This window comes from Micromonospora sp. WMMA1363 (genome assembly GCF_030345795.1).
Taxonomy (GTDB): Bacteria; Actinomycetota; Actinomycetes; order Mycobacteriales; family Micromonosporaceae; genus Micromonospora.
On the sequence record NZ_JAUALB010000001.1, the window covers coordinates 615001 to 672671 of the forward strand.

43 protein-coding genes, 1 tRNA gene, 2 rRNA genes and 7 pseudogenes (2 of these 53 only partly in view) are annotated in these 57671 nt (G+C 71.0%); 38 read left to right on the forward strand and 15 right to left on the reverse strand.

From position 1 onward, the window contains the following. From QTQ03_RS02905 to QTQ03_RS02920, 4 genes are all read left to right on the forward strand, one after another. Positions 1-3022: ribosomal RNA gene (locus QTQ03_RS02905) — 23S ribosomal RNA — on the forward strand; it begins 93 nt to the left of the window's first position. Between the two features lie 97 nt (positions 3023-3119). After that, positions 3120-3236, forward strand: a 5S ribosomal RNA gene (rrf, locus tag QTQ03_RS02910). Between the two features lie 1425 nt (positions 3237-4661). Then, positions 4662-5540, forward strand: coding sequence for a tetratricopeptide repeat protein (locus QTQ03_RS02915; protein WP_289280646.1), 879 nt, complete (start codon positions 4662-4664; stop codon positions 5538-5540). Beyond that, on the forward strand, positions 5537-6553 hold the full coding sequence (locus QTQ03_RS02920) for an HAD-IIA family hydrolase (RefSeq protein ID WP_289276598.1): 1017 nt from the start codon (positions 5537-5539) through the stop codon (positions 6551-6553). Before QTQ03_RS02915 ends, QTQ03_RS02920 begins: the two co-directional genes overlap by 4 nt. Before the next feature lie 10 nt (positions 6554-6563). Here QTQ03_RS02920 and QTQ03_RS02925 read toward each other — a convergent pair whose 3' ends face one another. Beyond that, positions 6564-6902, reverse strand: coding sequence for an SCP2 sterol-binding domain-containing protein (locus QTQ03_RS02925; RefSeq protein ID WP_289280647.1), 339 nt, complete (start codon positions 6900-6902; stop codon positions 6564-6566). Between the two features lie 111 nt (positions 6903-7013). On the opposite strand from QTQ03_RS02925, the gene QTQ03_RS02930 reads away from it, so the two are divergent. The 13 genes and pseudogenes from QTQ03_RS02930 to QTQ03_RS02990 all read left to right on the forward strand — a co-directional run bounded on the left by QTQ03_RS02930 (position 7014) and on the right by QTQ03_RS02990 (position 22591). After that, positions 7014-7592 (forward strand): hypothetical protein, encoded by a 579-nt coding sequence (locus QTQ03_RS02930; RefSeq protein WP_289276599.1) that lies wholly within the window; start codon positions 7014-7016, stop codon positions 7590-7592. Between the two features lie 139 nt (positions 7593-7731). Further along, positions 7732-7884 carry a hypothetical protein gene (locus tag QTQ03_RS30565; protein WP_289281027.1) on the forward strand — a complete coding sequence of 51 codons (153 nt, stop codon included), beginning with the start codon at positions 7732-7734 and terminating at the stop codon, positions 7882-7884. An 18-nt stretch (positions 7885-7902) separates the two neighbouring features. Further along, the gene (locus QTQ03_RS02940) at positions 7903-8760 is read left to right on the forward strand and encodes a TlyA family RNA methyltransferase (protein ID WP_289276600.1); all 858 of its coding nucleotides are present in this window, start codon (positions 7903-7905) and stop codon (positions 8758-8760) included. A 55-nt stretch (positions 8761-8815) separates the two neighbouring features. Beyond that, a complete protein-coding gene (locus tag QTQ03_RS02945) occupies positions 8816-9712 on the forward strand; it encodes an NAD kinase (RefSeq protein WP_289280648.1) in 897 nt (298 codons plus the stop codon). A gap of 148 nt (positions 9713-9860) precedes the next feature. After that, positions 9861-11616, forward strand: a pseudogene (gene recN / locus QTQ03_RS02950) (DNA repair protein RecN). Between the two features lie 122 nt (positions 11617-11738). After that, a complete protein-coding gene (gene steA / locus QTQ03_RS02955; protein WP_289280649.1) occupies positions 11739-12917 on the forward strand; it encodes a putative cytokinetic ring protein SteA in 1179 nt (392 codons plus the stop codon). A gap of 29 nt (positions 12918-12946) precedes the next feature. Further along, complete coding sequence (locus QTQ03_RS02960; RefSeq protein WP_289276601.1) at positions 12947-13888, forward strand: copper transporter; 942 nt, start codon at positions 12947-12949, stop codon at positions 13886-13888. A gap of 106 nt (positions 13889-13994) precedes the next feature. Further along, on the forward strand, positions 13995-14816 hold the full coding sequence (locus tag QTQ03_RS02965; protein ID WP_502889835.1) for a hypothetical protein: 822 nt from the start codon (positions 13995-13997) through the stop codon (positions 14814-14816). A gap of 1 nt (position 14817) precedes the next feature. Beyond that, entirely contained in the window at positions 14818-16521 is a 1704-nt protein-coding gene (gene murJ / locus QTQ03_RS02970) for a murein biosynthesis integral membrane protein MurJ (protein ID WP_289276603.1), read from the forward strand. Further along, the gene (locus QTQ03_RS02975) at positions 16518-17684 is read left to right on the forward strand and encodes a glycosyltransferase family 4 protein (protein WP_289276604.1); all 1167 of its coding nucleotides are present in this window, start codon (positions 16518-16520) and stop codon (positions 17682-17684) included. Before murJ ends, QTQ03_RS02975 begins: the two co-directional genes overlap by 4 nt. After that, positions 17684-20089: pseudogene (locus QTQ03_RS02980) on the forward strand (hypothetical protein). Before QTQ03_RS02975 ends, QTQ03_RS02980 begins: the two are co-directional and overlap by 1 nt. A gap of 148 nt (positions 20090-20237) precedes the next feature. Then, entirely contained in the window at positions 20238-21989 is a 1752-nt protein-coding gene (gene pyrG / locus QTQ03_RS02985; protein ID WP_289276605.1) for a CTP synthase, read from the forward strand. Beyond that, the gene (locus QTQ03_RS02990) at positions 21986-22591 is read left to right on the forward strand and encodes an NUDIX domain-containing protein (RefSeq protein WP_289276606.1); all 606 of its coding nucleotides are present in this window, start codon (positions 21986-21988) and stop codon (positions 22589-22591) included. Before pyrG ends, QTQ03_RS02990 begins: the two co-directional genes overlap by 4 nt. A gap of 56 nt (positions 22592-22647) precedes the next feature. Here QTQ03_RS02990 and QTQ03_RS02995 read toward each other — a convergent pair whose 3' ends face one another. Further along, a complete protein-coding gene (locus QTQ03_RS02995) occupies positions 22648-22866 on the reverse strand; it encodes a TM2 domain-containing protein (protein WP_289276607.1) in 219 nt (72 codons plus the stop codon). A 328-nt stretch (positions 22867-23194) separates the two neighbouring features. Here QTQ03_RS02995 and ald point away from each other — a divergent pair, with 328 nt between their 5' ends. The 9 genes and pseudogenes from ald to QTQ03_RS03040 all read left to right on the forward strand — a co-directional run bounded on the left by ald (position 23195) and on the right by QTQ03_RS03040 (position 31693). Next, positions 23195-24310 carry an alanine dehydrogenase gene (ald, locus tag QTQ03_RS03000; protein WP_289276608.1) on the forward strand — a complete coding sequence of 372 codons (1116 nt, stop codon included), beginning with the start codon at positions 23195-23197 and terminating at the stop codon, positions 24308-24310. A gap of 11 nt (positions 24311-24321) precedes the next feature. After that, positions 24322-25314: a site-specific tyrosine recombinase XerD gene (locus tag QTQ03_RS03005; protein WP_289276609.1), complete on the forward strand. Its 993-nt coding sequence runs from the start codon at positions 24322-24324 to the stop codon at positions 25312-25314. Positions 25315-25483: 169 nt separating this feature from the next. Then, a complete protein-coding gene (locus QTQ03_RS03010; protein WP_289276610.1) occupies positions 25484-26407 on the forward strand; it encodes a ParA family protein in 924 nt (307 codons plus the stop codon). Between the two features lie 41 nt (positions 26408-26448). Beyond that, a complete protein-coding gene (locus QTQ03_RS03015; protein ID WP_289276611.1) occupies positions 26449-27576 on the forward strand; it encodes a segregation and condensation protein A in 1128 nt (375 codons plus the stop codon). Continuing rightward, positions 27573-28414 (forward strand): annotated as a pseudogene (gene scpB / locus QTQ03_RS03020) (SMC-Scp complex subunit ScpB). The gene QTQ03_RS03015 and the pseudogene scpB overlap by 4 nt, the downstream one beginning before the upstream one ends. Beyond that, complete coding sequence (locus QTQ03_RS03025; protein ID WP_289276613.1) at positions 28401-29171, forward strand: pseudouridine synthase; 771 nt, start codon at positions 28401-28403, stop codon at positions 29169-29171. The pseudogene scpB and the gene QTQ03_RS03025 overlap by 14 nt, the downstream one beginning before the upstream one ends. Positions 29172-29339: 168 nt before the next feature. Beyond that, the gene (gene cmk, locus QTQ03_RS03030; RefSeq protein WP_289276614.1) at positions 29340-30020 is read left to right on the forward strand and encodes a (d)CMP kinase; all 681 of its coding nucleotides are present in this window, start codon (positions 29340-29342) and stop codon (positions 30018-30020) included. After that, positions 30017-31414 carry a ribosome biogenesis GTPase Der gene (der, locus tag QTQ03_RS03035; protein ID WP_289276615.1) on the forward strand — a complete coding sequence of 466 codons (1398 nt, stop codon included), beginning with the start codon at positions 30017-30019 and terminating at the stop codon, positions 31412-31414. Before cmk ends, der begins: the two co-directional genes overlap by 4 nt. Before the next feature lie 205 nt (positions 31415-31619). Further along, positions 31620-31693: transfer RNA gene (locus tag QTQ03_RS03040), tRNA-Pro, on the forward strand. A gap of 75 nt (positions 31694-31768) precedes the next feature. On the opposite strand, the pseudogene QTQ03_RS03045 reads toward QTQ03_RS03040, so the two are convergent. Further along, positions 31769-32605: pseudogene (locus QTQ03_RS03045) on the reverse strand (tyrosine-type recombinase/integrase); the annotation flags it as partial. A 78-nt stretch (positions 32606-32683) separates the two neighbouring features. Here QTQ03_RS03045 and QTQ03_RS03050 point away from each other — a divergent pair. From QTQ03_RS03050 to QTQ03_RS03060, 3 genes and pseudogenes are all read left to right on the forward strand, one after another. Continuing rightward, positions 32684-32950 (forward strand): annotated as a pseudogene (locus tag QTQ03_RS03050) (transposase family protein); the annotation flags it as partial. Positions 32951-33069: 119 nt separating this feature from the next. Then, positions 33070-34469 (forward strand): IS3 family transposase gene (locus QTQ03_RS03055; protein ID WP_502889682.1). Its coding sequence is split into 2 segments (ribosomal slippage): positions 33070-33403 and positions 33403-34469, totalling 1401 coding nucleotides; the frame shifts between segments, so codons are not numbered across the junction. A gap of 31 nt (positions 34470-34500) precedes the next feature. Beyond that, a pseudogene (locus tag QTQ03_RS03060) lies at positions 34501-34944 on the forward strand (transposase); the annotation flags it as partial. Between the two features lie 42 nt (positions 34945-34986). Here QTQ03_RS03060 and QTQ03_RS03065 read toward each other — a convergent pair. Further along, positions 34987-35883, reverse strand: a complete 897-nt coding sequence (locus QTQ03_RS03065; protein ID WP_169600148.1) for an IS3 family transposase — start codon at positions 35881-35883, stop codon at positions 34987-34989. After that, positions 35880-36200 carry a transposase gene (locus QTQ03_RS03070; protein WP_502889683.1) on the reverse strand — a complete coding sequence of 107 codons (321 nt, stop codon included), beginning with the start codon at positions 36198-36200 and terminating at the stop codon, positions 35880-35882. Before QTQ03_RS03070 ends, QTQ03_RS03065 begins: the two co-directional genes overlap by 4 nt. Before the next feature lie 61 nt (positions 36201-36261). Between QTQ03_RS03070 and QTQ03_RS03075 the strand changes: the two are divergent. Then, positions 36262-37095: pseudogene (locus tag QTQ03_RS03075) on the forward strand (transposase); the annotation flags it as partial. Positions 37096-37151: 56 nt separating this feature from the next. Here the strand turns inward: QTQ03_RS03075 and QTQ03_RS03080 are convergent. After that, entirely contained in the window at positions 37152-38669 is a 1518-nt protein-coding gene (locus QTQ03_RS03080; RefSeq protein ID WP_289276617.1) for an endo-1,4-beta-xylanase, read from the reverse strand. Positions 38670-38967: 298 nt separating this feature from the next. On the opposite strand from QTQ03_RS03080, the gene QTQ03_RS03085 reads away from it, so the two are divergent. The 3 genes from QTQ03_RS03085 to QTQ03_RS03095 all read left to right on the forward strand — a co-directional run bounded on the left by QTQ03_RS03085 (position 38968) and on the right by QTQ03_RS03095 (position 43764). Then, positions 38968-39687: an IS5 family transposase gene (locus QTQ03_RS03085; protein ID WP_289280650.1), complete on the forward strand. Its 720-nt coding sequence runs from the start codon at positions 38968-38970 to the stop codon at positions 39685-39687. A 466-nt stretch (positions 39688-40153) separates the two neighbouring features. After that, the gene (locus QTQ03_RS03090) at positions 40154-41950 is read left to right on the forward strand and encodes an ABC transporter ATP-binding protein (RefSeq protein WP_289276618.1); all 1797 of its coding nucleotides are present in this window, start codon (positions 40154-40156) and stop codon (positions 41948-41950) included. Then, the gene (locus QTQ03_RS03095) at positions 41947-43764 is read left to right on the forward strand and encodes an ABC transporter ATP-binding protein (protein ID WP_289276619.1); all 1818 of its coding nucleotides are present in this window, start codon (positions 41947-41949) and stop codon (positions 43762-43764) included. The genes QTQ03_RS03090 and QTQ03_RS03095 overlap by 4 nt, the downstream gene beginning before the upstream one ends. Before the next feature lie 111 nt (positions 43765-43875). Here QTQ03_RS03095 and QTQ03_RS03100 read toward each other — a convergent pair whose 3' ends face one another. After that, the gene (locus QTQ03_RS03100; protein WP_289276620.1) at positions 43876-45342 is read right to left on the reverse strand and encodes an aldehyde dehydrogenase family protein; all 1467 of its coding nucleotides are present in this window, start codon (positions 45340-45342) and stop codon (positions 43876-43878) included. Between the two features lie 149 nt (positions 45343-45491). Between QTQ03_RS03100 and QTQ03_RS03105 the strand changes: the two genes are divergently transcribed. Next, positions 45492-45839 carry a VOC family protein gene (locus QTQ03_RS03105; RefSeq protein ID WP_289276621.1) on the forward strand — a complete coding sequence of 116 codons (348 nt, stop codon included), beginning with the start codon at positions 45492-45494 and terminating at the stop codon, positions 45837-45839. A gap of 78 nt (positions 45840-45917) precedes the next feature. Here QTQ03_RS03105 and QTQ03_RS03110 read toward each other — a convergent pair whose 3' ends face one another. After that, positions 45918-46727 carry an SDR family oxidoreductase gene (locus QTQ03_RS03110; RefSeq protein ID WP_289276622.1) on the reverse strand — a complete coding sequence of 270 codons (810 nt, stop codon included), beginning with the start codon at positions 46725-46727 and terminating at the stop codon, positions 45918-45920. A 78-nt stretch (positions 46728-46805) separates the two neighbouring features. On the opposite strand from QTQ03_RS03110, the gene QTQ03_RS03115 reads away from it, so the two are divergent. Beyond that, positions 46806-47255 carry a MaoC family dehydratase gene (locus QTQ03_RS03115; protein WP_289276623.1) on the forward strand — a complete coding sequence of 150 codons (450 nt, stop codon included), beginning with the start codon at positions 46806-46808 and terminating at the stop codon, positions 47253-47255. Positions 47256-47307: 52 nt separating this feature from the next. On the opposite strand, the gene QTQ03_RS03120 is transcribed toward QTQ03_RS03115, so the two are convergent. Beyond that, positions 47308-48507 carry an acyl-CoA dehydrogenase family protein gene (locus QTQ03_RS03120; protein ID WP_353890560.1) on the reverse strand — a complete coding sequence of 400 codons (1200 nt, stop codon included), beginning with the start codon at positions 48505-48507 and terminating at the stop codon, positions 47308-47310. A gap of 68 nt (positions 48508-48575) precedes the next feature. Here QTQ03_RS03120 and QTQ03_RS03125 point away from each other — a divergent pair, with 68 nt between their 5' ends. Next, positions 48576-49664, forward strand: coding sequence for a class I SAM-dependent methyltransferase (locus QTQ03_RS03125; RefSeq protein ID WP_289276625.1), 1089 nt, complete (start codon positions 48576-48578; stop codon positions 49662-49664). A gap of 176 nt (positions 49665-49840) precedes the next feature. Here QTQ03_RS03125 and QTQ03_RS03130 read toward each other — a convergent pair whose 3' ends face one another. The 4 genes from QTQ03_RS03130 to QTQ03_RS03145 form a co-directional block, all read right to left on the reverse strand. Beyond that, positions 49841-50140 carry an acyl carrier protein gene (locus tag QTQ03_RS03130; protein WP_289276626.1) on the reverse strand — a complete coding sequence of 100 codons (300 nt, stop codon included), beginning with the start codon at positions 50138-50140 and terminating at the stop codon, positions 49841-49843. A gap of 51 nt (positions 50141-50191) precedes the next feature. After that, a complete protein-coding gene (locus tag QTQ03_RS03135) occupies positions 50192-50845 on the reverse strand; it encodes an NADPH-dependent FMN reductase (RefSeq protein ID WP_289276627.1) in 654 nt (217 codons plus the stop codon). Then, on the reverse strand, positions 50842-51945 hold the full coding sequence (locus QTQ03_RS03140; protein WP_289276628.1) for an LLM class flavin-dependent oxidoreductase: 1104 nt from the start codon (positions 51943-51945) through the stop codon (positions 50842-50844). The genes QTQ03_RS03135 and QTQ03_RS03140 overlap by 4 nt, the downstream gene beginning before the upstream one ends. Before the next feature lie 219 nt (positions 51946-52164). After that, the gene (locus QTQ03_RS03145; RefSeq protein WP_289276629.1) at positions 52165-53475 is read right to left on the reverse strand and encodes a condensation domain-containing protein; all 1311 of its coding nucleotides are present in this window, start codon (positions 53473-53475) and stop codon (positions 52165-52167) included. Positions 53476-53535: 60 nt separating this feature from the next. Here QTQ03_RS03145 and QTQ03_RS03150 point away from each other — a divergent pair, with 60 nt between their 5' ends. Next, a complete protein-coding gene (locus tag QTQ03_RS03150) occupies positions 53536-54501 on the forward strand; it encodes a ferritin-like domain-containing protein (RefSeq protein WP_289276630.1) in 966 nt (321 codons plus the stop codon). Between the two features lies 1 nt (position 54502). Continuing rightward, positions 54503-55522: a methyltransferase gene (locus QTQ03_RS03155; protein ID WP_289276631.1), complete on the forward strand. Its 1020-nt coding sequence runs from the start codon at positions 54503-54505 to the stop codon at positions 55520-55522. Between the two features lie 49 nt (positions 55523-55571). Here QTQ03_RS03155 and QTQ03_RS03160 read toward each other — a convergent pair whose 3' ends face one another. Then, positions 55572-56774: a cytochrome P450 gene (locus tag QTQ03_RS03160; protein WP_289276632.1), complete on the reverse strand. Its 1203-nt coding sequence runs from the start codon at positions 56772-56774 to the stop codon at positions 55572-55574. A gap of 650 nt (positions 56775-57424) precedes the next feature. Beyond that, positions 57425-57671 carry the 3' portion of a hypothetical protein gene (locus tag QTQ03_RS03165; RefSeq protein WP_289276633.1) on the reverse strand. Its footprint extends 167 nt past the window's final position, so only the last 247 of its 414 coding nucleotides appear in the window; its start codon lies off the right edge, out of view — the gene reads right to left on this strand; it ends in the stop codon at positions 57425-57427.

The window sequence follows — 57671 nt, forward strand, 5'->3', positions numbered from 1 at the left end:
CGAGCTGTGATCCCAGGGTGTCCGAATGGGGGAACCCGGCACCAGTCATGTGGTGTCACCTGCACCTGAACTCATAGGGTGTGTGGAGGGAACGCGGGGAAGTGAAACATCTCAGTACCCGTAGGAAGAGAAAACAATAGTGATTCCGTGAGTAGTGGCGAGCGAAAGCGGATTGAGGCTAAACCGGCTGCGTGTGATACCTGTCAGGGGTTGCGTGGTCGGGGTTGTGGGACCCTGCTGGACATGCTGACACGTGTTCGAGGAGTTACAAAGCCAGTTGCTAGCCGAACAGTCTGGGAAGGCTGACCGTAGGCGGTGATAGTCCGGTAGGTGAAAGTGGCTGGTCTTCTGTGGGTGTTCCCGAGTAGCGGCGGACTCCTGAAATCTGCCGTGAATCTGCCAGGACCACCTGGTAAGCCTGAATACTTCCTGGTGACCGATAGCGGACGAGTACCGTGAGGGAATGGTGAAAAGTACCCCGGGAGGGGAGTGAAATAGTACCTGAAACCGTTCGCCTACAATCCGTCGGAGCCTTGCGGGGTGACGGCGTGCCTTTTGAAGAATGAGCCTGCGAGTTAGTGGCATGTGGCGAGGTTAACCCGTGTGGGGGAGCCGTAGCGAAAGCGAGTCTGAATAGGGCGTTTGAGTCGCGTGTCCTAGACCCGAAGCGGAGTGATCTAGCCATGGGCAGGCTGAAGCGCGGGTAAGACCGCGTGGAGGGCCGAACCCACCAACGTTGAAAAGTTGGGGGATGACCTGTGGTTAGGGGTGAAAGGCCAATCAAACTCCGTGATAGCTGGTTCTCCCCGAAATGCATTTAGGTGCAGCGTCGTGTGTTTCTTGCCGGAGGTAGAGCACTGGATGGTCTAGGGGGCCCACAAGCTTACCGAAATCAGCCAAACTCCGAATGCCGGTAAGTGAGAGCGCGGCAGTGAGACTGCGGGGGATAAGCTTCGTAGTCGAGAGGGAAACAGCCCAGATCACCAGCTAAGGCCCCTAAGCGTGTGCTAAGTGGAAAAGGATGTGGGGTCGCATAGACAACCAGGAGGTTGGCTTAGAAGCAGCCACCCTTTAAAGAGTGCGTAATAGCTCACTGGTCAAGTGGTTCCGCGCCGACAATGTAGCGGGGCTCAAGCACACCGCCGAAGCTGTGGCATTCACACGTGTACTTCGCATTGTCCCTTTGTGGGTGGTGTGCAGGTGTGTGGGTGGGTAGGGGAGCGTCGTGTCGGGGGTGAAGCAGCCGAGTGATCGAGTTGTGGACGCGGCACGAGTGAGAATGCAGGCATGAGTAGCGAAAGAAGGGTGAGAAACCCTTCCGCCGGATGACCAAGGGTTCCAGGGCCAGGTTAATCCGCCCTGGGTGAGTCGGGACCTAAGGCGAGGCCGAGAGGCGTAGTCGATGGACAACGGGTTGATATTCCCGTACCCGCGAAGGAGCGACCCTGATGAACCTCGTTGTGCTAACCACCCGAGCTGTGTGAGGTCTTCGGACTGATCGTGGGGAGCGTGGGAACCTGGCGGGTAGTAGTCAAGCGATGGGGTGACGCAGGAAGGTAGCTGAGCCCGGCCGGTGGTTGTGCCGGGGTAAGCGTGTAGGCTGTGTCGTAGGTAAATCCGCGGCGCGTGAAGGCTGAGACGTGATGCCGAGCCGATTCAGGTGAAGTCAGTGATCCTATGCTGTCGAGAAAAGCCTCTAGCGAGTTCCGAGCGGCCCGTACCCCAAACCGACACAGGTGGTCAGGTAGAGAATACCGAGGCGATCGGGCGAACTGTGGTTAAGGAACTCGGCAAATTGCCCCCGTAACTTAGGGAGAAGGGGGGCCGGAGACGTGAAGCCCCGCGCGGGTGGAGCGTTGTATGGCCGCAGAGAGCAGGGGGAAGCGACTGTTTACTAAAAACACAGGTCCATGCGAAGAAGTAATTCGATGTATATGGACTGACGCCTGCCCGGTGCTGGAACGTTAAGGGGACCTGTTAGCTCTTCGGGGCGAAGCGGAGAACTTAAGCGCCAGTAAACGGCGGTGGTAACTATAACCATCCTAAGGTAGCGAAATTCCTTGTCGGGTAAGTTCCGACCTGCACGAATGGCGTAACGACTTCCCCACTGTCTCAACCACAGGCCCGGCGAAATTGCATTACGAGTAAAGATGCTCGTTACGCGCGGCAGGACGGAAAGACCCCGGGACCTTTACTATAGCTTGACATTGGTATCCGAATTAGCTTGTGTAGGATAGGTGGGAGCCGGTGAAGCTCATACGCCAGTATGGGTGGAGGCAATCTTGAAATACCACTCTGGTTGGTTTGGGTATCTAACTTCGGACCGTTATCCGGTTCAGGGACAGTGTCTGGTGGGTAGTTTAACTGGGGCGGTTGCCTCCTAAAGGGTAACGGAGGCGCCCAAAGGTTCCCTCAGCCTGGTTGGCAATCAGGTGTTGAGTGCAAGTGCACAAGGGAGCTTGACTGTGAGACTGACGGGTCGAGCAGGGACGAAAGTCGGGACTAGTGATCCGGCACTGGCATGTGGAAGCGGTGTCGCTCAACGGATAAAAGGTACCCCGGGGATAACAGGCTGATCTTCCCCAAGAGTCCATATCGACGGGATGGTTTGGCACCTCGATGTCGGCTCGTCGCATCCTGGGGCTGTAGCAGGTCCCAAGGGTTGGGCTGTTCGCCCATTAAAGCGGTACGCGAGCTGGGTTTAGAACGTCGTGAGACAGTTCGGTCCCTATCCGCCGTGCGCGTAGGATACTTGAGAAGGGCTGTCCCTAGTACGAGAGGACCGGGACGGACGAACCTCTGGTGTGCCAGTTGTCCCGCCAGGGGCACGGCTGGTTAGCTACGTTCGGAAGGGATAACCGCTGAAAGCATCTAAGCGGGAAGCTCGCTTCAAGATGAGGTATCCCGCCCACTCTTCGGGGTGGGTAAGGCCCCCAGCTAGACGACTGGGTTGATAGGCCGGAAATGTAAGCCCGGTAACGGGTTCAGTTGACCGGTACTAATAGGCCGAGGACTTGACCTACAAAGCTGCTACGCGTCCACTGTGCAACTCTGGACAAACGAACAACGCCCGCTGGTGGGAACTGGCTGGTTCGTGTTGTTTGATATGTCGATAGAGTTACGGCGGTCATGGCGGAGGGGAAACGCCCGGTTACATTCCGAACCCGGAAGCTAAGCCCTCCAGCGCCGATGGTACTGCACCTGGGAGGGTGTGGGAGAGTAGGACACCGCCGGACAATCTTCCAGTCGAGGGCCGCCCCATCCGGGTCGGCCCTCGACTGCGTAGCGCCGCAGGTGGCGCGATCAGGAAGGATGAAGCTGTGAGCTCAGGACCGCACGGCGGAGAGCGTCCGCGCCGTCAGGAAGACCGTACGGCTGGCCGTGACGGCGCGCCGCGTAGCGGCGACCGGCCGTCGTACCGGGATGACCGCGCCAGCGAGCGCCATCGCGGGTACCGGTCCGCGCCACGCGACAGCGACGCCCGGTCTGGCGGCTACCGACGGAATGGCGAGGATCAGGGTGGTTTCCGGGACCGGGAGGGTTTCCGGGGTGACCGGCGTGTGGGCGGGTTCCGCTCCGGCGAGTCCCGTGACGGTGGTTTCCGGGGTGACCGGGACGGTCGTGGCGGTGAGCGTCGCGAGGGTGGTTTCCGGGGTGACCGGGACGGTCGTGGCGGTGAGCGTCGTGACGGTGGTTTCCGGGGTGATCGGGACGGTCGTGGCGGTGAGCGTCGTGACGGTGGTTTCCGGGGTGATCGGGACGGTCGTGGCGGTGAGCGTCGTGACGGTGGTTTCCGGGGTGATCGGGACGGTCGTGGCGGTGAGCGTCGTGACGGTGGTTTCCGGGGTGACCGGGACGGTCGTGGCGGTGAGCGTCGTGACGGTGGTTTCCGGGGTGACCGGCGTGTGGGCGGGTTCCGCTCCGGCGAGTCCCGTGACGGTGGTTTCCGGGGTGACCGGGACGGTCGTGGCGGTGAGCGTCGTGACGGTGGTTTCCGGGGTGACCGGCGTGTGGGCGGGTTCCGCTCCGGCGAGTCCCGTGACGGTGGTTTCCGGGGTGACCGGGACGGTCGTGGCGGTGAGCGTCGTGACGGTGGTTTCCGGGGTGACCGGCGTGTGGGCGGGTTCCGCTCCGGCGAGTCCCGTGACGGTGGTTTCCGGGGTGACCGGGACGGTCGTGGCGGTGAGCGTCGCGAGGGTGGTTTCCGGGGTGACCGGGACGGTCGTGGCGGTGAGCGTCGCGAGGGTGGTTTCCGGGGTGACCGGGACGGTCGTGGCGGTGAGCGTCGCGAGGGTGGTTTCCGGGGTGATCGGGACGGTCGTGGCGGTGAGCGTCGCGAGGGTGGTTTCCGGGGTGATCGGGACGGTCGTGGCGGTGAGCGTCGCGAGGGTGGTTTCCGGGGTGATCGGGACGGTCGTGGCGGTGAGCGTCGCGAGGGTGGTTTCCGGGGTGATCGGGACGGTCGTGGCGGTGAGCGTCGCGAGGGTGGTTTCCGGGGTGATCGGGACGGTCGTGGCGGTGAGCGTCGTGACGGTGGTTTCCGGGGTGACCGGGGCGGCGACGGTCGGAACCGGCCCGAGGCTCGGACCGACGCGCCGGCGGCGCCGGAACTGCCCGACGAGGTCGTCGCGGAGGACCTGGACAAGGAGGTCCGGGCGGAACTGCTCTCGCTGGCCAAGCCGGTCGCCGAGAAGGTCGCTCGGCACCTGGTCGCGACCGGTCAGCTGATCGACGAGGAGCCGGCTGACGCGCTGGCGCACGCCCTCGCGGCCCGCCGGCTCGCCGCCCGCATCGCGGCGGTCCGGGAGGCGGTCGGCCTGGCGGCGTACCACGCGGGCGAGTGGCAGACGGCGGTGGCCGAGTTGCGGACGTACCACCGGATGACGGGGCTGCAGAGCCACCTAGCCGTGCTTGCCGACTGCGAACGGGCCCTCGGCCGTCCGGAGCGGGCGATCGACCTGTTCCGGGGGGCGGACCGCACGGAGCTGGACCAGGCTGTGGCGGTCGAGTTGCTGATCGTGGCCGCAGGGGCGCGGGGCGACCTCGGCCAGAAGGATGCCGCGGTGGCGATGCTCCAGGTGCCCGAGCTGACAAGTGACGCGGCCGAGCCGCGGGCGGCCCGGCTGCGCTACGCGTACGCTGACGCGCTGCTCGCGGTCGGCCGGCGCGAGGAGGCCCGCGAGTGGTTCTCCCGCGCGGCTGAAATCGACGCCGACAACGAGACCGATGCGGCGGAGCGGCTGTTGGAGCTGGACGGTGTGGTGATCGAGGGCGACGACGAGGACGAGGCGGACGCCGACGTGACCGACGCCGACGCAACCGCCGAGCCGCCCGCCGCCGTTGACGACGACGGGCCGGCAGGGAGCGCGGAAACGGATGTGAACGGCGCCGAGTTCGTCCGCACTGACGCCGGTGACCTGGCCGATGACGAGCTCACCGATGCCGAGGCACGGCGGCTCGCCGACCGGGCGGACGACACGGACGGCGTCGAGTCGGCCGTCGCGGATGGGACCGGCGCGCCGGGCGCCGACACGCGATGACCGACGGGGCGCGGCTGGTCGACGGGTACGCTCTGGTCGTCTTCGACCTGGACGGGGTGATCTACCTGATCGACCGGCCGATCCCCGGTGCGGTGCAGGCGGTCGGTCGGTTGCACGACGAGGGACGGGCGGTGGCGTACGCGACGAACAACGCCTCCCGCCGGTCGAGCGAGGTGGCCGACCTGCTTACCGGCCTGGGCGTCGCCGCCCGACCGGAGGAGGTCCTGACCTCGGCGGTCGCGGCCGCGGAGCTGCTCGGGAACCGGTACCCGGCGGGCGCGCCGGTTCTGGTGGTCGGTGCCGAGGCGTTGCGCGCCGAGGTCCGCGCGGCCGGGCTCACCCCGGTCGACCGGGCCGAGCAGTCGCCGGTCGCGGTCATTCAAGGGTACGGGCCGCAGGTCGGCTGGGCCGACCTCGCTGAGGCGGCGGTGGCCGTGCGCGGCGGGGCGGCATGGATCGCCACCAACACCGATCGGACCCTGCCCAGCGCCCGTGGCCCACTGCCGGGCAACGGCGCCCTGGTGGCCGCTTTGCGGGCCGCGCTCGGCCGGGACCCGGACGTGGTGGTGGGCAAGCCGGCGCCGGAGCTGTTCGTGACGGCCGCCCGCCGTGTCGGCGCCGGCCGGACGCTCGTCGTCGGCGACCGGCTGGACACCGACATTGAGGGCGCGGTTCGGGCCGGACTGGACAGTCTGCTGGTGCTCACCGGCGTCAGCGACGTCGCGGACCTGTTGGCCGCCCCGCCCGAGCGTCGGCCGACGTACGTCTCGCAGGATCTGGCGGGCCTCTTCGACCCCTCGGCCGCGGTGCGGATGTCCGGCGCCCCGCCGGCCGCCGGCTGGTCGGCGGCGCTGCGCGACGGGCACGTGGAGCTGTCCGGGGCGGGACATCCACTGGACGCGTTGCCGGCGCTCTGCGCGGCGGCGTGGTCGCTGGCGGAACCGCCGCGGGTACGGGCCACCTCGCCCGAGGCCGAGCGGGTGCTGACGGCATTCGGCCTGCCGTCCGCCTGAGCACCGGGCGTCAGAGCAGCTTGCGGAGCTTCATCAGGTCGAGCGGATTCGCCTTGATCGACACCCGTCGGGAGGCTACCGCGCGGGTCACGTCCAGCTCGCCGCGGACGAGGGCGAGCAGGTCGTCGCTGGTGGTGCTTATCGCGATCTTTGCCTTCGGGTCGTCGCCGTCGGCCAGGTCCACCAGGCGGCCGTCGGCGATCCGGCTGTGGAACGCCGCGTCCAGGTCGGTGATCCGGCAGGCCAGGGTGCGGTTCAGGTCGACCCGTTCCCGCACCGCCTCGGCGTTGTGGTCCAGCCGGGCGGCGAGATCCTGCAACGCCTGCCGACACTCGTCCACGCTGGCCACCATCGCCCCCTCGCACCCACGCCACGCCACTCCCGGCACCGTACCGTACGGTGGATGCCCCTGGGCCCGGTAGCGTGAGGACCGCACACTCCCTCGCGGAAGGACTCGGGCATGCAGGACGCGTGGCGCGCCTACCTCTCGCTGGCGATGGGCCTGACGGAGGCGCCCCGGAAGAGGGCCCAGGAAGCGGTCCGCCGGCTGGCCGGTACGGGCGGCGCGACCGCCGCCCAACTCCAGGCGCTCGCCGAGGAGCTGGTGTCCACCAGCGCCGCCAACCGGGAGGCGTTGACCAAGCTTGTCCGGTTCGAGGTCGACCGGGCGCTCGGCGCCGTGGGGCTGGCCACCGCCGACGAGGTGGTCGAGCTGACCCGGCGGGTGCACGATCTGGAGCGGCAGCTCCGCGCCGCCGGCGCGTCGGCGGCGGGCGCCGGCGGCGCCGAACCGGCCGTACCGCCCTTCGTGGCAGCCCCCACCACCGCGGTCGGCGCCCCGACCAGGGACGCCACCGCGACCGGCGAGGCCGCCCCGGCCAAGAAGGCGGTGGCCAAGAAGGCGGTGGCCAAGGAGGCGGTGGCCAAGAAGGCGGTGGCATCCCGGCCGCCGGCCGAGCTGGCGCCCACCGAGGCCCCTTCCTCCCCACGCCCGGCGAAGAGGGCGCTGCGCAAGCGGCAGCCGGGTGGGGCGGCGTGACGGGCCCGGCCCGGCCCGGCCCGCCGCCCACCACGCCGGCATCGGGCGTACCGCTGGACGCCCGCCCCGGCGGACCCCGACCGGGACCGCCCGCCGGAGGCCGACCCGGCCCCGCCCCGGCCCGGGCGGCGATGCGGCGGTGGCCGGCCAGGAGGTGCGGCACCCGGCTGTCGACGCCGCCGTGCAGGCGATGACCAACGCGGCAGGGCTGCCACCGGCGGACCAGATCGCGCAGTACGAGGCGGCCTACGAGACGCTGCGGGAGACCCTCGCCAGCATCGACCAGTCCTGAGGAGCCGGAGAACCATTCATGGCACGTCGCATCCGGCTAGATGCCGAACTCGTCCGCCGTGGTCTGGCCCGTTCGCGCGAGCAGGCTGCCGCGCTGGTGGAGGCCGGCCGGGTCCAGCTGCGCGGGGTGCCGGCACGCAAGCCCGCCGCGATGGTCGACCCCGCCGACCCGCTGGTGGTCACCGGCGCCGATCCGACCTCGGAGTACGTCTCCCGGGGTGGGCACAAGCTGGCCGGTGCCCTCGCGGCGTTCGGCCCCGGCGGGTTGGCTGTCGTCGGCCGGCGCTGCCTCGACGCCGGCGCCTCCACCGGCGGGTTCACCGACGTGCTGCTGCGCGCGGGCGCGGCCGAGGTGGTCGCCGTGGACGTCGGGTACGGGCAGCTCGCCTGGTCGCTGCGCACCGACGGGCGGGTACACGTGTTCGAACGCACCAACGTCCGTACCCTCACCCCGGAGGCGGTCGGTGGGCCGGTCGACCTCACCGTCGCCGACCTGTCGTTCATCTCGTTGCGGCTGGTGCTGCCGGCGCTTGTCGCCTGCACCCGGCCCCACGGTGATCTCGCGTTGATGGTCAAGCCGCAGTTCGAGGTGGGCCGGGAACGGGTCGGCGCCGGGGGCGTGGTGCGCGACCCGGGGCTACGGGCCGAAGCGGTGCTGGACGTGGCCGCCGCGGCGGCTGAGCTCGGTCTCGGCCTCGCCGACGTGTGCGCCAGCCCACTGCCGGGGCCGAGCGGCAACGTCGAGTTCTTCGTATGGTTACGCCGGGGCGTGCCCACAGCCGATCCGGAGCGGGTGCGCGCCGTGGTGACGTCCGGGCCGCGGGGCCCGGCGTCCGGCGACCTGCCGGACGCGGCGACAGAGGAGGTGGCCGGGTGAGCGAGCTGGCGAGCCCCGGGGTATGCGGGTCGGTCGACCGCGCGCTGCCATCGGGATGGCCGGCGCGGTGAGCCGGACCGCGTTGTTGGTGACCCACACGGGGCGCAGACGGAGCACCGAGCACGCCCGGGCGGTCGCCGCCGATCTCATCGCGGCCGGCTTCGTCGTCCGGGTCGTCGCCGAGGAGGCCGACGATCTGGACCTGCCCGGCGTGGTCCCGGTGACCGGCCCGGAGGCCGCCGAGGGCGCCGAGATCGTCTTCGCCCTCGGCGGGGACGGCACCTTCCTGCGGGCGGCGGAACTGGCTCGGCCGGCGAAGGTGCCGTTGCTCGGTATCAACCTGGGCAAGGTCGGTTTCCTCGCCGAGGCTGAGATCGACGACCTCGACACCGCGGTCCGCGACGTCGTGGGCCGCAACTACACGGTGGACGAGCGGCTCACCCTCGATGTGACCGCCGAGTTCGACGGCGGCCCGACGATCGAGTCGTGGGCGCTCAACGAGATCAGCGTCGAGAAGGGAGAGCGCGCCCAGATGCTCGAACTCCTCGTCGATGTGGACGGCCGGCCACTGTCCCGGTGCGGCTGCGACGGTGTGGTCTGCGCCACGCCCACCGGCTCGACGGCGTACGCGTTCTCCGGCGGCGGACCCGTGGTCTGGCCGGAGGTGGAGGCACTGCTGTTGGTGCCGATCAGCGCACACGCGCTGTTCAGTCGGCCGCTCGTCACGGCGCCCACGTCCACCTTCTCGATCATCGTCGACCCGTTCACCACCCTGGCGGTGCTGTGCTGCGATGGTCGGCGGGTCTACGACCTGCCGCCGGGAGCGCGGGTGACGGTCCGACGGGGCAGCCTGCCGGTGCGGATCGTGCGGTTGCGGGCCCGACCGTTCACCGACCGGTTGGTGGCCAAGTTCGACCTGCCCGTGCAGGGTTGGCGTGGCTCCCGCCGCTGATGCCTTCATTCCGCTAGCTTTCCCGCGCGATCCGGGCCGACCACGTCCGGTACGCGCGGCACGGTGTTCGACGCCACCCCTGGCGGCGTGACGACCCGTCCCCGCTCCGGCTGGTCAACGGTCGGGCCCGCGTCTAGTGTCGGGTGCTGTGCTGGAAGAGCTGCGCATCACCGGACTCGGCGTCATCGAGGACACGACGCTGCCGTTGACCGGCGGCATGAACGTCATCACCGGCGAGACCGGCGCGGGAAAGACCATGGTGGTGACCGGCCTTGGTCTGCTCTTCGGCGGGCGGGCAGACGCCGGCAGGGTCCGGGCCGTGCCCGGCCGTGCGGTGGTCGAGGGCCGGCTCCGGCTGTCCGGTGGCGCTGCCGCCACCGTGCACGCCCGGATCACCGATGCCGGCGGCGAACCGGACGAAGACGGGTCGGTGCTGCTCAGCCGCACAGTCACGGTCGAGGGCCGGTCCCGTGCCCACGTCGGCGGGCGAAGTATGCCGGTGTCGATGCTCGCCGAGGTGGGCGAGCAGGCGCTCGCGGTGCATGGCCAGTCCGACCAGTTGCGGTTGCTGCGCCCAGCCGAGCAGCGCGCCGCGCTGGACCGGTTCGCCGGCTCGGCGCACGAGAAGCTGCTTGACGCGCTGCGTGAGGCGTACGCTCGGTGGCGGTCGGTGGTCGACGAGCTGGCCGACCGGCGGCGCAACGCGCGCGAGCGTAACCAGGAGGCCGACCTGCTGCGCCTCGGCCTGGACGAGATCACCCGGGTGGACCCGCAGCCGGGGGAGGACGACGAGCTTAAGGCGGAGGCGCAGCGGCTTGAGCACGCCGAGGGGCTACGTACCGCGGCGCAGCTCGCCCAGCACTGCGTGGCCGGGGGAGTGGACGCCGCCGACGACTCACCGGACGCCAGCACGCTGCTCGGGACCGCCCGCCGCACGCTGGAGGGGCAGGCCGGCACCGATCCGGCCCTCGGCGAGCTGGCGGCGCGTCTGGAGGAGGCGACCACCCTGGTCGCGGACGTCTCCGCGGAACTGTCGGTGTACCTGGCCGGGCTCGACGCCGATCCGGCAAGGTTGCAGGCGCTCTACGAGCGGCGGGTGGCGCTGCGCGCGCTGACCCGCAAGTACGCCGACGACGTCGACGGGGTGATCGCCTGGGCCGAGCGGGCGCGGGCCCGGTTGTCCGATCTGGACACCTCCGACGAGCTGCTCGACGAGCTGGACCGGGAGGCGTCCCGGCTGGCCGGTGAGGTCGCCGACCTGGCGGGCCGGGTGTCGGCGTCGCGGCAGGATGCGGCGACCCGCTTCGCCGCGCAGGTCACCGAGGAACTGGCCGGGCTGGCGATGCCGCACGCACGCGTCGAGGTGGTGGTGCTGCCTCGCCCGATGGGGAAGAGCGAACCGAGGCTGCCGGTCAACGGCGTCGACGTCGGCGTCGGACCGGACGGCGGCGACGAGGTGGAGATGCGCCTGCTGGCCCACCCGGGCGCCGTCGCTGCCGTTGCAGCGGGGCGCTTCCGGGGGCGAGCTGTCCCGGGTGATGCTCGCCATCGAGGTGGTCTTCGCTGGCTCGGGCGGCCCGCCCACCCTCGTCTTCGACGAGGTCGACGCCGGCGTCGGCGGGCGGGCGGCGGTCGAGATCGGCCGCCGGCTGGCTCGGCTGGCCCGCAGTCACCAGGTGCTCGTGGTCACCCACCTGCCTCAGGTCGCCGCGTTCGCCGACCGGCACCTGGTGGTGGCGAAGGATACCGGTGGCGCGGTCACCACCAGTGGCGTCCGCGTGGTGGAGGACACGGAGCGCGCCCGCGAGCTAGCTCGGATGCTCGCTGGTCTGCCGGATTCGGATCTTGGTATCGCGCACGCGGAGGAGCTGCTGGCGGTGGCGACGCGGGAGCGGCGGGGGTAGAGCGGGGACCGATTGTGACCACAGGCACACCGGCCGGTGCCGTAGTGTGCTTCTCTGGACAGGCGGCCCCGCTCGGGCATGTCGCGCCGCAGATGCCTGCCTCACATGCCAGGATGGTCACGATGCGTCTACCCACGTTGCGCCGGACCCGGCCCGCGGAGCCGGGGAAAATCGTCGGCACCGCGCGCCTCGATCGCCGCACCAAACGCCTGGTCGGCCGGCTGCGTCCCGGTGACATCGCGGTCATCGACCACGTCGACCTGGACCGGGTGGCCGCTGACTCACTCGTCGCGGTCGGCGTCGTCGCTGTGCTCAATGCCAAGCCGTCGGTGTCCGGCCGCTACCCCAACCTGGGGCCAGAGGTGTTGATCAGTGCTGGCATTCCGCTCCTCGACGACCTGGGCGAGAGTGTCTTCGAGCAAGTCCGCGAGGGCGACACCGTCCGGATCGAGGGCAACACCGTCTACGTCGGCGACGAGCCGGTGGCCCACGGCGCCCTGCAGGACACCGAGACCGTGGCGAAGGCCATGGCCGACGCCCGTGAGGGGCTCTCGGTCCAGTTGGAGGCGTTCGCCGCCAACACCATGGACTACCTGAAGCAGGAGCGGGACCTACTCCTCGACGGCGTGGGTGTACCGGACATCCGCACCGAGATTCAGGGGCGGCATTGCCTCATCGTGGTCCGCGGTTACGACTACAAGGCCGACCTGGACGTGCTGCGCCCGTACATCCGGGAGTTCAAGCCGGTGCTGATCGGGGTGGACGGCGGCGCTGACGCCCTGGTCGAGGCCGGCTACACGCCGGATATGATCGTCGGCGACATGGACTCGGTCACCGACGACGTGCTGCGCTGCGGCGCCGAGGTGATCGTGCACGCCTACCCGGACGGGCGGGCGCCGGGGCTGGCCCGGGTGAACGGTCTCGGGGTGCCGGCGATCACCTTCCCGGCGGCCGCCACCAGCGAGGACCTCGCGATGCTGCTCGCCGACGAGAAGGGCGCATCGCTGCTGGTGGCTGTCGGCACCCACGCCACGCTCGTCGAGTTCCTGGACAAGGGCCGGGGCGGCATGGCGTCGACTTTCCTCACCCGGTTGAAGGTCGGTGGCAAGCTGGTCGACGCCAAGGGCGTCAGCCGGCTCTACCGGCAGAGCATCTCCGGGTCCTCGCTGCTGCTGCTGGTGCTATCCGCGATCGCCGCGATGGCCTCGGCCGTGGCGGTCTCCACCGTCGGCAAGGCGTACCTGGGCGTGGTCTCCGAATGGTGGAACAATTTTGTGTTCCAGCTGGAGCGGTTCTTCTGACGCCGTTCCACCGACAAGAGGCTGCAGGTGTGATCAACTTCCGGTACCACGTGGTGTCTCTGACCGCGGTTTTCCTGGCGTTGGCAATCGGCTTGGTGGTCGGCACCGCCGCGCTCAACGGCCCGGTCGCCGACTCCCTGAAAGAGAACGTCAACGCGCTGAGCAAGGCCAACCAGCAGATGCGCCAGGCGGTCAACAGCATGGAGGAGGAGCTGGCCCGTGAGGAGGACTTCGCGGCCGAGATCGCCGGGGTGGTCCTGCCGGGCAAGCTCGCTGGCAAGCGCGTGCTGGTGCTGAGCCTGCCTACCGGGCGCGACCACACGGAGGGCGTGGTCAAGATGCTCGAGCTCGGCGGGGCCGACGTGACCGGTCGCATCGACCTGCAGGACAAGTTCATCGACCCGGACAACAACAGCGACCTGCTCGAACTGGCCGTCACCGCGACCCGCCCGACCAGCGCGCCCACGCCGAACCTGCCCGGCAACGGGCACGGCGTGGAGACCTCCAGCGCCCTGCTGGCCAGCGTGCTGCTCGACCGGGCGCCCGGTGCGACACCGGTGAGCGAGGCCGACCGGAGGGCCGTGCTGGCCACGTACACGAACGGGAACTACCTCACTACCTCGGAGCGGGTCACCGCCCCGGCGCAGGCGGTCGTCGTGGTCAGCGGTCAGCCGTACGTCGACAAGGACTCCGCCAAGAAGGACGAGTCGGTGGTGAGGGTCGCTGAGCAGTTCGACCGGACCGGTGCGATCGTGGTCGCGGGCAACGGCTCGGCCGACAGCAACCTGGTCGCGTTCGTCCGGGGCGACGCGGTGCTGGCCGGGTCGATCTCGACGGTCGACAACGCGAACACCATCCAGGGGCAGCTGGTCACCGCGCTCGCGTTGGTGCAGCAGCTCACCGAGAAGGAGGCCGGCCATTACGGCGTCGGTGACGCCGCCGCGAGCCTGCTGCCTAGACTGCCCCAGTGAGCGAAGCATCCACCCCGCTGTCCGGACCGTCGCCCCGCCCCGTTTGTCGCGAGGGGGCGGCGTGAGTCTGCTCGGTCGGATCCTACTCGCCGGCGCCGGTGCGGTGATGACTCGTTACGCGTTGCGCGAGGTGCGTACCTCCCCGGTCGGCCCGGCGCTGGAACGCACCAACTTCCGTGGCCGGACCGTGACCCTCGCCGCCGGCCCGGCGCTCGCTGCCGGTGCCGCGGCGTCCGGCGCCTTCGGCGCGGCCGGCGGCGCCGCGGGCGGAGCTGCGCTGGTCGCCGGGCTTGGTGCCGGAGCTGTCGGGCTCTACGACGACGTGGTCGGGGCGCGGCCCGAGCAGAAGTCCGCCAAGGGCTTCGCCGGGCACCTCGCCGCGCTGCGCGCGGGACGGGTCACCGCCGGACTGGTCAAGATCGTGGGAGTGGGCGCTGTCGGGGTCGGCGCCGCCGCGCTGCTCGCCGCCGATCCGACGGTCGCGCGGCACCCCCAGCGGCAGCGGCAGGGCGTAATGGCGCATGGCATCGACGTGCTGCTCGGCGCGGGCGTGATCGCCGGCACCGCCAACCTGCTCAATCTGCTCGACCTGCGGCCAGGCCGGGCGCTGAAGTCCGGACTGCTGCTCGGCGCCCCGCTGCTGCGCGGACCACATGCCGGGATCGCCGCTGGCGCGGTCGGCGCCGCCGTCGGGCTGCTCCCAGCCGACCTCGGCGAGGAGTTGATGGTCGGCGACAGTGGCGCCAACGCGCTCGGCGCGATGCTCGGCGTCACGCTCGCCGCCCGGACCGGTCCCGCCGGTCGGGCCGGGCTGCTGGCGGTTCTCGCCGGGCTCACCGCGGCCAGCGAGAGGGTCAGCTTCACCCAGGTCATCCAGCGGACCCCCGGGCTGCGCGAGCTTGACGCACTGGGCCGTCGCGCGGACTGACGTGACGAACCCGGCACCCCTTGCCGGCGTCGGCCGCCTCGCCGGAGCGGCCGCGCTGATCGCCGCACTCACCGTGCTGAGCCGGCTCGCCGGGTTCGGCCGCACCGCGGTCTTCACCTGGACCCTGGGGCAAACCGACCTCGGCGGCACGTATGTGATCGCCAACGCGGTCCCCAACGTGATCTTCGAGATCGTCGCCGGCGGCGCACTGGCCAGTCTGGTTGTCCCGCTGCTGGCCGGGGCGGTGGCAGACGGGGACCGGGTGACCGTGGCCCGCACCACCGGCGCGCTGCTCACCTGGACGCTCTCCCTGCTCGTGCCGCTCGCGCTGGTGGTGGCGGTGCTGGCCGGGCCGGTCGTCGAGCTGCTGGGCCACGGCCTGACGGACGTCCAGCAGGCCAGCGGCGAGCGGATGCTGCGGGTGTTCGCCCCGCAGCTACCGCTCTACGGGGTGGGCATCATCCTCACCGGTGTGCTCCAGGCACACCGCCGGTTCGCCTGGCCGGTGGTCGCGCCGCTGCTGTCCAGCCTCACCGTCATCGCGGTGTACCTGGGCTTCGCCGCCGTGGAGGGGCGGCTGGCCCCGCTGACGGGCGTCAGCCGGGGCGGGGAACTGTTGCTGTCGGCGGGCACGACCGCTGGCGTGGCGGTTCTGTCCCTGTCATTGGTGATCCCGTTCCGCCGGCTCGGGGTCACGCCGGTTCCCGGGTTCCGGTTCATCGGCGACGCTCGCGCCCGGGTCCGTGGGCTCGCCGTGGCTGGCGCGGTGACCGTCAGTGCCCAGCAGGTGGCGTTGGTGGTGACCCTCAACCAGATCACCTACGGCGCGGAAACCAACCCTGCCGTCTTCAACCTCGCGCAGGCCGTCTACCTGCTTCCGTGGGCCGTGCTGGCGGTTCCGCTCGCGGTGGCCGCGTACCCCAACCTGGCCGCCGCGCACACGGCCGGGGACGAGGCGGCCTACCGGGCGACCCTGGCTCCGGCCGTACGGGGTGTGCTGCTGCTCAGCTGTCTCGGCGCCGCCGCGCTGGTGGGCACGGCCGTCCCGGTCGGGCGCTTCTTCTTCTTCGACGGCGCCGCGGCCGGCACCGCCGCCGCGGCGGTCGCCGGCTTCGCGCCCGGTCTGGTCGGGTATGGCCTGTTCGCCGCGCTGAGCCGTGCTCTCTACGCCCGCGGCGAGACCCGGACGGCCACGGGTGCCATCGCTGTCGGCTTCCTCGTGGTGCCCGTCGCGGTGCTGCTGCTGGGCGCGGTACTGCCGGTACGCGACCGGGTGCCGGCGGTCGCCCTCGCCAACTCGACGGGGATGCTGGTGCTCGGCGCCCTGTTGGTCGTCGCGGTTCGGCGGGCGGCCGGCGTGGCCGCCCTCGCCGGCCTGCCCCGGGCGGGCCTGGCGGGGCTGCTCGGTGGCGGGCTGGCCGCCTTCGCCGGCTGGACGGTGTCCCGCTGGTTCGCGGCCGGGGACGGCACCCCGGCCGCGCCGGCGGCACTCGCACAGGGCATGCTGTCCGGAGTCCTGGTCGGCGCCGTGTTCCTTGCGGTGGCCTGGACGCTCGACCGGCCGGATGTACGACCGTTGCTCGTCGGGCTGCCGCGGCGCCTCAGGCTATCCCGCCGGAGGTCGACCGACGTCCGGGTCGGCGGACCGCAGGAGGACGGGGTCCCCCCGGAGCGGGGCGACGGGAAGGAGACGGTGTCCCGGTGACGGATCGGACCTCGCGCGCCGGCTGGCGCGGCTCGGTGACCCTGTTGCTCGCCTCCAGCACCGGCGGGGTCGGGCAGCACGTCCGTTCGGTGGCTGCCGGCCTCACCACCGCCGGCGTCGCCGTGCGGGTCTGCGGCCCCACCGAGACCCAGGAGCAGTTCGACTTCACCGGTGCCGGCGCCCGTTTCCAGCCGGTGGCGATCCCGGCCAGCCCGACGCCGGCCGACGCCCGCGCGGTGGCCACGATACGCCGGGCCCTCGCCGCCGACCCGGTCGACGTGCTGCACGCCCACGGGCTGCGCGCCGGGCTGGTCGCCGTCCTCGCCCGGCCGGCTGTCCCGCTGGTGGTCACCTGGCACAACGCGGTGCTCGCCGGCGGGCTGCGCGGAAGTGTTTCGCGTCTGCTCGAGCGGGTCGTCGCACGCGGCGCCAGGTTGACCCTCGGCGCCAGCGCCGACCTGGTGGAGCGGGCCGCCGCGCTGGGCGCGCCGGACGCTCGGCTCGCCCCTGTCGCCGCGCCCGTGCTGCCCGCGCCGCACCGCCGCCGCGAGGCCGTTCGCGCCGAGTTCGGCGTCGACCGTGACCAGCCACTGGTCGTCTCGGTCGGCCGGCTGCACCCGCAGAAGCGGTACGACGTGCTGGTGGACGCCGCCGCCCGATGGCGTACGCGGACGCCGGCGCCGGTCGTGGTGATCGCCGGCAGCGGTCCCGCCTACCTTCCCCTAGCCGCCCGGATCTCCGCCGCCCGTGCGCCGGTGACTCTGCTCGGGCACCGGACCGACGTGGCGGACCTGCTCGCCGGGGCCGACCTCGCCGTGGTGACCAGCGACTGGGAGGCCCGGCAGCTGTTCGCGCAGGAGGCGATGCGGGCCGGTGTACCGCTGGTGGCGACCAGGGTCGGCGGCCTGCCGGAGCTGGTCGGTGACGCCGCCGCGCTGGTGCCGCCGAGCGACATCGACGCGTTGGACGACGCGGTGCGCGGTCTGCTCGACGACGCCGCCCGCCGGGCGGAGCTGGGCCGGCGGGGTGCGGCCCGGGCGGCGACGTGGCCCACGGAGGCCGACACGCTCGCGCAGCTCACCGCGCTCTACGCCGAGCTGGCACCGGACGCCGCCGGTCCCACCGCCCCCGACGCCGACGCCCCATCGACGGGACGCCGGTGATGCTTCGGCGTCTCGCCCCGATCCTGCTGACCTTGCTCGTCGTGTCGCTCGGCGTCACCGCGTTGGCCGCCCGGCCGGCGATCCGCACCCCGGAGCGGACCGCCGACTACGTGGTGCTGGTCGGGGTGGCGGGGCTGCGCTGGGACGACGTCGGGCCGAAGACCACGCCGACGCTGTGGCGGATGGCCCGGAACGGCTCGATCGGTTCGCTGTCGGTGCGGTCAGCGCACCGACCCACCTGCCCGGTGGACGGCTGGCTGACCCTGGGTGCGGGCAGTTTCGCCGCGTGGCCCGGCAACCGAGCCGCCGGCTCCTGCCCACCTACGGAGGTGACGGTGAGGCGGCCGGACGAGATCGGCGCGAATCTGCCCGATCAGGAGGGCGTCGTCCTGCACAACCAGGAACGGTTGCCGTGGGGGACCCTCCCCGGTTCGCTCTCGGAGTCGGTTCGCTGCTCGGTGGCGGTCGGCCCGGGCGCCGCCGTGGCCGCGGCCCGGCCGTTCGGGCGGGTCGACCGGTACGCGCCGGAACTGCCGGCCGACCCGTCGGGCCTGCTGCGCTCGTGCGTCCTCAGCATCGTGGACCTCGGTACGGTCGCCGGTGAGGACCCGTCGGCCCGGGCGGCGGCGGCTCACGCGGCCGACATCCGGCTGGCCCGGGTGCTCGCCGCCCGTCCACCCCGCTCCCTGGTGGTGGTCGCCGGGTGTCCGACACCGAGGCACCGTCCCGGCTGCACGTTGCCGTCGCCGACGGGCCCGGCTGGGAACGGGGCTGGCTGACCTCTCAGTCCACCGCCCGGGTGGGATACCTGCAACTGGTCGACATCGCGCCGACCGCGCTGACCACGCTGGGCCGGCCGCTGCCCGAACGGCCGTTCCTCGGCCGGCCCGCCGAGCCGGTGGACGGACGGCCGGCCGACCTAGCCGCGGCGATCGCCGGGCCGGCGGACGCCGACCAGGAGGTCGCCGCGCGGCGCGAGGCCACCGGTTGGTTCTTCGGCCTGCTCGTCGTCAGCCAGGTGGCGCTCGGGGTGGCGGTGCTGCCACTGCTGCGCCGGGCCCGCCGACACGCCGGCCCGTACGGGCCGAAACCGGTGTCCCGGTGGGTCGTGTCGGTGGTGGAGCTACTGCTGGTCGCCGCCGCGCTCGCGGTGCCCGCGGCACTGCTGGCCGACCTGGTGCCGTGGTGGCGCGGTGACCACGCCGGGGTGCGGTTCGCCGCCGTCACGGTCGCGCTGGTGGTCGCGGCGACCGTGCTGGTGCGGTCGCTGCCCCGGTACACGAGCACCCTTGGGCCGCTGGGTGCGGTCGCCGGCCTCGCCACCCTAACCGTGGGCGCGGACGTGCTGACGGGCGCCCGTCTCCAGCTCAACGCGGTGGTGGGGTACTCGGCGCTGGAAGGCGGCCGGTACGCGGGCCTGGGCACGGTCGGGCTCGGGGTGTTCCTGGCCGGGGCGTTGCTCACCGGGGGCTGGCTCGCTCAGCGGGTCCACCGTTCCTGGCGGCCGATGGTGATGGTCGCCGTCGGCGGTGCCGCCGTCGTGGTGGTCGGCAGCCCGTACCTCGGCGCCGAATCCATCGGCGCGATCGCGCTGACCGCCGGGGTGAGCGTGGCCGCGGCGATCAGCGCCGGTGGCTGGCTGACGCTCAGCCGGCTCGCCTGGGCGACCATCGCGGGGCTGGCGGTGACGATCGGGTTCGCCGTGGTTGACCTGCACCGTCCGGCCGCCGAGCGGAGCAGCCTCGGCCGGTTCCTGGCCGCGATGGCCGACGGCACCGGAGGTCCTGCCGTGCACCGCTCCGGCTCCGCCAACCTGCAGAGCTTGGTCGACAGCCCGCTGACGGTGCTTGCCCTGGGCGGCGCCATCCTGGTCTGGTTCGCCCTGCTGCAGCCCTGGGGCGGCCTGATGCGGCTGTTTGGCATCTACCCGGCGGTTCGGGCGGCACTGACCGGCACCGCGGTAGCGGCGGTGATCGGCGGGGTGCTCGGCGGTGCCGCGCTCGACGTTGCCGGGGCAGCCGCCGCGCTGGTGGTACCGATGGCGGCGCTCGCCTCACTTCGGGTGCTCGATCACTCCGCCGACCGCACCCGGCCGGCGGCCGGGTGCGGTCGGCGGTTCGGGCGGCGGTCCGAACCGGGACGGTGGGCCTACCGGCTCCGCCGGTAACCGTGCGCCCGGTCCGGACCCCGTCCCCCAGGACGGTTCCGGTGCGGCCCCGGCAGCCCGGGGCGGCGACACTCCGGCCCCGGCGACCCGTGGTGGGGACAGCCCGGCCTCGGCGCCGCCGTCCGGCGGCGGCCCGGGGGAGGGCGCGCGGGACGCCTGCGGACCGGATGTCGACGGCCACGGCGACAGCGGGCGGATCCCGGCGGCGCGGGCATCGAGCGAGGTCACAGCGGGCTGACCGGTGTGCGACACCCGAGGTCCGGCGCGGGTGCGCCGGACCTCGGGTGTCGGTGAGGTGTTACCGTGGAGTCCCGTGGATCGCGTGATCACTTGGCTGATCGGCACGGCGGTCTGCATGACCGCGACGGACGACACGGGAGCAGGCCTTGGCCCCTTCAGCACGGACGACCAGGCACATTTTCGTCACCGGGGGCGTGGCCTCCTCGCTGGGTAAGGGCCTCACCGCCTCCAGCCTCGGCAACCTGCTCAGTGCGCGTGGCCTGCGCGTGGTGATGCAGAAGCTCGACCCCTACCTCAACGTCGACCCCGGCACGATGAACCCGTTCCAGCACGGCGAGGTCTTCGTGACGGAGGACGGTGCCGAGACCGACCTCGATGTCGGCCACTACGAGCGGTTCCTCGACCGTGACCTGTCCGGCAAGGCCAACGTCACCACTGGCCAGATCTACTCCGACGTGATCGCCAAGGAGCGGCGCGGCGAGTACCTGGGCGACACCGTCCAGGTCATCCCGCACATCACCAACGAGATCAAGTCACGGATCCTCGGCATGGCCGACCCGGGCACCGACGGGCAGCTGCCCGATGTGGTGATCACTGAGGTCGGCGGCACCGTCGGCGACATCGAGTCGCTGCCGTTCCTGGAGGCGATCCGGCAGGTCCGCCACGACCTGGGCCGGGACAACTGCTTCTACCTGCACGTGTCGTTGGTGCCGTACCTGGCGCCGTCGGGCGAGCTGAAGACGAAGCCGACCCAGCACTCGGTGGCCCAGCTGCGCAGCATCGGTATCCAGCCGGACGCGCTGGTGCTCCGCTGCGACCGGGACATCCCGGACAAGGTCAAGGAGAAACTGTCGCTCTACTGCGACGTGGACCGGGAGGCGGTCACCGCCGCCCCGGACGCCCCGAGCATCTACGACATCCCCAAGGTGCTGCACAGCGAGGGGCTCGACGCGTACGTGGTGCGCCGACTCGGCCTCTCCTTCCGCGACGTGGACTGGACCAGCTGGGACGACCTCCTGGAGCGGGTGCACCAGCCCCGGCACACGGTGACCGTCGCCCTGGTCGGCAAGTACGTCGACCTGCCCGACGCGTACCTGTCGGTCAGCGAGGCGATCCGGGCGGCCGGCTTCGGCCACCGGGCCCGGGTGCAGCTGCGCTGGGTGCCCAGCGACGAGTGTGTCACCCAGGCCGGGGCCGCAACCGCGCTGGCCGGCGTGGACGGCGTCGTGATCCCCGGCGGGTTCGGCGTCCGCGGCATCGAAGGCAAGATCGGCACCGCCCGGTACGCCCGCGAGAAGGGCATCCCGCTGCTCGGACTCTGTCTCGGTCTGCAGTGCATGACCATCGACGTGGCCCGCCATCTGGCCGGGATGGACGGGGCCAACTCGCTCGAGTTCGACGAGGAGGCCGCGCACCCGGTCATCGCCACCATGGCCGACCAGGAGGACATCGTCGCCGGCAGGGGCGACCTGGGCGGCACCATGCGGCTCGGGGCGTACCCGGCGACGCTCGCCGAGGGCTCGGTCGTCGCCGAGGCGTACGGCAGCACCCAGGTCAGCGAGCGGCACCGGCACCGGTACGAGGTGAACAACGCCTACCGCGACGCGCTGACCAGGGCGGGCCTGCGCGTCTCCGGCACCTCGCCGGACGGCCGGCTGGTCGAGTTCATCGAACTGGACCGCGAGCTGCACCCGTTCTTCGTGGCCACTCAGGCGCACCCGGAGCTGAAGAGCCGCCCGACCCGTCCGCACCCGCTGTTCGCGTCCTTCGTGCGGGCGGCCATCGCGTACTCGGAAGCCGACCAGCTCCCGGTCGACCTGGCCGCGGCGGCGCCGCCGGCGACGAAGGCCAGCAGCAACGGCGGTACCGCCGCGGCGAAGGCGGCGTCGGCCACGTGAGCGCGGTCGAACACCGCTACGAGCTGCTTGCGCGTACCGAGCGTTATCGGGGCCGGATTTTCGAGGTGGTCAGCGACGAGGTGACCATGCCCGGTGGCGGCACCGCGGTGCGCGACCACGTCCGGCATGTCGGGGCGGTGGCCGTGGTGGCGCTGGACGACGCCGGCCAGGTGGTGCTGATCCGGCAGTACCGGCACCCGGTCGGGCGGCACCTGTGGGAGTTGCCCGCAGGGCTGACGGACGTCGCCGGCGAGGACCCGGCCGTCACGGCGGGTCGGGAACTGGCGGAGGAGGCCGATCTCACCGCGGGTCAGCTCGACGTCCTGGTCGACCTGCACAGCTCGCCCGGGTTCACCAACGAGCTGGTCCGGGTCTTCCTGGCCCGGGACCTCGCCGACGTGCCGGCCGAGCGGCGCCACGAGCGCCGTGACGAGGAGGCCGACCTCCAGGTGGTCCGGATCGACTTGGACGAGGCGGCCGGCATGGTGCTGAACGGCGAGATCACCAACGCCTCGGCGGTCGCCGGGCTGCTCGCCGCCGCCCACGCCCGCGGCCTGGGCCGGTCGGCGTTGCGCCGCACCGACGCGCCGCTGCCGCGCTGAGGGCGTACGAGAGGGGCCGCGCGGGGAACCGCGCGGCCCCTCTCGTACGGATCGAATCAGTCCCGCAGGGGGCGCCCCTGGGCGTCGGTGCCGCCGTTGATGAGGATCAGGATGCCGTCGATGAAGCCCCAGATGCTGCCGACGCCGAGCGTGCACACGCTGACGACGAGCTGAAGGACACCGATCTTCACATCACCGATGTAGAAGCGGCCGGCACCGAAGAAGCCGAGCAGGATCTGCAGGACGCCCGCGACGACCTTGCTCTTGTCGGACACGCCCGCGGTGGCCGGGCTGGTATGGAGGAGTTGTCATGGGGCGACACGATAGTGATCCACTCGCTGGGTGTCTCCGGCGGGATGCGCCGGATGGGACGATGACGAACGAAAGTGTCCTGACGACGGCTGAGGCCGTCTCGGACCGCCGGTCAGGTGGCGCTTGACACTTCGTCAGGGGGATCGGTCGCCACATGTCACTGTGCTCGCTCCTCCAGGACGCCGGCGCGCCTAGACTGCCGCCGACGGGACCGGTGAACCGTGGCGGCGAAGGGGCCGTCGTGGCACCGGGCAGTCGGGGCGGGCCGCTCCGGAGGAAGGTGTCTGCATCGTGAAGGTCGGAATCCCACGCGAGGTCAAGAACCACGAGTACCGCGTGGCGATCACGCCCGCGGGTGTCAACGAGTTCGTGCGCGCCGGCCACCACGTCTTCGTCGAATCGGGTGCCGGCGTGGGGTCCAGCATCACCGACGACGACTTCGCCACCGCCGGTGCGAAGATTCTCGCCACCGCGGACGAGGTGTGGGACACCGCCGAGCTGGTCCTCAAGGTCAAGGAACCGATCGCCGAGGAGTACCACCGGATGCGTGCGGGGCAGGTGCTCTTCACCTACCTGCACCTGGCCGCCTCGAAAGAGTGCACCGACGCGCTCGTCGATCGCAAGGTCACCGGCATCGCGTACGAGACGGTGGAACTGCCCGACCGGTCGCTGCCGCTGCTCGCCCCGATGTCCGAGGTGGCCGGCCGGCTCGCCCCGCAGGTCGGCGCATACCACATGCAGCGGCTGGGCGGTGGTCGCGGTGTCCTGATGGGCGGCGTCTCCGGCGTGTACGCGGCCAAGACGGTCGTCATCGGCGCCGGCGTCTCCGGCATGAACGCCGCCGCCATCGCGCTCGGTCTGCAGGCCGAGGTGCTGCTGCTGGACAAGAACGTCGCGCGGCTGCGGCAGGCCGACGCCATCTACCGCGGGCACCTGCAGACGGTCGCCTCCAACGCGTACGAGATCGAGCGGGCCGTGCTCGACGCGGACCTGGTCATCGGCGCGGTGCTGGTGCCCGGAGCGAAGGCACCGACGCTGATCTCCAACGAGTTGGTCTCCCGGATGAAGCCGGGCAGCGTGCTGGTCGACATCTCCATCGACCAGGGCGGCTGCTTCGAGGACTCGCGCCCCACCACGCACGCCGAGCCGACGTACAAGGTCCACGAGTCCATCTTCTACTGCGTGGCGAACATGCCCGGTGCGGTGCCGCACACCAGCACCTACGCGCTGACCAACGTCACCCTGCCGTACGCCCTGGAACTGGCCAACCGGGGTTGGCGGGAGGCGCTGCGCCGTGACCCGGCACTCGCCCTGGGCCTCAACACCCACGCCGGCCAGGTCGTCTACGGCCCGGTCGCCGAGGCCCACGGCACGGCCACCCTGCCGCTGACGGAGGTGCTGGCCTGACGGGCGACCGCATGACCGTCGCGGCGCACGGGGCCGGCCCGGGCGTGGAGCCCGCGCCGGCCCTACGCCGTGCCGTCCGCGGCTACCTCGACCACCTGACCGTCGAGCGTGGACTCTCCACGAACACCCTCGCCTCGTACCGTCGAGACCTCGACCGCTACCTCGGCACCCTCGCGTCGGCCGGGGTGACCGACCTGGCGGCGGTCGGCCCCGCGCAGGTGGAGGCCCACCTCGCCCGCCTGCGCGCCGGCGACGACGGACACCCGCCGCTGGCCGCCTCGTCCGCCGCCCGGGCGGCCAGCGCCGTCCGCGGCCTGCACCGCTTCGCGCTGCGCGAGGGCCTGACCGGCGCCGACCCCAGCCGTGATGTCCGCCCGCCCGCGCCGCCCCGTCGGCTGCCCCGGGCGCTCCCGGTCGACGATGTGATCCGGCTCCTGGAAGCCGCCGGCCCGGTCACCGCCACCGGCGGCGGCGCGGGGCTCGCACTGCGCGACCGGGCGCTGCTGGAGTTCCTGTACGGCACCGGCGCCCGCATCTCCGAGGCGGTCGGCGCCGCCCTCGACGACCTCGACACCGTCGAGGGCACCGTGCTGCTGTGCGGCAAGGGTGGCCGGAGTCGGCTCGTCCCGATCGGCGGTTACGCCGTCGAGGCGCTACGCGCGTACCTGGTCCGGGCCCGGCCCGCGCTGGCGGCCGGCGGTCGGGGCACCCCGGTGGTCTTCCGCAACGCCCGGGGCGGGCCGCTGTCCCGGCAGGGGGCCTGGACCATCCTGCGACGGGCCGCGCAGCGGGCCGGACTGCCGGTCGACGGTTCGGCGGCGGTCTCCCCGCACACCCTGCGCCACTCGTACGCCACGCACCTGCTCGACGGAGGCGCCGACGTCCGCGTCGTCCAGGAACTACTCGGCCACGCCTCGGTGACCACCACCCAGGTCTACACGCTGGTCACCGTCGACCGGCTGCGTGAGGTGTACGTCATGGCCCACCCGAGGGCCCGCGGCTAAGACCCGTCGACACGCCGCGCGGGTGCCGAACGCCCTGCTCGCCGGTGGCGTACAGTCGGGTGCGGCGCGGACCTGGCGGGGAAACGCGGACCGGTTTGCGCGGCGGCGCCGCGAACCGGCGTCGGTCGACTCCGACGCCGGGTGGTCGTCGGGAGGGGGCAACGAGGACATGGCAGGCAACGGTGACCGTGCCGAGACCTGGACGTCGGAGCTCCGAGAACAGCAGGCCTCACTCGGTACGGATCTGGGCCCGGCGGATCCGGCCGCGTACACGATGCGCAAGCCGATTCCCGAGCCCATGCCGACCGATCGGCACGGCCCGGCCCGGATCATCGCGATGGCCAACCAGAAGGGCGGCGTCGGCAAGACCACCACGACCATCAACCTGGGTGCCGCCCTCGCGGAGTACGGCCGCAAGGTGCTGCTGGTCGACTTCGACCCACAGGGCGCCCTCTCCGTCGGCCTCGGCGTCAACCCGCACAACCTCGACCTGTCGGTCTACAACCTGTTGATGCAGGACGACGTTACCGCCGAGGACGTCCTGATCAAGACCGACGTGGCCGGGCTGCACCTGCTCCCCGCGAACATCGACCTCTCAGCCGCCGAGATCCAGCTGGTCAACGAGGTCGCCCGCGAGATGGCCCTGGCTCGCGTGCTCAAGGGTATCCGCAAGGAGTACGACTTCATCCTGATCGACTGCCAGCCGTCCCTGGGCCTGCTGGCGATCAACGCGTTGACCGTCGCGAACGGGGTGCTCATTCCCCTCGAGTGCGAGTTCTTCAGCCTCCGTGGGGTGGCCCTGCTGCTGGACACCATCGACAAGGTGCGCGAGCGGCTCAACTTCGACCTGGAGCTGGAAGGCATCCTCGCCACCATGTACGACAGCCGCACCACCCACTGCCGGCAGGTGCTCCAGCGGGTGGTGGAGGCGTTCGGCGACAAGGTGTACCAGACGGTCATCACCAAGACCGTGAAGTTTCCCGAGTCCACCGTCGCCGGGGCGCCGATCACCACCCTCGACCCGGCGTCCTCGGGTGCGCGCAACTACCGGCAGCTCGCCCGCGAGGTGATCGCCGCTCAGGCGGAGCGGTAGGCCGAACGCCGGATGTCCGTGCCGTGGACTACGGTTTTCCGGTGACCGCACCGCCCCTCGACCAGCCCGTGCCGCACGGCGTCGGCGCCCCCGTGGCCGCCGCCGAGCTGGCCGCCGAGGCCGTTGGTGTGGTGCCTGCCGACCCGGAGACGGTGGCGCAGAGCAGCGGCTTCACCGTCCGGCTGGCGAACTTCACCGGTCCGTTCGACCTGCTGCTGCAACTGATCAGCAAGCACAGGCTGGACGTCACCGAGGTGGCGCTGCACAAGGTCACCGACGAGTTCATCGCGTACATCCGGGCCATGGGCGACCAGTGGGACCTGGACGAGACCAGCGAGTTCCTGCTGGTCGCCGCCACTCTGCTCGATCTGAAGGCGGCCCGGTTGCTGCCCGCCGCCCAGGTCGAGGACGAGGACGACCTCGCCCTGCTGGAGGCGCGTGACCTGCTCTTCGCCCGGCTATTGCAGTACAAGGCGTACAAGGAGGCGGCGGCACACATCGGGGTGCTGGAGGAGACCGGTGGGCGGCGCTGGCCACGCGCGGTCGCCCTGGAGCCGCGCTACGCCCAGGCCCTTCCCGACCTGGTGCTCGGCATCGGGCCGGAGCGGCTGCGGGCACTCGCCGTGCAGGCCTTCGCACCGAAGCCGATACCCGAGGTGTCGATCACCCACGTGCACATGGCCCGGGTCAGCGTCCGGGAGCATGCCGGAATCATCGCCGAGCGGCTGCGCCGGGCCGGCGCAGCCACCTTCGCCGCGCTCTGCGCGGACTGCGCGGCCACCCTGGAAGTGGTCGCCCGGTTCCTCGCGCTGCTGGAGTTGTACCGGGAGGGTCTGGTCGCGTTCGTCCAGGAGCAGGCCCTGGAGGAGCTGACCGTACGTTGGACCGGCCCCACCGACGGCGGTCCCGACCTGGACATCGACGAGTATGCCGGCGCCCCGTCGCCTGCCCTGGCCGCCGATCCCGGGGCGGCGGCGCCCGCCGGGCCGGAGTCCGGGCCGGCATCGGCCGGGGTGGCGGTCGGTCCGGCGGCACCGGCCGGGGCGACCACCTCGGCAGCGGCGGTGGCCGGAGCCACGGCTGGGTCCCCGACGCCGGCATCGCCGGCGTCGGTCGGCGGCGTGCCGGCGCGGGACGGGACGGGATCGACGGAGGAACGAGCGGAATGAGTGACGAGGAGCGCCGGGAGTCCCTGGCTGACCAGGCCGCCGCCTGGGTCCCCCCGTGGGAACGTCCCGGCCCACCGGCCGAGCCGGCTACGGCACCGGGCGTGGAGCCGGCTACGGCACCGAGCGCGGAAGATCTTGGAAGGGAAGGGACCCAGGAGGGGCCGGACTTCCCCAGGCCGCTGCAGAGAGCGCAGGCTTCGGGGAGTCGACGACCGGCCGGGACGCTGCCCGCACATCCGACCGGGCGCCGCGAGCCCGGCGGCGGGTGGCGGTCGCGCCGGCGCCGGTTCTCGACGAGGTGGAACTGCGCGGTGCGCTGGAGGCGATCCTGTTGGTGGTGGACGAACCGGTCACCGAGGCGACCCTCGCCGACGTGCTGGAGCAGCCGGCAAAGCGGATCGCGGCGATGCTGACTGAGATCGCCGCCGGCTACACGACGGCCGGCCACGGCTTCGAGCTGCGCCGGGCGGCGGGTGGCTGGCGTCTTTACACCCGGCCGGAATACGCGGCGTACGTGGAGCGGTTCGTGTTGGACGGGCAGTCCGTGCGGCTGACCCAGGCGGCGCTGGAGACCCTCGCCGTGGTCGCCTACCGGCAGCCGGTGACCCGCTCGCGGATCTCCGCCATCCGCGGGGTCAACTGCGACGGCGTGATCCGTACCCTGGTCTCCCGCGGGCTGGTGGAGGAGTGTGGCACCGAGACGGACAGCGGTGCCCACCTCTACCGGACCAGCACCCTGTTCCTGGAGAAGCTCGGACTGGACAGCGTGGCGGACCTGCCGCCGCTGGCCCCGTTCCTCCCCGACGATGTGGAAGACCTTGCCGATGCCACGCGATGACCGCGCCCCGACGCCCGACGCGCCCAGCTACACGGGCCCCGAACGCCTGCAGAAGGTGCTCGCCGCCGCGGGCGTCGGCTCCCGGCGGGCCTGCGAGGACCTGATCTTCCGCCGGCGGGTGACGGTGAACGGCCGGGTGGCGCAGCTCGGCGACCGGGCAGACCCGACCCGCGACGTCATCCACGTCGACGGGGAGCGTCTCCAGGTCGACACCCGCCTGGTCTACCTGGCGATGAACAAGCCCCGCGGGGTCGTCTCGACGATGGCCGACGAGAAGGGGCGCACCGCGCTCGCCGACTTCCTCGGCAACCGCGTGGAACAGCGGGTCTACCATGTCGGGCGGCTCGACGCGGACAGCGAGGGCCTGCTGCTGCTCACCAATGACGGGACGCTCGCACACCGGCTCATGCACCCGTCGTACGGGGTGTCGAAGACCTACCTGTGCGAGGTTTCCGGCCCGATCCCGCGTGCGTTGAGCAAGCGCCTCGCGGCGGGCGTGGAGCTCGAGGACGGCCCGGTGACGGTCGATTCGTTCCGGGTGGTGGACAGCCTGGGCCGGACCGCCCAGGTGGAGGTGACCCTGCACGAAGGGCGCAAGCACATCGTGCGGCGCCTGCTCGCAGAGGTGGGGCACCCCGTGTCGCGGCTGGTGCGCACCTCGATCGGGCCGATCCGGCTCGGTGACCTGCGGGCCGGGCGAACCCGCCGGCTGACCAACGCGGAGGTCGCCGCGCTGTTCAAGGCCGTCGGCGACTGAGGCTGGCGGTGGCGGGTACCGCTGGCGGTAGGCTCCCTGCGGCCCATCCGTGGCGGAGGGCGAGTTGCGGCGGCGCGGCCGGACGGCGCGGAGCCGGGCATGATTGGAAACAGTGTGTTTTCCGCTCGCGGATCGGATCCGCGGGGTACGGGACTGAGGAGGACGACGGTGGAGGAAAGAGTACGAACCGGGCGCTGTGTGGTTGCTCTGGACGGGCCGTCCGGTTCGGGTAAGTCCACCGTCTCCCGTCGACTCGCGATCGCCCTGGGAGCCCGCTACCTGGACACCGGAGCGATGTACCGGGCGATCACCTGGGCCGTGCTGCGCTCAGGGATAGACCTGGCCGACCCAACGTCGGTGGCGAAGGTCGCGGGGGAGACCGATCTGCGCATCGGCACCGACCCCGAGGGGTACGGCGTAACGGCGGACGGGACAGGCGTCGAGGCGGAGATCCGAGGGCCCGAAGTGACCGGCGCGGTTTCCGCCGTGGCCGCCGTGCCGGCGGTACGCGCGCTGCTGGTTGCCCGGCAGCGGGAGATGATCGCGACGGCCGGCCGGATCGTGGTCGAAGGGCGTGACATCGGCTCCGTGGTCGCGCCCGACGCAGACCTGAAGGTCTACCTGACCGCCTCCGATTCCGCCCGGGCCGCCCGGCGCAGCGCCGAGGACGCCACTGACGTGGCCGCCACCGCGGCCGACCTGGCCCGCCGGGACCGGCTGGACTCGACCCGGATGGCCGACCCGCTGGCCCAGTCGCCGGGCGCCGTCGTGCTGGACACCACCGAGCTGGGCGTCGACGAGGTCGTCACACGCCTTCGGGAGTTGCTCACCGAGCGGGGTGTGGCGTGACCGAGGGCTGGGTGGAACTGCACGAGCCGGACCTCGACGGCGAGGAGTCGACCGGCCCGCAGCCCGTGGTGGCCGTCGTCGGCCGTCCCAATGTGGGCAAGTCGACGCTGGTAAACCGGATCATCGGCCGCCGGCAGGCGGTCGTGGAGGACGTCCCGGGGGTTACCCGGGACCGCATCCCGTACGACGCGCAGTGGAACGGCCGGCAGTTCACCGTGGTCGACACCGGCGGTTGGGAACCGGACGCCAGGGACCGGGCCGCCGCCATCGCCGCGCAGGCCGAGGCGGCGATCGCCACCGCCGACGTGGTGCTGTTCGTGGTGGACGCCGTCGTCGGCTCGACTGACGTCGACGAGGCGGCGGTGAAGATGCTGCGGCGCAGCGCCAAGCCGGTGATCCTGGTGGCAAACAAGGCCGACAACAGCGCGATCGAGATGGAGGCGACCTCGCTCTGGTCGCTCGGCCTCGGCGAGCCGCACCCGGTCTCGGCCCTGCACGGCCGCGGTTCCGGCGAGCTACTCGACGAGATCATGGACAAGCTGCCGGAGGCGCCGAGGATCGTCGAGCACCGGCCGCGCGGCCCGCGTCGGGTCGCCCTGGTCGGCCGGCCGAACGTCGGCAAGTCGAGCCTGCTCAACCGCTTCTCTGGCGAGGAGCGAGCAGTCGTCGATTCGGTCGCCGGGACCACGGTCGACCCGGTGGACAGCCTGGTCGAGATCGGCGGCGAGACGTGGCAGCTGGTCGACACCGCCGGGCTGCGCAAGCGGGTCGGCAAGGCCAGCGGCACCGAGTACTACGCCAGCCTGCGGACCGGCTCGGCCATCGAGGCCGCCGAGGTGGCCGTGGTGCTGCTCGACGCGAGCGAGGTGATCAGCGAGCAGGACCAGCGGATCCTGTCGATGGTGACCGACGCCGGCCGGGCCCTGGTGATCGCGTTCAACAAGTGGGACCTGGTCGACGCCGACCGCCGGTACTACCTGGACAAGGAGATCGAGCGGGAGCTGCGCCGGATCCCGTGGGCGATCCGGCTCAATCTGTCGGCGAAGACCGGCCGGGCGGTGGACAAGCTCGCCCCGGCGCTGCGCAAGGCCCTGGCAAGCTGGGAGACCCGGGTGCCGACGGCTCAGCTCAACGCTTGGCTGACCGCGCTCGTGCAGGCCACCCCGCACCCGGTACGCGGCGGGCGGGCGCCGAAGATCCTCTTCGCGACCCAGGCGGGCGTGGCGCCGCCCCGCTTCGTACTCTTCACCACCGGTCCGCTGGACGCTGGGTACCAGCGCTTCGTCGAGCGCAAGCTCCGCGAGGAGTTTGGCTTCGAGGGCAGCCCGATCGAGATCTCGGTACGCCCGCGCAAGAAGCTCGGCCCAGGTGGTCGCGGCAAGGCCCACGGCTGACCTCGTATCCACTCCGCCAACCGGAGATCGTGGAGGTCCCGGCCCAAGGACGGCCGATTCGTTTCCACTAAACCCTGCCATGTCCCATCCTCCTAGGATGCCTTGAGTGAGGTGGGGCGGGTGACCACTGGAGGGGTGGATGCGGACGTCAGGAAGATCGTGCGGTAAGCTGTACCGGCTGTCGCGGGAAGTCAAGCGGGAGCATCGGGACGTGGCGCAGTTTGGTAGCGCACTTGACTGGGGGTCAAGGGGTCGTCGGTTCAAATCCGGCCGTCCCGACGCAGCTCAGAGGCCATTCGGGATCTTCCGGGTGGCCTCTTTCGATCTTGTACAGCAGCGAAGTGCAGCAACGGCTCATTGATCGAGGCTCTCGCCTAGCTTGCGCAGGGCCTCCCTGGTGGCCTTGGACGAGACCTGGCTGTAGATCTCCATCGTGATCGAGAAGTCCGCGTGTCTCAGGATCGCCATCGCGATCCGGGGATGCACGTCCAGGTCAACCAGCAGCGAACCACAGGTACGCCGGGCATCGTGAACAGTGATCTTCGGGACGCCGGCACGGGTGATGCGGCTGTCGTAGGACCGGTTGAAGTTCCGCGGCTCGACCGGGAGCCCGTAACGGGTCGTGAAGATCATGGCCATGTCGTGCCAGGCGTCGCCGGCTTTCTCTCGCGCTGTCTCCTGTTGCCGGTGGCGGTGCCGCAGTGCGGTGACGCAGATGGCCGGCAGCGGTAGGGGAGCGTCAGACTCCTCGGTCTTGGTGGCCCGGTGCAGCAGCCGGCCACGTACCCGCTGGAGCTGCTTGTCGATGACGAGGCTGATGCCGTGGTTGTCACGGCAGCCCTCGCAGAATGGCTCGCTGTGTGTGGTGCAGGGCTTGTCCCAGCCGTCCCAGTCGATGTGCTCCCAGGTGAGGCCAAGGACTTCACCCTTGCGGAGGCCGAGCACGAGGACCAGGACGTAGGCGGCGTACAAGTAGTCGTCGCTGTCACGAGACGATTCCAGGAACGCCCGTGCTTCCTCACTGCTCCACGACTTTCCCTTGCGGGCGCGGATCGGTGGGAGCTTCACGAGAGCCGCGACGTTCTTGACGACCAACTCCTCCACCACCGCCTGAGAGAGCGCCGAGCGGAGAACAGCGCGGACTCCCTTGACGGTGCGCGCCGAGGGAAGGTCTTGGCAGCACCGGCCAACGGGAGTGTCAAGTTAACGGCCCTGTCTCACTTTCGGTGGTGACGGAGGGTGGCGGGTGTCATTGTTCATTGTTCCTATGTGGAGGATGTCAACAGACTTGTACAGACGGTGTTCTCGGGGCTGTCCCCGCTGGTCATCGAGGACGTGACCGATGAGGGTGAGCGGATCGTGGTGCGGGCCCGGACGCCGCGTGACACTGCGGTCTGCCCGAGGTGCGGGGCCTCGTCCGGACGGGTGCACGGCTATCACTGGCGGACGGTCGCCGACGTTCCGGTCGACGGGCGCCGGGTGGTGGTCCGTGTGCGGGTGCGGCGTCTGGTGTGCCCCACGCGCGGCTGCCGCCACCCTGTCTGCCAGGGTGAGTTGAGGCCAGCGGTTCATAGCAAGTCCGCCGGACAGGGCGAGTTCAGGATCGAGAAGCGTTGGATGCTGCTGTTGACGTCGTGACGGCCCAGGATGGGGTCATGAGTGGCAAGAAGGGTCCGCGTTCAGGCGGGCCGCGGGCACGTCGGTCGTTCACGCCGGGGCAGAAGTTGGAGTTGCTGGCCGGGTATGAGCAGGCCGTCGCGGCTGGTGAGGGTGGTGCGTTCCTGCGGCGTGAGGGTTTGTACTCGTCGTTGATGTCGGAGTGGCGCCGGGCCCGTGATGCCGGGCTGTTGCAGGGCAAGCCGGCGGGTGAGACGGTCGGGAGGCCGTCGGCGGAGCAGGCCGAGATCGCCCGGTTGCGGCGTGAGCTGGAGCTGGCGCAGGCGAAGCTGGCGCGGACCGAGACGGCGTTGACGATCATGGGAAAAGCGCGAGAGCTCTTGGAGGACATCTCCAGGAGCGAGCCGGACGGTCCGGACGTGTTCGGGCTCGGCAGGCGCTGATGGCCGCCTATCACGAGCTGACCAGTGCGAGGATCACGACGCGGGACGCGAAGCGGTTGACCGGGATCGCCCGGTCCAGCGCGGACCGGGACCGGCGGCGGCCGACACGGGCGGCGCCGGTGCGGCGGACACCGGCGAACGCGCTCACCCCGGCCGAACGTGAGCAGGTCCTGCGCCTGGTGAACAGTGCGGAGTTCGTCGACGCGGCCCCGGCCCAGATCTACGCGGCGCTGCTGGACCAGGGCGTGTACGTCGGTTCGATCGCCACTATGTATCGGGTTCTGCGCGAGCACGCACAGGCGCGCGAGCGGCGCAGGCTGGCCCGGCACCCGGCCCGCCGGCGTCCCGAGCTGGTCGCTGACGCCCCGCGGCAGGTCTACAGCTGGGACATCACGAAGTTGGCCGGACCTGCGAAGGGCGTCTACTACGACGCCTACGTGATGATCGACATCTACTCCCGGTACATCGTCGGTGCCCGTGTGCACGCCCGCGAGTCCGGCCCCCTCGCGGAGTCGATGATGCGCGAGGTGTTCGGTGTCCATGGCGTCCCGCACGTCGTGCACGCCGACCGCGGCACGTCGATGACGTCGAAATCGGTGGCTGACCTGCTCGAAGACCTCGACGTGACCCGCTCGCACTCCCGGCCGAAGGTGTCCAACGACAACCCGTACAGCGAGGCCTGGTTCAAGACGTTGAAGTACGCGCCGGTCTTCCCGGACCGATTCGCGTCCCTCGCCCAGGCGCGAGCGTTCATGAACGACTTCGTGACCTGGTACAACCACGCCCACCGGCACTCCGGGATCGGCCTACACACCCCCGCCGACGTCCACCACGACCGTCACCACACCGTCCGCGCCAACCGCGAGGACACCCTCGCCGCAGCCCGCACGGCGCACCCGGAACGGTTCGGCACCACCCGGCCCCTGCCCAAAATCCTCGACCTGCCCGGACAGGTCTGGATCAACAAGCCCGAGCCACAACGACAAGCCGCTTAACTCCCGTTGGCCTCAATCCCTTGACACGTTCCGCCACACCTTCCGTGAACAGGTTCCCGGGGTGCTGGAGCGATACCAGCGCCGCACAGCCCGTTTGAACAGGCAGGTCAAAGCCGTCGTCAAGGAGTTAGCGGGCCGGGCAGGGTCGCGTCTGCTGGCGATACTCGCCATGGGCCTGTCCCGTCACACGGCCCTACGCGCCCTGCTGTGCATCCCGCTGCCCAATGAGCGGACGCCTCGGGTGATCGGCGTTGACGATTTCGCTCTACGCCGGCGGCACCGCTACGCCACCGTGGTGATCGACGCCGAGACCCATGAGCGGATCGACGTGCTACCCGACCGCACCGCCGACACCCTCGAAGCGTGATTACGCGCACATCCCGGCGTCGAGGTCGTATGCCGCGACGGCTCGGCGACCTACGCCGAGGCCATTCGCCGCGCCCTGCCCGACGCGGTGCAGGTCGCAGACCGGTGGTGGGGTTGACCCGGTTTGACGGACAGGGTCGGTAAGTTGATCTCACGCTACCTTGCTCGTTGGCCTGCGGGAATAGGCCGTCGCCTCATACTCGGCCGGGCTCATGTAGTCCAGGGTGGAATGGCGGCGGCGGGTGTTGTACCACCCCTCGATCCACTCGAAGATCGCCGCACGGGCGGCGGCCCGGGTCGGCCACGCCCTCCGGTCGAGCAGTTCGGTCTTGATCGTGGCGAAGAACGACTCCGCGACGGCGTTGTCCCAGCACTGACCCCGCCCACCAACCGACAACCGCACCCCGTTGCGGTCGGCCAGCCGGGCGTACTGCGCACTCGTGTACTGGCAACCCCGGTCGCTGTGGAAGATCACCGGCCCGGTCGGGCGTCGGACGGCGATCGCGTTGGACAACGCCTGAGCGGGCAGATCGGTCCGTAGGTGGTCGGCGGTCGCCCAGCCCACAACCCGGCGTGAGGCGATGTCGATGACGGTGGCGAGGTACAGCCAGCCCTCCCACGTGTGGATGTAGGTGATGTCGCCGCACCAGCGGGTGTCGACCCGGCCGGCGGCGACGTCGAAGTCCCGGCGGATCAGGTCCGCCGACAACGCCGCCCCCGGGTCGGGCACGGTCGTGGTGCGCCACCGCTTCGGCGTGCGGCCGCACAACCCGGCGCCCCGCATCAGCCGGGCGACCCGCTTGCCGGAGTGCCGCCGCCCCTGGGCGGCGAGTTCGGCGCGGACCCGGGGTGCGCCGTAGGTGCCGGCCGAGTCGGCGTGGATCTGCGCGATGCGGGCGGCGAGGTCTGCGTCGTCGCGTTCCCGCCGCGACGGCCCGGCACGGTGCTGGTAGTAGGCGGACCGGGAGACCTCCAGCAGCTCACAGGAACGCTTCACGTTCCCGTCGGGCCGCGCCTTCTCCGCCTCGATGAACGGGTACACGTTCACCGGGTCTCCCTCACGAAGAAAGCCGTGGCCCGTTTCAGGATGTCGACGTCCTCGCGGAGCCGGCGGTTCTCCCGCCGCAGCCGCGCCAGCTCGTCGCGCTCGTCGCTGGTCAACCCGTCGCTGCGGGTGCCGGCGTCGATGTCGGCCTGCCTGACCCACTCACGGACCGCGGTCTCGGTCAGGTCGAAGTCCCTCACGACCTGCGCCACCGATCGGTCACCCCGCCGGCACACCTCGACGATCTCCGCCTTGAACTCCGGCGTGAACGCTCTGCGCGGCCGGCGTGGCTTCTTGCCCATGCCTTCCATGATGAACATCCTCCCGAGGAGCACACAGCCCCTCTGAGCTGGGATGTCCGTCAAACCGGGTCAGGCCCACTGGCACCTGTGGCACAACCTCTGTGAAGCCGCCCTCAGCGAGGTGAAGGCGCACAGTACCTGCTGGGCCCCCGTCCTGGACGCACCCATCTACGACGGCCCCCGCGCGCAGACGACCCAGCAACGCTGGCACCAGGTCCATGACCTGCTCGACCAAGGCGTGGGCCTGCTGGAGTGCGCCCGCCGTCTGCAGTTGACCCTGAACACCGTCAAGCGCTACGCGCGAGCCGACCGGCCCGAGCGGATGCTCCGCGTCCCCAAATACCGTGCCAGCCTCGTCGACCCCTACCGCCAACACCTACGCAAACGTCGAGCCGAGGACCCCAGCGTCGGCGTCAAGCACCTCTTCGACGAGATCAAGACCCTCGGCTTCACCGGCTGCCTCAACCTCCTGCACAAGTACATCAACCAAGGCCGCGCGGACGCCGACCACAGCCACATCTCCCCACGCCGCCTCGCCCGGATGATCCTCACCAGACCCGACAACCTCAAACCCGAGCGCCAAGATCTACTGGCACGGCTCACCGCAGCCTGCCCAGAGATGACCCAACTCGCCGCCGCTGTCGGACGCTTCGCCGAGCTCCTGACGCCTCAACCCGCAAACACCGACCGGCTCTCGCACTGGATCCTGCAGGTTCGCACGGTCGATCTACCTCATCTGCACGCCTTCACCCGAGGCCTGGAACGCGACCGCGACGCCGTGAACGCCGCGCTCACGCTCCCCTACAGCAACGGCCCCACCGAAGGCGTCAACACCAAGACCAAACGAATCGCACGTCAAATGCACGGACGAGCAGGCTTCACCCTGCTCCGCCACCGCATCCTCCTCGGATAACAGCACCCACCGTCACCACCGAAAGTGAGACAGGGCCGTTATTTGTACAGTCCCTCTCAGGGGTGGCCGGGGGCGGCGGTCAGGCGCCAGACCTGCTTGCTCGGCGCGGCCGGGTCGGTCTGGCACGGCCACTGTTCGATCCTGGCGAAGTCGGCGGTGCTGTCGTCCTGCACCCGCAGGCATTTGCCGCTGTGGGTGGCGGCGAGCTTGTAGTCCTGGTCCGAGCCGACGACCTTGTACAGTTCGAACTTCTGCTGGGCCAGCCCGGCACAAGGGCTCTGCAAGACGGCGGCACCATTGCCGGTGCTGCCGTTCGCGACGGTGACGCACAGCGCGTTCTGGGCGTTGGTGATCGTGTAGGTCTTCGTCCCGACGCGGTTGTATACGAAACGCTGCGCCCCGGTCGAGTTGCAGCCGTACTGCTGCAGCTGCACCCCGCCGGTGGCGGTGCTGTTCGGGACGTCGAGGCAGCGGCCGGACTGCACTGCGACCGCGGTGCCGGTGAAGTCGCGCGCGGCGAGGCCGTCATGCACACTCGTGTAGGCCGGTTTGGGCTGAAGGCTCTCGTCGAGCAGATCTGCCGCACCCCAGCCCGGGACGGCGCCCGGCACCCAGGAGTGCGCGTCCGTGAACCCCCACACCGTGAGCGAGACGCAGCGGGCCACTGCGAGGCAGGCATCGATCGCCCGGCGGTACACCGTCGCCTGTGTCGTCAGCTTCGTGTCGTCCGCGGGTAGCGGCATGCGCACGTCCAGCTCGGTCACGGCGACGTCGATGCCCAGGCCGGCGAAGCGCGCCAGCGTGGCCTTGAGCTGCGAGAGGGCACTGTTGGTCGTCACGTGCGTCTGGAAACCGACCCCATCGACGGGCACACCCTGCGCGCGCAGGTCCCGGACCAGCGCGTACAGGGCGTCGCTCTTGGGGTTGGTCCACTCGGCGTTGAAGTCGTTGATGTAGAGCTTCGCGGCGGGGTCAGCGGCGCGCGCCCAGCGAAACGCGTCGGCGATGTAGCCGCTGCCGAGCCGGTCGAGCCAGATGCTCGGCCGCAGCGTGCCGTCCTCGTTGAACGCCTCGTTGACCACGTCCCAGGCACCGACCCGGCCGGCGTAGCGGGTCGTCATGTCTTCGATGTGTTGCTTGAGGATGGCGCGCAGCTGCTCGTCGGTGAAGCTGCCGCTGGTGAGCCATTCGGGGAGCGCACTGTGCCAGACCAGCGGGTGACCCCGCACCATCTGGCCGCTCTGCTCGGCGAAGTCCACGATCGCGTCGGCATCGTCCCACGCATACTGCCCCGGCACGGGCTCCACCTGGGACCACTTCATGGCATTCTCCGGGGTCACCCCGTTGAACTCGTACCGCAACTTGTCGCGGTACCCCTTCTCCTGTCGCAGCGGCACGGCATTGACCGCCGAGCCGATCCGCAGGCCGCGGGCGGCGGCGAGCGTGCGCAAGGTCGACTCGGCGGCGACGGCGTCCGGCGCGCCGACGACCAGCCAGCCGGCAGTGCCCCATCCGGCAACCAGAACGAGTGCTCCGACCAGGGCGTTCCTTGCCCACCGCCGTCGCGACGTCACCGCCTTCAGCCGACCGCGTCGCATAGCATCCCCCCAGGTCCTGTCGGTTCACGGTCACGTGCCAGCGCCTCGCACCCGGGAAGTTAGCATGCTCGTCGCGGCAACCACTGCGGTGGACCGGGCCACCATGTCCGCGGCAGCGTGATCACCCAGCACGCCAGCCGGGAGTCCACGCGTACGGGCGCCGTAGTCGGGCCCGCCCCAGGCCGGCCGATGACCGCCTTTGGTCTGGAGTCCAGGCTGTGCCGCGCGGCGTCGGCGGGCCGTCCTCGCCCCGTACGTCCCGGCCGGCACGGACGTGGCCGGCCGATCATCTATCCCCGCCGCGACATCGTGGACGCGATCCGCTACCTCGGCCGCACCGGCTGCCAGTGGGACGCGCACCGGCCGACTTCCCGCACCACAAGCTGGTCTACCACTACTTCAAGACCTGGACTGCCGACGGACACTGCACCGCATGCACAACAGTCTGCGAGAACAGGTCCGCGTCCAGGTCGAGGACCGCGGCCGGCAGCCGACGGCCGCCCTGGTCGACTCCCAGTCGGTACGCGGCGCGGAGACCGTCGGGCGGGTCAGCCGCGGCTACGACGCGGGGAAGAGGGTCAACGGCCGTAAACGGCACATCGCCGTGGACACCTGCGGCCTGCTCCTCGCGGTCCTGATCACCGGCGCCAACGTGCAGGACCGCGACGGCGCCCGCCCCCTGCTCCGGGCGCTACACGCCTGCTTCCCCGGCATCCGCCTCGTCTGGGCCGACACCGGCTACACCGGCACACTTGTCGACTGGGCCGCCACACGCCTTGCCCTGACCGTACGGATCGTCGCCAAACTCGCCGGACAGACCACATTCGTCGTGCTGCACCGCCGCTGGTGCGTCGAGCGCACCTTCTCCTGGATCAACCGCTGCCGCCGCACCGTCCGCGACGACGAACGACTACCCGCCCACCACGCCGCGATGGTCCAATGGGCCATGATCATCGTCATGACCCGCCGCCTCGCCCGCCACCAACACACCTGAAACCCCTATTTACCAGGCTCTTACACTCGCGGGCTGGGTGCGTCGGTCCACACCACGCTGATGGGTGGTGGTGCGACGGCGCGTACCGCGAGCCGGGCGAAGAGCTGGCGCTGGTCGTGCGGTTCAACGGTACGCACGAGTGTGTGAGCATTCGGTCTTCTGGAGCGTCAATCCGTGGCTTGCCCCGCGGCGGGAACGGGCCGGACTCCGTCACGGGCGAGGGGGACGTATGGCGAGAAGCTCGTACGGTACTCGCCGACGACTCGCCTGGGCCCGACGAGACCGGAGTGACCCAACATCCTACTTCCGGCAGGGAAAAGAGCCATGCGACATCCCACAGAAACGATTTGACTGCTCCCCGGCGCTTCGATAAAAGCTATCATTCCGCATGCTGGGTGCAGGCGGGCTGAGGCCGTCCACCGTCCGGCGGGGTCGTACGGCAGGCGCGGCGGAGACGAGGTGACCGATGGCCGCCGAGAAGGTGACCGACAACGAGCAAGGTGGGCGGAGGCTGCTCCGGCACCTGATCCGTCAGGAACGCCGTCGGCTCTGGGCGGCGGTGCTGCTCGCCGTCGCGGCGGTGGCCTGTCAGCTCGTGCCCTACCTGATGGCCTACCGGGTCGCGGTCGAACTGGTCACCGAGGCGGACCCGGATGGTGGTGCCCTGACACGTTACGCGCTCGTCGCGTTGGTCGCCATCGCCGGGGGCACCGCGCTGATGGGCGGAGCGTTGGCGATCAGCCACCTTTGCGCCTACTGGCTGCTCTACCGGCTACGCCGGCGCATCGCCGACCGGCTCGCCGTGCTGCCGCTCGGCGAGGTGAACCGCCGGGGGAGCGGTGCGATCGGCAAGCTGGCGATGGAGGACGTGGAGCGGGTCGAGGTCTTCGTCGCGCACATGTTCCCCGACGCGGTCGCCAGCCTGAGCGTGGTCGCGGCCACCACCGTGTGGCTCTTCGCCATCGACTGGCGTCTGGCACTGGCCGCCGTCGCGGTCGTTCCACTGGCGATGCTCGGCATGCGGCACGCCACCCGGGGCTCCGGAACCTGGGTCGCGCAGTGGCACGGCGCGGGCATGGCCATGAACCAGGCCATCACCGAGTTCCTGCACGGCATCAAGGCCGTCAAGGTGTTCAACCGGCAGTCCGACACGGTGGCCCGGGCCACGGGCGCGGTGCGCCGGTACGTCGATGCGGAAACCCGCTGGGGCACTGCATTCCTGCCGGGAGGCGCGGCGTACTTCACGGTGATGGCGGCGAACGTGGTCGTCGTTGTCCCGGTAGGGCTCTGGCTCTACCGGGACGGTGCGGTCGACCTGCCCACCCTGCTGCTCTTCCTGTTGCTGTCGCTCGGCTACACGGCGCCACTGACCAAACTGACCGGTTACAGCTCCCAACTCCGTCAGGTGCGCTTCGGCGTCGACGAGATCGCCGCGCTGCTGGACGCCCCGGCGTTGCCGGACACCAGCCGGCGGGTGCCGCTTGGCCCGGCCTCGGTCGAGCTGACCGGCGTGACGTTCGGCTACCGGCCGGACCGGACGGTGCTCGACGGGGTGACGCTGCGCGCCGAGGCGGGCAGGGTCACCGCGATCGTCGGTCCGAGCGGCTCGGGCAAGACGACCGTAGCGCGGCTGGTCGCCCGGTTCTTCGACGTCAGTGCCGGTTCGGTCACGGTGGGCGGCGTCGACGTTCGAGAGATGGCGCTCGACCAGCTCATGGACACTGTCGCGGTGGTCTTCCAGGATCCGTTTCTGTTCCACGACACCATTCGGGCCAACCTGACGCTGGGCCAGCCCGATGTGGACGACGAGTCGGTGCACCGCGCGGCCCGCGCCGCCCGCTGCCACGACTTCGTCCTCGCCCTGCCACAGGGCTACGACACCATCGTCGGTGAGCGGGGCGCGACCCTCTCCGGTGGTGAACGGCAGCGCATCTCCATCGCCCGGGCCCTGCTCAAGGACGCACCGGTGGTGGTGCTGGACGAGGCGACCGCGTCCACCGACCCGGAGAACGAGGTGTCGATCCAGCAGGCGGTGGCCAGTCTCGCCGCCGGGCGTACCCTGCTGGTCATCGCTCACCGACTGACCACTGTCCGGAACGCCGACCGGATCGTGGTGATGACCGACGGGCGGGTGGTCGAGAGCGGACGCCACGAGGACCTGCTGCGCGCCGGCGGCACGTACGCCGGGCTGTGGGAGGACGCGACCACCGGCGCCCGGTGGAGCCTGGGCGCCACCGACACGCGGAGCGGAGCGAGCCGATGACGACCGTGACCTCGACCGCTCCTGTCGGGGCGCCGTCCACCCGGCCGGTGGCCGGGCGGACCGTCGCCCTGATTCGGCGACTGTGGGTGCTCTCCGACCCACGGCTGCGTCGCCAGCAGCTCTGGGGGATCGCCGCCCGGATGGCGGCGGCGGTCTGCACCGCCGTGCCGGTGTGGCTGCTGGTGGTGGTTCTGCAGCGGCTGCGTGAGACGAACCTGGGCGGGCCCGCGATCAGCCAGCGGGAGGTCCTCTGGTGGACCGTCGGCATCGTCGCCGCGTTGCTTGGTCAGTTCGGGTTCGACCTGGTCGCCCAGCGGCAGAGCTGGGTCGCCTCCTTCGAACTGCTCGGCGAGTTGCGGCTGCGGGCGTTGCAGCACCTGCGGCGCCTGCCGCTCGGATACCACACCAGCCGGCAGAGCGGTGACCTCACCGCGCTCGTCACGCATCATCTCAGCGAACTGGAGCCGGTGGTGTTCGGCGCGATCCCCACCATCATCGGCGCGGCGCTGCTGCCGGTCGTGATCGCCGTGGGCCTGCTGCTGGTGGACTGGCAGATGGGGCTGGCCGCGCTGGGCACCGTTCCGCTGGCGATGCTGGTATACGCGTGGTCGCAACGCACCTTCGCGCGGCTCGCCGCCGAGCGCGCCCGGGCCAGTGGCCAGGCCGCGGCGCGCTTCCAGGAGTACGTCTCCGGCATCGCCGTCGCCCGCTCACACGGCGCCACCGGCGACCGGGCGGACCGCCTGGCCCGCGCCCTGCTCCGACACCGCGACGCCAGCATCGGTCTGGTCAGCCGCCTGGTGGTTCCGCTGGTGCTTTTTCTGACGGTGATCGAGCTGGGCCTGCCGGTGGTTCTGCTGGTCGGCGCGTTCCTCCTGATCGGTGGTGACCTGGCGCCGGCCACCTTCCTCGTCTTCGCGGTGCTGTCGCTGCGGGTCCATGGTCCGCTACGGGCCATGGGCGAGCAGACGGAGAGCCTGCGGGTCGGTGAGGCGGCCCTCGACCGGCTCGGCACGCTGCTCGCCGAGCCCCTGCCCGCCGAGGTCCGGTCGGGCCCGCGGCCGCAGGGTCACGATGTGGCCTTCGAGACGGTGACCTACACCTACCCAGGTGCCGCGCGGCCGGCGCTGCGGGGTGTCACGTTCACCGCGCCGGCCGGTACGGTGACCGCGCTGGTCGGCAGCAGCGGCGCGGGCAAGAGCACCTGTCTGCACCTGCTGGCCCGGTTCTTCGCACCCGACTCCGGCACCGTGCGGGTGGGCGGCGTGGACATCCTCGAGCTGGACGACCGGAGCCTGTTCGACGCGGTGACGGTGGTGTTCCAGGACAGCTACCTGTTCAGCGAGTCGGTCTGGGACAACATCCGCTTCGGCCGGCCGGACGCCACCGACGAGGAGGTGCGGCGGGCCGCCACGCGGGCCAGGGTGGACGAGATCGTGGCCCGACTGCCCGAGGGCGGCGACACCGTGGTCGGGGAGGGGGGCGCCACCCTCTCCGGCGGCGAGCGACAGCGTGTGTCGCTGGCCCGCGCGATTCTCAAGGACGCTCCGATCGTGCTGCTCGACGAGCCGACGGCGGCGATGGACGCCACCAACGAGCGGCATGTGCAGCAGGCGCTGTCCGACCTGATCCGGGAGCGGACGGTGCTGGTCGTCGCGCACCGGCTGGGTACCGTCCGGCACGCTGACCGGATCGTGGTGCTCGACGAGGGGGCGGTGGTCGAGACCGGCCGACACGACGAACTGCTGGCCCACCAGGGCCGCTACGCGCGGATGTGGGCCGAGCAGGAGACCGCCCGGTCGTGGCGGCTGTGAACCCGCCGGCGCGTCCCGCGTCCCAGCGGCGCCCGGTGCGTGTGGGCCGCCGCGCCAACCTGGCCGTTCCTCCGGGTAGGGGTGGACCGCCCGATCGGTGCGGCGGGTCGTTCAGCCGGCGATCCACACGTTTTTCGGACGGAGGAACTCTCGCACACCGGCCTCGCCTCCGATGCGACCCCAGCCGCTCTGCCGGACGCCGCCGAAGGGCGCCGACGGTAGCACCCCGGGGATGCCGTTGACCCAGACGCTACCGGCGGCGACGGCCCGGCTCACCCGGTGTGCCGTCCGCAGGTCGGTGGTGTGTAGGTACGCCCCGAGCCCGTAGCGGGTGCCGTTGGCCAGCCGGACGGCCTCCTCCTCGGTGTCGAAGGGGGTGAAAGCCAGCACCGGCCCGAAGATCTCCTCCTGGGAGAGTTCGCTGGCCGGGTCCACGTCGGCGAAGACCGTCGGTCCGATGAAGTAGCCGGCGGCGAGGTCACCCCCGAGCCGCTCGCCGCCGGACAGCAGGCGACCGTGCCGGGCCCCGTGGGCCCGTTCCACGACCCGGAGGATGCGTTGGCAGGCGCTCTCGCTCACCACCGGGCCCATCATGGTGCGCTCCTGCGCCGGGTCGCCGACCGGGACCCGGGCCAGCCGGGCGGTCACCGTGCGCAGCACCTCGTCGTAGACCGAGGAATGGACGAGCACGCGGGTGCCGTTGGCGCAGCCCTGCCCGCTCAGCGCCACCACACCGCTCATCGCCAGTCGGGCCGCCATCCGGATGTCGGCGTCACCGAAGACGATGTGTGCGGACTTGCCGCCGAGTTCCAGGCCGACCGGGACGAGGTGTTCGGCCGCGGCGGCGAGTATCTTGCGGGCGGTGCTCCCGCCGCCGGTGAAGTGCACTTTCTCGATGTCGGGGTGCCGGACGAGCGCCGTGCCACCGGCCGCCGCGCCGGGTACGACGTTCACCACACCGGGTGGGAATCCGGCTTCGAGCGCCAGTTCCCCGATCCGCAGCGCGGTGAACGGTGCGAGCTCCGACGGCTTGAGCACGACGACGTTGCCGGCGGCGAGGACGGGCGCGAGCATCTGGGCCACGGAAACCAGCGGGCCGTTCCACGGGATGATCAATGCCACCACACCGTACGGCTCGTCGAGGGTGTAGTCGACGGCCCGCACCGGCCAGGTCGGCACCACCTGTCCGCCGATCTTGTCTGCCCAGCCGGCGTTGTAGCGCAGGTGTTCGGTCGCGATACTGGGCATGGCCGAGGCGAACTGCCGGGGGCAGCCGTTCTCCAGGATCTGCAACCCGACCAGGTCCGCCGCGTCCCGCTCGACCAGGTCGGCCAGGCGCAGCAGGAGGTTCCGTCGGACGTTGCCCCGGGTCGCAGCCCAGCCAGCCAGGGCAGCCTGGGCGGTGCGGACCGCCGTGTCCATCTCGGCGGCACCGCCCAGCGGCACTTCGGCGGTGGGGCGGCCGTCGCCGGCGTATACGTGCTGGTGTACACCCCCGGTGGGGTCGGTCGACCGCGTCTCCCCGATGAGGAGGCCGGTGTCCGGGATCAGGTTGGTCGGGGCGGCGGTGACGGGCACGGCGGGACCTCTTCGGCTCGGTGCGCCAGCGACTGGCGTCAGGTCAGCTGAGCATGTCGGGTTGGATCCTAGTGTAGTTTGTTGTGTTAGCGAGCCCGCCCGGTCGGGTGGTGACGATTCGCCGGATCGATGACTGGAGGAGGTCGGTCGTGGCAGGACATCTGTCGTACTTCGAGTTCGGAACGCCGGACGTGGCGGTGGCCAGCGCGTTCTTCACCGAGTTGTTCGGTTGGAAGGTGCAGGCGCAGGAGCACGGTGGTTCGATCGACACCGGAAACGCCGTGCCCGGTGGCATGCACCGCGACCCTGGCCCGCCGCAGCACTACCTCTACTTCGCCGTGGACGACATCGAGGCCGCCGTGAAGCGGGTGGTGGAGCTGGGCGGCGAGGTGGAGCCGATGCGTCCGCCGACGGAACAGTGGGGTGCCTTCGTCGAGTGTCGGGACAACCAGGGTCTTCCCTTCGGGCTGCACGTCCCACCGAAGTCCAGGGCCTGAACCGCGCGCAGGCCGCGCCCGGAAACCGCCGGGCGTGGCCTGCGCCGTGCCGGTGCTCTCCGGGGCGCCCGGCCTGGGTCACTGCTCGTCGGTGAGGAACCGGCCCGGCACGTAGCCGGTTCGTGCGGTGGAGAGACCACCGTCGACCGTGACCACCGAGCCGGTGACGTAGGAGCCGGCACGGCTGCACAGGTAGATGACCGCGCCGACGATGTCCTCCGGCCGGCCGATGCGCTGCAACGGCGTGACCGCGGCGATCTCCTCGCCGATGGCCTCGAGCACGCCAGCCATCATCCGGGAGGGAAAGCTGCCAGGTGCGATCACGTTCGCGGTCACCGTGGGAGCGAAATCGTGGGCCAGCATCCGGGTGATGTGGTGGATGGCCGCTTTCGCCGCGGCGGCGGAGTAGGTCGGCATCTCGGGCACCCGCTGGGCGTCGGCGCTGCCGATGTTGACGATCCGGGCCGGGTCGTCGGTGGTGCCGGCCGCACGCAACAGCGGCGCCAGCTCGCGTACCAGGATCAACGGCGCCTTCAGGCTGATGTCCAGCACGCTGTCCCACGCGGCGGCGGGGAACTGGTCGACCGGGGCGGTCCACGCGGTGCCGGCGTTGTTCACCAGGATGTGCAACCGCTGTTCGCGCTCGGCGATCTCGCGGGCCAGCCGGGCGCACTCCTGCTCCTCGGCCAGGTCCGCCGGGATCGCCACGCACTCACCACCGACGGCGGAGAGCTCCTGGGCGACGTCCTCGCAGTCGGATTTGGTTCGGGCGGTGAGGTAGACCCGGACCCCGGCCGCGGCGAAACCCCGCGCGATCATTTTCCCGATCCCCTGGGTGCCGCCCGTGACGAGGGCGGTCTTACCCGCTACCGAGAACAGCTCACTCATGACAACCTCCACAGACGAGATACTTCACTACGGTACGATGCCGGCCACACCGCTGCCTACCCCGCCCCGGAGGACGCCGTGACGCGTTTCGGATCCCTGGACGAGCTACGGTCCGCAACGCCCGGACGGCTCGGCATCAGCTCCTGGCGCCGGGTCGACCAGGAGCTGATCACCGCCTTCGCCGACCTGACCGGCGACCGGCAATGGATCCATGTCGACCCCGTCCGGGCCGCGACCGGACCGTTCGGCGCACCGATCGCGCATGGCTTCCTGGTGCTGTCGCTGGTGCCGGTCATGCTCGGCGAGGTGCTGCGGGTCACCGGCCTCCGGACGGCGGTCAACTACGGCCTGGACCGGGTGCGCTTCCCCGCGCCGGTGACCGCCGGGTCCGCGGTCCGCGGCGCCGTCGACCTGCTGGCGACCGCCGAGGTGCGCGACGCGCTCCAGGTGCGTTGTCGGGTCACCGTCGAGTCGGCCGGCAGCGGGAAACCCTGCTGCGTCGCCGAGAGTCTGTTCCGCTTCGCCTGACCGCCGTGGGGCAGCCCGCGACCGAGGCTCCGCACCGGGTGACCAGATCGGATCAGAGCGGGCCGGAGCCGGTCTCCGCACCGACGGCCAGTGCGCCGAGCGTGGCGTACGAGTCACGGCCGGCCACGAAGTGCTGGGTAGCCGTGTGCATGTCGCGCAGCCGTCGTTGCAGCGGCGAGGTCTCGTAGACGGCGGTGCCGCCGGCCAGTTGGTGTGCGGTGTCGACCACCTGACCGGCCAGGCTGGTCACCTGGGCAGCGGTGGCTCGTAGGCGGGCCCGGCGGAGCGCTGTCGAGGTTCCCGCCGACGCCTGCGCCTCGGCCGCCTCCGCGTACAGCAGGGCCCGGGCCGCGCGCTGCACAGTCTGTGCCTCACCGAGCCGGTCCTGGAAGACCGGTGCGGAGGCGAGGCGCCGGGCGCTCAGCGCCGGCCGCTTGCCGTCGGTCGCCAACTGGACCAGATCCGTCAGCGCGCCGTCGGCCAACCCGACGGCGATCGCACCGATGATCAGGCTCGACTCGGCGATCCGATGTACCGCGTCACCGCCCTGCTCGCCCTCCGTGACGACTGCGCGGTGCGCGGGGACCCGCGCATCCTCGACGGCCACGTCGTGGCTGGCGGTCCCACGTAGACCCAGCACCCGCCAGGTGTCCACGATCCGGCTGTCCCGCGCGGGCACGTACAGGATGCGGGTGGCCGGTACGCCGTCCGGCCCGACCGGTACGCTCCGCCCGGCGACCACCACGCAGCTCAGGTAGAACCAGGACGCCCGCGGGCAACCGGTGACGAACGGCCACTGGCCGGTGACCCGCCACCCGTCGTCGGTCTGGCGGGCCCGTCCCTTCGGCGCCACCGCCCCGGCGACCAGCGTGTCGGGGCCGTCGGCGAACACGTCCTCCACCGCCTCGGCCGGTCCGCAGCGGACGATCAGGTGCGACAGCGCCACCTGGCCGACGGTCCAGGCGGTAGCGGCGTCGGCCCGGGCCAGTTCCTCCAGCACGGCCAACACGTCCGGCAGGTCCAACTGGTCACCGCCGTAGCTGGCCGGTGCGAACATCCGGAAGCACCCGGCGTCGCGGAGGTCGTCGACGAGGTCGTCCGGCAACCCGCGTTGCAGCTCGATCTCCTCTGCCCGCTTCGTCACTCGGGTCGCCAGCTCGCGTACCCGTGCCAGCGTTGGGTTCACGTCCTTCTCCTCAGTGTGGTGTGTCGGGTGTGCGGACCGTATCTCCCGGTGGCCGGTGCTGTCCATGTCGACTCCGACGGGTTAGCGTGTGACGAGACAACACACCCCATACGCGTCTCGCCCGGAGGATGCCGATGACCACCCCCACCGACACCCAGGCCCGGGTCTTCGCAGTCCGGATGTGGACCTCCCTGCTGGCCACCCAGGAACTGCTGTCGATGTACCTCGGGGTCCGTCTGGGGCTCTACGACGACCTGGCGACCAAGGGTCCCGGCACGGTGGGGGAGATCGCCGTGCGGACCGGGGTCGACCCGCGGTACGCCCGCGAGTGGCTGGAGCAGCAGGCGGTGGCGGGCGTGCTCACGGTCGACGACCCGACCCGCCCGGCCGAGCAGCGGGTGTTCACCCTGCCCGCCGCGCACGCCGAGGTGCTGACCGTGACGGACAACCCGGTGTCGATGGCGGCCTTGGCCGTGCTGCCGTTGGGCGGGGTCGCGGCGGCGCTGCCGGCACTGCTGGCGGCGTACCGCAGCGGTGCCGGCGTACCGGACGCGGTCTACGGCGTCGACTGGCGCCAGGGGCACGCCGGTGCCAACCGGGCGATGTTCACCCATCAGCTGGCGGGCTGGCTGCGTCGTTTCGCCCCGGACGTCCACACCCGGCTCACCACCGGGCCGGCGCGGGTGGCGGATGTCGCGTGTGGTGCCGGGTGGGCCGGGATCGGCCTGGCCCGTTCCTTCCCGTCGATCACCGTCGACGGCTTCGACATCGACGCCGAAGTGATCGCGGACGCCCGCGGGCACGCCGCCGAAGCCGGGTTGACCGACCGGGTCTCCTTCGTCGCCCGCGACGCGGCGGCCCCGGATCTCGCCGGCCGCTACGACCTGGTCTGCCTCTTCGACGCCCTGCACGAGATCGCCCGGCCGGTCGAGGTGCTGGGCGCCTGCCGGCGGCTGTGCGTGGAGGGCGGCACCGTGCTGGTGCTCGACGCCCGAGTGGCGGAGCGGTTCACTGCCCCGGCCGATGAAGTCGAACGCTTTCAGTACGCGACCAGCGTGCTGCACTGCCTGCCGGCCTGCCTGAGTCAGCAGCCCTCCGCTGGTACCGGCACCGCGCTGCGTCCCGACCAGATGCAGCGACTGGCGGCCGAGGCTGGCTTCGCCGCCGTCACCCAGTTGCCGATCGACGACCGGTTCCACCGGCTCTACCGCCTGATCGGCTGACGGGACCGCCTGATCGGCTGACGGGCGACCGCCGCCGTCAACCGGTCCCCGGTGTGCACCGACCGCTACCGGCGGCCGTCGGATCGGGTCGACGGCCGCCGGTAGCGGTCGCCTCGACGGTTCACCATGGGGCCGGCCACCGTGGCGGCGGCCGGCCCCCCATGACGGGTGGGGAGTCAGGCCCCCGCCTCACGCTCCCGGATCCGGCGCAGAACGTGCTCCTGGACCGCGTGCAGGGTGGTGATCGACCGGGCGGTCTTCTCGTCGATCGGATCCAGGTCGAACTCGTCTTCCAGCGCGAAGGCCAGCTCCATCAGGGCCAGCGAGTGGAAGCCGAGGTCCTGGACCAAAGCCGTCTCCGCGCCGCGGAGACCATCGGGGCTGGGTGCCAGGTCGAGCACGATGGCCTCGACCTGGGTGCGGATCTGCTCATCGGACATCGTCGGCCCTGCGAGCGTCGGGGTCTGCTCACTCATGGTCGCTTGTTCCTTCCGGATCGCCTGGCTGAGCGGGGCTTGAAACACGGGTCAAGGGACAGGTACGGGTTCGGCGAGGTGGGGCGGAAACGGTGCCGGGGGCCGGCAGCCGCGCAGCACGGCGGCGAGTACCGGCACCGCGGCCTCGGTCCAGCCGGCGACCGCGGGGTCGAGATCACCGAACTCCTCCTCGAGCACCGCCAGGCCTCGTACTGGCACCACGGCCCCCAGTTCGACCAGGAGAGGTCGAAGCTGAGCATCCGGGACGAAGCGGTGTTGTGCCCACCCAGCCGTCATGACCGGCACCGCGACCGTGCCCGGCCGCAGCCCCTCGCGGGGGAGCATGTCGAGGAAGAGTTTCAGCAGGCCGGTGTAGGAGCCCTTGAAGGTCGGGCTGACCACCACCAGCAGGCCGGGTCTACGGACCCGGGCCAGCACCTGTTCCAGTGGTGCGTGCCCGGCGGCACCGGCGATCAGTCGGGACGGCAGGTCCGGTCCCAGTTCCGCCAGGTCCACCAGGTGTGGGTCGGCGAGGTGGACGCCGAAGTCGGCGAGCCCAGTGCGCAGGGCACCGGTGAGGTGCCGCGCCACGGTGAGGGTGCGGGACTCCCGTCGGGGGTTGCCGACCAGCACGGTCGTCGGGACGGTCAGTGAATCGGTCGGTGGGGCGGCCCGTCGGGATGCGGGTTGCCGCAGATCGGTCACCGGTCTCCTTCCGGTTCGGCCAGCAGCCCGCGGCGCCGCAGGATCGGCAGGACACCCTCACCGAAGGTGTACGCCTCCTCCAGGTGCGGCTGGCCGGAGAGGATCAGGTGATCCAGACCTGACGAGTGGTACTCCTCGATACGGTCGGCCACCTCGGTGTGGCTGCCGACCAGGGCCAACCCGGCTCCCGGCCGGACCAGGCCGTAGCCGGCCCAGACGTTCGGGTGTACCTCCAGGTCGTCGGTGTGTCCCCGGTGCAGAGCGGCCATCCGGCGTTGCCCCTCGGATTCGGTCTTCCGGAATCGCTGCTGCGCGGCGGCGATGGTGTCCGGGTGCATCCGGTCCACCAGGCGCCGGGCCACCTGCCACGCCTCGTCGGCAGTGTCCCGGCTGATCACGTGGAACCGGGATCCGTAGGACAGTTCGCGGCCCTGCGCGTCGGCCCGGTCACGAACCTGCTTGACCAGCGCCCCCAACGGCTCCGGTGGTTCGCCCCAGGCGAGGTAGACGTCGGCGTGGCGGGCGGCCACCTCGTGCGCGGCGGGCGAGGAGCCACCGAGGAACACCGTCGGCCTGACCGGGTGTCCCCGAGTGAGTCGGCCGGCGCGGATCCGGTAGTGGACCCCGTCGAAGTCGTACGGGTCACCCGTCCAGGCCCGGGACAGGACGTCGAGGAACTCGTCGGCGCGGGCGTAGCGCTGGTCGTGGTCGAGCCAGTCGCCGTAGCGCAACTGCTCGTCCCGGTCGCCGCCGGCCACGATGTTGAGCAGCAGCCGGCCACCCGAGAGTCGTTGCAGGGTTGCGGCCATCTGCGCGGCGACCGTCGGCGCCAGGAAACCGGGACGGACGGCGACCATGAACCTGAGTCGGTGGGTGTGGCGGGCCAGCGCTGCCGAGGCCAGCCAGGGATCTTCGCAGAACAGCCCGGTCGGGACGAGGACGCTGTCGAAGCCGAGTCGGTCGGCGGCGCCGGCGACCTGGCCGAGGTAGTCGATTTCCGGTGCGCGTCGGACGGCCTGCGCCGGGGCACCGTCCGGGGTCTTCGCCACCTCACGTCCGTCCCCGTGGGACGGGAGAAACCAGTGCAGGTGAAGTGGCATGTGGACCTTCCTGTCACAGCATCGACCGGGTGAGCGGTGCCGCGCGGTACGGCCCGAGGACTCGTCCGCCTCCTGCGCGTATACCAGGTAGGACTGGTCGAAGCCTCTCAGCAGCGGTATGCGGTGTCAAGAGTGTGTGACGTTAGTGCTGTGTGGTTTATAGCGTGTTCGCCGCATCACCTGCGGACCGGCGGGTGACGGTTCGGGCCAGCCGCCGGATCAGACCGGCCGGGTGGCGCCCAGCGGGGCGGTGGGCGCGGCGGTCAGGGTTGTGGCCAGGTCGGAGTACCCGGAGAGGAACCTGTGCGCCTGGGCCGGGGAGTACGCGGCGGTGGGGTGGTAGAAGACGACCCGCAGGTCCGCCGGGCCCACCGGGGCGATGGCCAACTCGAACCGGAACCGGCTGCCCAAGCCCCGGGGCACCAGCAGTTCGAAGCCGACACCGGCCGCGATGGTGCGGTGCTGAGCCTCGGCCATCACGTTGAACAGCACGTCGTCGGCGCGACGCCCACCGGTGCCCACCGCGCCCGCCGGCAGCATCTGGTAGGGCAGGTCCTGGTAGGTGAAGGCGCCGATGGCCGCGGAATGCGCCTGCCCGACGAGGTCGGCGAAGGTGGCTGCCTGTCCGACCCGGGCCCGCAGCAGCACCATGTTGGCCAGCAGACCTACGGTCTCCCGCAGTTCGGGGCGGGACCGGTTGGCGAACATCGAGGCCACCGCGAGGTCGTCCTGGCCGGTGACCCGGTGCAGGTGGTGGTAGAAGACCGCCAGCAGCACCGCGAAGAGCGTGGTACGACGGCTCCGGGCGAGAGCTCGCAGCCGGGCGACGGTCTCGCGGTCGAGGTCGATCGCCACGTCCGCGGTGGTCGGCCGGTCGTCGCCGGCCGGCCGGTCGTCCGCCGCGGCGGGCAGCGCCGGTAGCTGGCTGCCGGCGAGCTGTCGGCGCCAGTAGTCCCGGTGTCGGTGTAGCCCGTCGCCGTCGAGGAGTTCCTGCTGCCACTCGACGAACCGGGTGTACGGCCAGCCTGTTCCGGGCAGCGGCGAACTCGCACCGGTCGCCTGGGTGTACAGCGCGCCGAGGTCGCGGAAGAGAATCCCGGTGGACCAGGCGTCGGTCACCAGGTGGTGCAGATTCAGGCAGAGCATGTGGGTACGGGGCCCGAGCCGCCACAGCGTCGCCCGGGCCGGCCACTTGGTCGGGTCGATCGCGGTGCGCAGCTCGGCGCGCAGCGCCTCGGCGACAGCACTGTCCGGGTCAGGCCGGTCGGACAGGTCGATCCGCCGGGTCGCCACCTGGGCCGGCGGGTGAACGATCTGGGCCAGCCGGGCTCCGCGACCGGTGAAGGTGGTCCGCAGCGCTTCGTGCCGGGCGGTGAGCCGGGTCAACGCGGCGTCGAGGGCGTCAGCGTCCAGGTCACCGGTCAGCCGGCACAGCAGCGGACAGCTCAACGCGCCGAAGTCGGCACGGTAGTGTTTGATCATCCAGAGCAGACGCTGGGACACCGATGCTGGTGTCTGTCGTGTGTTCACGAAAGCGACGATAGCGTCATTGGATTGGCATCGGTCGGCCCGATCGGTACGTTGTGTCGTATGAGCCTTGTTGTGCCGGCCCGGGTCGACACCACACTCACCTGGGACTACGAAGCCACGGATCCTCGACTGATGGCCCTCTACGAGCGGGCCAAGTCGGCCCAGTGGAAGGTGTCCGACGTCGACTGGACGGTGGACGTGCCGTTCGGTGAGCCGCTGCCCGACGACTCCGCGTTCGCGATGGCCGCGTTCGCCGACTCTCCGCTGGCGTCGCGCGGTCGTGACGCCTGGGATGCCTTCCGCTGGGAGTTCCAGTCGTGGATGGTCAGCCAGTTCCTGCACGGCGAGCAGGCCGCCATGGTGGTCGCCGCTCGCCTGGTGGAGGCGGTACCCGACCTGGACAGCAAGTTCTACGCGGCCACCCAGGCCGTCGACGAGGCTCGTCACGTGGAGGTCTTCTCGCGGTATCTGCGAGAGAAGATCCCCGAGCCGTACAAGGTATCGCCGCCGTTGCGGGAGTTGCTCACCGACATTCTCTCGGACTCGCGGTGGGACGTGACCGCACTCGGGATGCAGATCATGGTCGAGGCGATCGCGATGGCCTCGTTCCGACTGTCCAACAGCAGCTTCCACGATCCGCTGATCAAGGACCTGACGCACCTCGTCGCGCGGGACGAGGCCCGGCACGTCACCTTCGGGGTACTCTCGCTCAGCGGCCTCTACAGCCAGTTGACCACGGCGGAGCGGGCCGAACGGGAGGAACTGGTCCTCGACGCGGCCTCGCTGATCCGCCAGCGCTTTCTGCTCGGCGACATCTGGCAACGGCTGGAGGTCGACCGGGCCCAGGGAGTCTCGTTCGCCGCGTCGCACGATCTCATGATCATGTATCGGCAGGCGGTGTTCTCGCGCGTCGCGGCCGCGCTCGGCCAGATCGGACTGATGACCCACCGGGTCCGCGTGGGCCTGGACAAGCTGGGGCTGCTGCAGTTCGCCGGTGAGCGGCTGCGCGTACGAGAGGGGCGTTGAGATGGCTGGACGGCGGCAGCTCGACCTGGGCGCCGTGGTCCGCCTCGGCGAACTCGGTGACCAGATCACCCCGTTCGCCCTGCGGGCCGCCTGTGACCTCCGCATCGCCGACCTGCTCGCGGACGGTCCGCGCACGGTGACCGACCTCGCCGAGGCTGCCAAGGCCCATCCGGGCGCCCTGCTGCGGCTGCTGCGGGCACTGGCGGCCCGGGGAGTCTTCACCGAGGTGGGCGACGCGGAGTTCGCCCTCACTCCGTTGGCCGAGCCGCTCCGTGGGGATCACCCGATGTCACTGCGGGACAGCTTCACGGTGCTCGACTCCGACGTACGCTCCTGGGCCGAGATAGGACACACCCTGCGGACCGGCAGGCCGGCCTTTGACCGGGTACACGGCCGGGGTTACTGGGACCACCTGGCCGCGCACCCGGAGGAGAGCGCCCGGGTCGACGACTGGATGCGCAGCGTCAACCGGCTGCACCTGCGGACGCTTCTCAGCGCCTACCCGTGGCGGCGGTTCGGCACGCTGGTCGACGTCGGCGGTGGCACCGGTGGCTTCCTGGCGGGGCTGCTGGCCCGGTTCCCGGCGGTGCGCGGCGTGCTGTTCGACCTGCCGCACGTCGTGGCGGGTGCCGCGGCGGTGCTCGCCGAAGCCGGGGTCGCCGACCGCTGCGACGTGGTGCCGGGCAGCGCCTTCGACGCGGTGCCGGCCGGCGGCGACGGGTACCTGCTCAAGACGGTGCTGCCCGGATTCGACGACGACGACGCCGTCCGGATCCTCGGCGTCGTCCGCGCCGCGATGCGGCCCGACTCCCGGCTGGTGCTGTTGGAGGCGGTGCTGCCGCCCGGAGACGCCTTCGACGTGGCGAAGCTGTTCGACGTGCACGCGATGGTGCTCACCGGCGGGGCGCACCGCAGCAGTGCGCAGACCGGCGCGCTGCTGGAGCGGGTCGGGCTACGGCTGGCCCAGGTCATCGCGACGCCCACGCTGACCGTGCTGGAGGCGCTGCCAGCCGGCAAATGAAGCCGTCGTCGGTACCGCCCCGCCGGGGGAGGTACCGACGACGGGTGGCTCACACGTCGCCGATTCGCACCGGCACCGAGGCGTACGCCCGGAAGGGGGTGTTCGGCTCCCGGACCGTGGGGCCGTCGGGCTCCAGCACCGCGAGTCGGGCCAGCCGGTCGAAGACCACCGCACCCTCCATCCGGGCCAGGAAGGCACCGAGGCACAGATGGGCGCCGCCGCCGAAGGCCACGTGCGGGTTGTCCTGCCGGCCCACGTCGAGGCGGTCGGGCCGGGCGAACCGCCGCTCGTCGTGGTTGGCTGAGCCGATCATCAGCACCAGGACCCGACCCGTGCGGATGGTCCGGCCTCCGATCTCGATCGGCTCGCGGACGTAGCGAGCGGTGCCCTGGATCGGCGCGTCCCAGCGGAGGAACTCGTCGACGGCGGTTGTCACCAGCGAGCGGTCCGCACGCAGCCGGGCGAGCTGGTCGGGGTGGGCCAGCAGAGCGGCGGTGCCGGTGGTGATCATGTGGACGGTCGTCTCGAAACCGGCGAAGAACGAGAAGACCGTGTTGTCGACGATCTCGTCGGCGCTGAGGGTGTCCCCCGACTCCTCGGCGTCCAGCAGCCGGGAGAGCAGGTCGTCGCCCCGGCGTGAGCGGCGCTGTTCCAGGAGGGCGCCGAGGTGCTCACGCAGCCAGCGGACGGCCACGTCGGCCTCGGTCCGGGCGTGTTCCGGGACGACCGCGGTGAACGCCCGGCCGAGGTTCATCGCGTGGTGGCGCACGTCGTCGGTGGACTCCGGCGGGATCCCCATCAGCCGGCAGACCACCCGTACCGGTAGCGGGTACGCCAGCTCGGGAACCAGGTCCATCCGGCCGGCCGCCAGGGCCGGTGCGAGTAGTTCGTCGACCAGGTCTTCGATGTGGGAGCGCAACCGCCGCACCACCGCGGGGCTGAACGCCCGGCTCATCAGCCGGCGTAGCCGGACGTGGTCGGGTGGGTCACGGTAGAGCATGATCCGCTGGAAGAACGCGCTCGCCGGGCCGTCGCCGACGGAGATTTCGTGATAGCCGGCCGGGAACTCGCTGCCCAGGCGGGGGTCGTGTTGCAGGCCGGTGACATCGGCGAACCGGGTTACCCCCCAACTGCCCGGTCCGAGCCGGCACAGCGGACCGGCGGCACGCAGGCGGGCGTACTCCGGGTAGGGGTCCTCGACGACGTTCGGGTCCAAGGCGTCGAACCGTGGTGCCAGGGCCGGTGCGGTCATGGTGTCTAGTGTGTGTCGTGTCTACTGTTCTCGGCAAGCCCGACGACCCGGTGACACGACACCGGCACGGACGCCGGGACGCCGGACGGGTGACGCCAGTTCCGGCACGCACGCAGGCTACCCGGCTCAGGCCCAGGTGTTGGGCAGCTCGCATCCAACCATGATCAACGGATTTCGCTTCGGCTCCGGTCCGCCGTATTGGCATTTGTCACCCCGGCCGGAAACTGTCCTTTTCGCTGCTGAACCGAATCTGCGACCGGATTCGGTAACCACGGGTCTCGGAAACGGTGACAACGAGTCTTCCGGGCGGCGATCTGTGACTTCGGGATGCCTTCTGTTTCTTCTGGTTCGGCCCAGTTTCGACGCAAGAGGGGAAGCGTCGCACGGCGATTACGCTGGTCTTTAGGCGTCGGTTTGGTTAACAGTGGGTCTCGGTCGTCGACGCGGTTCAGTGTTGGCCGGGCGCGGATGACCGCCGTCGACCGGTCCGGTCGTGGCCGGATCGTCGCGCAGGGCCCCGGTCGCGACCGACGACGACCGGGGTTCGTGGGGCGCCGGCCCGCGCAGCATGGTGGCGGGCGCCCACGACCCCTCGTTCGACGGCCGCGACCCCGAGACGTCACCGGCCCATGTCCGCCTGCCAGCGGGGATCAACCTCGGTGCTGGCCGGCAAGCGAGGCAGAGCAGGAGCGGACAACGCGGGCGTCGGCGACGACCGGGTGCGCCCGACGGCGACGGGTCGCCGGCCGCAGGTGTGTCCGCAACATACGTCCGATCTGCTCGGACGCCATCAGTCGTCCGGTATGGTGCCGTTCCAACATCGTCCGTTCCGCGCCGTACCGCACGACCACGGCGGCTCCCCCCGCGGTCGCCGACGCGGCGACCTGGACCAGGGAG

Coding starts and splice junctions, on each gene's coding strand:
- QTQ03_RS03160 (WP_289276632.1), bottom strand. CDS start 56,774: ATGACCGCACCGGCCCTGGCACCACGGTTCGACGCCTTGGACCCGAAC.
- QTQ03_RS02920 (WP_289276598.1), top strand. CDS start 5,537: ATGACCGACGGGGCGCGGCTGGTCGACGGGTACGCTCTGGTCGTCTTC.
- QTQ03_RS03110 (WP_289276622.1), bottom strand. CDS start 46,727: ATGAGTGAGCTGTTCTCGGTAGCGGGTAAGACCGCCCTCGTCACGGGC.
- QTQ03_RS03010 (WP_289276610.1), top strand. CDS start 25,484: ATGGCAGGCAACGGTGACCGTGCCGAGACCTGGACGTCGGAGCTCCGA.
- QTQ03_RS03005 (WP_289276609.1), top strand. CDS start 24,322: ATGACCGTCGCGGCGCACGGGGCCGGCCCGGGCGTGGAGCCCGCGCCG.
- steA (WP_289280649.1), top strand. CDS start 11,739: ATGCGTCTACCCACGTTGCGCCGGACCCGGCCCGCGGAGCCGGGGAAA.
- QTQ03_RS03130 (WP_289276626.1), bottom strand. CDS start 50,140: ATGAGTGAGCAGACCCCGACGCTCGCAGGGCCGACGATGTCCGATGAG.
- QTQ03_RS03090 (WP_289276618.1), top strand. CDS start 40,154: ATGGCCGCCGAGAAGGTGACCGACAACGAGCAAGGTGGGCGGAGGCTG.
- QTQ03_RS02945 (WP_289280648.1), top strand. CDS start 8,816: ATGGCCGGCGCGGTGAGCCGGACCGCGTTGTTGGTGACCCACACGGGG.
- QTQ03_RS02930 (WP_289276599.1), top strand. CDS start 7,014: ATGCAGGACGCGTGGCGCGCCTACCTCTCGCTGGCGATGGGCCTGACG.
- QTQ03_RS02940 (WP_289276600.1), top strand. CDS start 7,903: ATGGCACGTCGCATCCGGCTAGATGCCGAACTCGTCCGCCGTGGTCTG.
- QTQ03_RS03150 (WP_289276630.1), top strand. CDS start 53,536: ATGAGCCTTGTTGTGCCGGCCCGGGTCGACACCACACTCACCTGGGAC.
- QTQ03_RS03025 (WP_289276613.1), top strand. CDS start 28,401: ATGCCACGCGATGACCGCGCCCCGACGCCCGACGCGCCCAGCTACACG.
- QTQ03_RS03155 (WP_289276631.1), top strand. CDS start 54,503: ATGGCTGGACGGCGGCAGCTCGACCTGGGCGCCGTGGTCCGCCTCGGC.
- QTQ03_RS02965 (WP_502889835.1), top strand. CDS start 13,995: ATGACTCGTTACGCGTTGCGCGAGGTGCGTACCTCCCCGGTCGGCCCG.
- QTQ03_RS03095 (WP_289276619.1), top strand. CDS start 41,947: ATGACGACCGTGACCTCGACCGCTCCTGTCGGGGCGCCGTCCACCCGG.
- QTQ03_RS03070 (WP_502889683.1), bottom strand. CDS start 36,200: ATGTTCATCATGGAAGGCATGGGCAAGAAGCCACGCCGGCCGCGCAGA.
- QTQ03_RS03120 (WP_353890560.1), bottom strand. CDS start 48,507: ATGGACAGCACCGGCCACCGGGAGATACGGTCCGCACACCCGACACAC.
- QTQ03_RS03125 (WP_289276625.1), top strand. CDS start 48,576: ATGACCACCCCCACCGACACCCAGGCCCGGGTCTTCGCAGTCCGGATG.
- QTQ03_RS03140 (WP_289276628.1), bottom strand. CDS start 51,945: ATGCCACTTCACCTGCACTGGTTTCTCCCGTCCCACGGGGACGGACGT.